Genomic DNA, 53,374 nt, shown 5'->3' on the forward strand with positions numbered 1-53,374 from the left:
TCCTTTTTTCATCTTAGCCCCCAAATATTTTTGCAAAGAAGCCTTTCTTTTTTGCCTCTAAATGGCGAAGTGGTCGCTCTTCACCTAAGAATCTCGCTACAATGTCTTCATAGCATTGACCTGCTGCAGATTCTGGGTAGTGGATTACAGGCTGACCATGGTTTGAGGCTTCTAGCACAGCGTGGCTCTCTGGAATGACTCCGATGAGTGGTATGCGTAAGATTTCATTAGCAACAGTATCAATGTCCATCATCTCGCCTTGTGCAACTCGCTCTGGATTGTAGCGTGTGATAATGAGATGCTCTTTGACACTGCCACCTTCTTTAACCCGTTTAGTGCAAGATTGTAAAATGCCGATAATACGGTCGGAATCACGCACGCTTGATACTTCTGGATTGGTAACAATGAGTGCCTCATCGGCATGATACATGGCAAGCTGTGCACCACGCTCAATACCTGCTGGACTGTCACAAATGATGTATTCAAACCCTAAATCTTCTGACAGCTCTTTGATGACGGCTGTCACACCTTCGTCAGTGAGTGCATCTTTATCACGAGTTTGTGATGCTGGCAAGATGTATAGGTTTTCAAGCTGTTTGTCTTTAACCAGTGCTTGACTTAGCTTGGCATTACCGCTGATGACATCAACAAAGTCATACACAATGCGGTTTTCACAGCCCATGATGAGATCAAGGTTGCGCAAACCCACATCAAAATCGATGATGACTGTCTTATATCCACGCTTGGCCAGACCTGCACCAAATGATGCACTGGTGGTGGTTTTGCCAACACCACCCTTACCTGAGGTTACTACAATGATTTTGGCCACAATGGCACTCCTTAAACACTTAAAATGTGAATTTTTATGAGCATAATGACTGCTGATTTTGCTAAAAATCGTTTAAGTTTATGATTTTATGAGCTTATTGTATCACTAATTACAGTTTTTGATATCAAAAAATCTATAATTGTTTATAAGGACTGATCAGCGGTAATGTCATGGTCATTTATGGTTAGATTGTCTGTATTGTCTGTTTTATTAAGCTTTCAACATTAAAAGCCAAATATGTTTAATTTAACCTATTTTTTTGGCTTGTTTGGGTGCATGACCTTAACAAGCTGCTTGCGAGGCTTTAGCCATCAAGCAGGGTGAAAATCAAACCTTTATTTTCGTCATAGCTGATTTGTACAGATTGATCAATCATCTCAACTGGAATGTCTTCACTTAGGCAATATGTGCCAGCCACTGATACTAAGGTTGGGTTGAATTTTTGGCAAAAAATGCGTGCGTCTTTATCCCCTGTTGCCCCAGCCACCAGCCGACCTAATCCGTGTCCATAGATGTGCAAACTATTATCTGTAATGGCTTCTGCACCCTGATTGACACCACCTATAATGGTCAAATCACCACCAAAATGGTGAATGCTTTGTCCTGAGCGTACCATTTGTGTATGTGCAACAGATGTGATGCTTGGTGTATCTTGCGATGGTTGAGATTGCTCGGTAAGCATTTCTTTTTTGGGTTCTGCTTTTGCTTCTAGGCGTTCAATGCGTTTGCCATCAGTGGGGAGGATTGCTAAGCGTAGCGTTTTGGCTTGCTTGCTTAATATGCCATCAACCACACCAATTGGCTGAACACCAAGTGACCAAAGTAAGTCCACAAGCTCGCTGAGTACCAAATCTACATCGCTATCAATGATTATAGGGACATTGCTCAGTGATTTTTTGGTGTTGATTAGGTTGGTTAATTCTGTCTGAATGTCGCCAAGATTGTCGGTGGTAATTTTGATTCGACTAAAAGTTAGCATTTTGCCGAATAATTGAAAGGCCTTACTCATAATCATTAACCATAAATAACAAAAATCAAACAACTAAATTGTAGCACTTTTTTGGCAATGAAAAAACACTTAAAGCAACTGATTGCTTAAAGATTTGGTATTTTCTTGATATTTGGGTGTTAGTGCTCTGATATGGCCATTTTGAGTTGCTCGTTATGCTTGTGCTGTTCAATCTTTATTTGCTGTTCAAAAGAAAATAATGCGTCCTCTAAAACTTGTGCTACCAAATCTTTTAAGATGGGTTGGTTAATATCAATATTGGCGATGCCGTGGGCGATTTGAACCATCAATGCGTCTATTGTCTGCTCGTCAAATAAGTGCGTACCAACCGATGTAGTAACATTTTTACCGATGCTTTTACCGATATTTGTGATTTGATTTTCAATCAGCGAGCCTGCCACAGGGATAAGTTTTAAATATTTGTGCAACTCTGGTGTATCAATGAGTGCTCGCTCTACTGCAAGACCAATATCATTTGGTAGTTGTTTGTTGATTTCATCATTAAAGGCAGCTTGCAATTTTGGGCTTAGTTCATTGCGTAACAGCTCTAAGATGGCACGCTCTATGGCATCACGATTGTTGTTGATGGCATTTTCAATGAGTGCGTCATGCATTTTTAAGCGTTTGATTTGTTCACGAAAATTATTGATTGCCGTCAAGATGACACGGTCAGAAAGTCCTTCTATCAGCATATTATAATAAAATTTACCTGAGTCAATCCATCGATTTGGGACAATGTTAATGCCGACTTTATGCAGGCGTCTGATGATTATGCCAGCACGCAGCAACCTTAATGCACGCAAGGCAGGAAAACACGCCAAGGACTCGTACCAATGTACAAATGGAAAAAAGAACCAACGATGATAATGGTGATTGGCAATCGCAAACACCCAACGCAAAGCCAGCTCTGCCACCCAAAAGGCTGTAAAAATACCACCAATTGCCGTGATGATTTCATGATATTGTGTTTTATAAATCATCAGTACACCACCAACATTAAGCCATCTGGCAATATATTCGCTTAGCGTGCTCATAAGAATGCCATCTGTAAAAATCAGCATTAAATCCACCACAAGCAGTCCTAACATGATGATATCATAAGTGATTTTTAGGCGGTTTGGCTTATCCTCATGCTTGTTGCCAAATAAGGGTATGACATTATTAGGTGTTGTTTTAAATTGAGTGGTGTTAAGACTTTCTAACTTGGGTGTTTGTCGCATGAATATCACCAAAATGACTTTTTAATGTGCAAATGATCTCGATTGTATGAATCAATGCTATGCAAATAATGAAGCTTATCGAATCAAAGAATGCTAAGCCTGCTGATTAAAATCATTGAGCATCTTGTCAATGCGTGCATCTTTGGCTTGCCACACCTCATCTAGCCAGGCAAAAAACTGGTTTTGCACCTTGCTGTCATGAGTATATTCACCATTTTTTAGTGCATCAAACAAATCATCTGTCATCTTTAAATGGCGAATGTCCACGCCCAGTTGTGTCAGTCTGCCTTGCCAAAGGTCGCTGTATTGGGGTGCTCCATTGGGATAGACAAGCGTCATGTCAAGAATGCCGTCAATTTTGTCGCCAAGACTGTTGATGGCCAGTGCCAGTCCACCTGCCTTTGGTTTTAGCAGGTGCTTATAAGGTGAGTTTTGCTTGGCGTGCTTGGTGGGGGTTAGGCGTGTTCCTTCTAGATAATTAAGCAGTACAAAGGGTTTGTTGGCAAGTAACTGGCAAGCTCGTCGTGCTTCTTCAATGTCTCGGTTGGCAAGCTCTGGATTTTTTTGGATTTGTTCCTTGCTGTGGCGTTTCATCATTGGAAAATCCAAAAAATAAAAGGTTTGTCCCACAACAGGAATGTATATCAGCTCATGTTTGGTAAAAAAGCGTGTGATTGGTAAAATTCCTTCACTGACATATTGAATCACACTTGTATCCACCCAAGACTGATGATTGCAGATGAGCAAATATTTACCATCTGGTTTTAGATCATCGGGCATATTGATCCGCCAGTCTTTGGTGGGTAAAACCTTATCAATCATAAAATTATTGGAGCGAATCCAGTAATCTGCCATGCTGATGATGGCGTCGTCAGCCATCTTGGATTTGCCAAAAATCTTGGCAAGCCCTGCGACATAAAGCGGTACAGACAAGCCAAAGCTATTTGCTGCAATGCTACCTGCACCGACAGCAAAGGAAACTTTTTGGGCAATGGCAGGCGACTTATCGTGTAATTTTTGAAAAAAAGGTAGGGTTTTTCTTGGTGTTTTCATCGTGGTTATGTCCTGATTGGCTGGTTTTGTGCTTAAGATTTGTTTGCGTTGTTAAGATGGGTTTGGATTGCTTGGCCATACGGGTGTGGCAAATAATAAGCAAATAAATAGTAAAATGTGCAAAATTAGTATACAAGTACAAACTGGTTTTTTTATTTTACCAAATTTTCATATAAAAAATTGGTAAATTTTTGTCAAAACTTTACCTGCGATTGATTTAATTTTTAGTATTGAATAAATATTTAATAATTTGGTATGAGCAAGACAGTACATATGGGATACACACTGACAACAGACGAAAACTTATTTTTGGTTCATAATAATCAAGTTCGACCCATTGAATGAAAATTCAAGTTGATATAAATTTTAAGAATTTTAGGAGTGTGTATGAATAAGATGAAATCGTTGGCGATAATTGCATTGACATCTGGCATGGTGATCACTGGGTGTACCAGCACTGGTGGCATACAGACAAATGATTCGGCCAGTAGAGTGGGTTTGGGTGCATTGGCAGGGGCGTTAGCGGGTGTGGCCATCTCTCAGGCTACAGGAGGGGAGCAGACTGGGCGTGACGCCGCCATCGGTGCGGTGTTGGGTATGGGTGTGGCTACATACATGAGCAATCAAGAGGCTAAGCTAAAACAGCAAACCGCTGGCACGGGCATCAAGGTCGCTCTTGATCCTAAAACTAACAATATCAATCTTGCCATTCCAGAGGCGATTACTTTTAATGTTGGTCAATACAACATCAAGCCAAGTTCTTATCATGTCTTAAATCAGGTGGCTGATACTCTCAATGAATATCACCAGACCCATGTTCTGGTCAATGGCTATGCTTCGGTGGAAGGAGATGAATACGCCAACAAAATCTTGTCCCAAGACCGTGCTGCTGCTGTCGCTACATATTTATCATCACAAGGCGTAAGCAATGCACGCATTAGCATCATAGGTCATGGCGAGACCACAAAATTTGGTTCAAGATATGAGCCAAACCGCCGTGTTGAGCTGACCATCATTGCACCAAAAATGTGAACCGATGACCGTCTTTTCGGTTTTAGCCATTGGTTTTGTGCAAAAAATAAGAAATAAAATAAACAAAATGAGCTGGAATATTCTGGCCTTTTTGTTCATAAATTTTTATTCATAAATGAACTCAATAATTTTTGGTATAATTGCTTTTTAAATTTTGCCAGTCCAATCATGAATCTATCAGGGCTTTACCAAGCTTTTGCCAAAGCGGGCATTCGTTTAAGCATCACCAAAAAATGTGTAAAAAATATCAATTTTTGCATGAAGTTGGGTGAATGTCATGTCAGTGTACCAACTTTTGCAAGTGAAGAAGTCATTATTTTGGCTATTTACGCACGCCTGTCGTGGGCAAAGCAAGCGAATGAACGCTTGTGCCAAGTTCATGCTCAGCCACAAAGACGGCTGTTGACCTTATGGGGCGAACCCCATGATTTGCCCGATGATGACACTGAAGTTTTAAATATTTATAGACAGCATTTATCTGCAAAAATTCCCATGTTACAAAGTAAATGGCAACCGATTGTTGGTCAATCTGCCCACACTGTCCGTTTGCGTAAGATGAAAACTCGTTGGGGAACTTGTCATTTGGGCGACAGGCGAATATGGCTGTCGGTATATTTGGCGGCTTATCCTTATGAATGCACAGAATATGTGTTTATGCATGAATTGTGTCACCTGATTCATGCCAATCATGGTGCTGATTTTTGGTCAGAAGTCAAAAAAGCCATGCCAGATTATCAAAGATGGCATGGCTTATTAAAAGGGCGTGCTTAAACTCAAAATAAGTTTTAAAAAAGTATTTTTTTAAAATGTGCCAACAGCACAGTAATCTTTTTGGGCGGCTGTCTTGCTGTCATTGGCCAGTGCATTACCAAAAATCTCGCTAAGTAATTGCACATCGTCTACGCGTGCATAGTTTAGGCGAGTAATAAAGGCAAGCCTGCGATGCGGGCCGCTTTCGGCAAGCGGTACAGCGGTGATGTCATGTGTGCCAACAAGCTGGTCAAGTGCCATTTTTGGAACAAGTGTCGTTCCCATGCCAGCAAGTGCCATTTGAATGATGGTGTTAAGACTGGCGTCAGAAAAGCCTGATTTTATCTCATTTTTATTCATTTGACATACCGACAGTACCTGCTCAGTCAAGCAATGCCCCTCGCCAAGTAAAAGTAAATTACTTTTGGAAAGCTCACTGCTTGTGATGTGTTTGAGGTTGGTATTACTACCATCTTTTGGGAAAATTGCAAAAAAATCTTCCGACCAAAACTCAAAAGTGTGCAGGCCTTCAATGTGATAAGGCAGGGCGATGACAGCAGTGTCTATGTGTCCGTAACGAACCTGATCAATGAGTCGCTCGGTCTGTTTTTCGGTAACGGACAATTCAAAATTTGGATATTGTTCTTTGAGTGCTGGCAATACCTTGGGTAAAAGATATGGGGCAACCGTTGGAATGATGCCAATGGTCATCGGATAGGCAAGGGGTGTCTGATGATTATGTGCGCGTGTTATTAAATCATTGATTTCACTAAATACACGCTGAGCTCTATCCAAAATCTCTTCACCGATGGGAGTGATTAATACCTGTTTATTGTTGCGTTCAAAAATTTGTGCATCAAGTTGTTTTTCAAGCTCAGCAATGCCCAAGCTTAGAGCAGACTGCGAGATGTTGCATTCTTCGGCAGCACGCTTAAAATGCTTGTGTTTAGCAACCGCAAGGGAAAATTCTAATTGGCGAAGCGTAATCATAAAAACCTACTTGATTAAATTTTAATTAAATTTGAAAAGTTGAAAATTACAAAATATCATGACTATTTTACACCTAAGTTTTATAAAACAAAACAAAATAATTAAAAGTTTTAAATGTAGAAGTGTAACTTTTTTGTTATGATAGAAGTAAATGGTAGACAGCTACCATTTTTTTGCAACAACCTTGTAGTAATAAGTTTTTCAATTGATAATTTATATATAATAGGTAATATTATGACAGCTATCATCAATCAGCATATCCCAGAATTTACTACTGAAGCCTTTGTTAATGGTGAATTTAAAACCATTTCTACCGCTGATGTTAAAGGCAAATGGGCGATTTTTATGTTTTATCCACATGATTTTACCTTCGTTTGCCCAACCGAGTTAGAAGACATGGCAGACCATTACGAAGAGCTAAAAGCTCTAGGTGTGGAAGTGTACGCTGTTTCTACTGATACGCATTTTGTGCATAAAGCATGGCATGACGCATCACCTGCGATTGGTAAAGTTAAATACCCAATGCTAGGCGACGGTACAGGGGCGATTACTCGTGGCTTTAATGTCATGATTGACGGTCAGCACGCAGCCCTTCGTGGTACTTTCTTGGTAGACCCAGAAGGTCTGATTAAGGTTGCTGAAATTCATGATTTGGGCATTGGTCGCTCTGCCAAAGACATGATTCGTAAAGTCAAAGCCGCTCAATATGTACGAGACAATGACGGTGAAGTTTGCCCAGCGGCATGGGAAGCGGGTCAAGAAACTTTAAAACCAAGCCTTGATTTGGTTGGTAAAATCTAATATCTGAATTTGATTTAAGTTTGATAAAAAATCACCCTATTTGGGGTGATTTTTTGTTTTATACTAAACATATAAAACAAAAAACCCAAGTGCTAAGGCTTGGGTTTTTGAGTAAGTTCATGAATTCATGCTTTGCTTTGTAGATAGTGAAACAGCTCGTCTTTTAGGCCAAGTTTTTTGCGTTTTAGGCCTTCAATTTCTTCGGCACGACTGGCATGAGCAACTGGGTCGTTTTCAAGTTTGGTAATTTCTTCGTCAAGTTCGTTATGCTCATCAAATAATTTTACAAAGTGTAGATCGTTTTCTGTTTTTAGTTTAGTGATAAGTTCTCGGTATTCTGGAAACATGACTGTTCTCCTTGGTTGGTTGGAAGATACCACAGTGGTGGCCACATTCTTATCTTATCAAGAATACCGCATATTGGCAAGTGATAAAGTAACGATTTTATCAAAACTCTTCGGTGTGTATTTGGTTGATTGGATATGACCAGCACTAATAATGGTTGAGCTTTAATAATCTTAGTGTTTAAAATTCTTAAATTTTCATTTTACATCGGTGCTTATATAATGAAATTATCCCAAATATTGTTTTAAAAAAAGGTAATAATCATGCTAGATCAGTCACTTTTAGACGCTGTTAAAAACTATGCCACCAATATGACTCACCCAATCCAAATCATCATTGGTCAGGGTGAACACACCAAACGAGCAGAACTTATTGATTTTCTTGAAAAAATTGCCAGTACTTCAGATAAAATTGGCTTTGATAAGACAGTCGTAGATACTGATCTTTCGCCCATGACTTTTAAGATTACCGCCAAAAACTGTGATACAGGTATTGTATTTAGTGGTATTCCAGGCGGCCATGAATTTACTTCGTTGCTGCTTGCGATTTTACATGCTGGCGGCCATACCATGAAACTAGATGAGGGTGTTCAAAATCTGGTTAAGCGTATCCAAAAGCCACTGAAATTTCAAACCTTTGTTTCGTTATCCTGTCATAATTGCCCTGATGTTGTGCAAGCACTTAATCAGTTTGCCATTTTGAATGATGGTATAGAAAATGAAATGATTGATGGTGGTGTGTTCCCCGAGCTTGTGGCAGCTAATAATATCCAAGGCGTGCCTGCGGTATTTTTGGACGGCAAGCCATTTTTAAATGGTAAGGTGGATACTGCACGCATTATTGATAAACTACAGTCTGAATATGCTGATCTGTTCGCCCCTGCTGAGATTGAGCAACTACAAACCCAAGATGTTACGGTGATCGGTGGTGGCCCTGCAGGTAGTGCGGCAGCAATTTATACAGCCCGTAAAGGCCTTAAAGTGGCATTGGTCGCCGATCGCATTGGCGGTCAGGTCAAGGACACCCAAGATATTGAAAACTTGATTTCCGTGCCACTCACCAACGGCAATCAGCTTGCAGGCAACCTTGCTATGCACATTAAAGAATACGACATTACTGTCAAAGAGCATGTCAGTGTGTCTGCTGTTGAAGAGATTAAGGGTGGTTATCAAATCACACTGAATACAGGAGAAAACTGGATTTCTCGTACGATTATCGTAGCGACAGGGGCAAAATGGCGTAAACTTGGCGTTAAAGGCGAAGATGAGAACATTGGTAATGGTGTGGCATATTGCCCACATTGTGATGGTCCGTTCTTTAAGGGTAAGCCTGTGGCGGTTGTCGGTGGTGGCAACTCTGGGGTAGAGGCGGCACTGGACTTAGCAGGGATTGTGCAACATGTAACGGTGCTAGAATTCGGTGATAAACTGCGTGCCGACCAAGTGTTGATTGATAAAGCTGCGGCTCGTGATAACATCACCATCATCAAAAACGCAGCCACGATGGAAATTACTGCAAATGGTGGCAAGGTAGATGGTCTTATCTACCAAGATCGAAAAAGTGGTGAGAGTAAGACTTTGCCATTAAATGCGATTTTTGTGCAAATTGGTCTGGTACCAAGCTCAGAAGTGGTGAAAGGTTTGGTGAATATTACACCACAAGGCGAAATTGAAATTGATGCCAAGTGTCGCACCAATAAAGCGGGAATTTTTGCCTGTGGTGATGTAACCACCGTGCCATTTAAGCAGATTAATATTGCGATGGGCGAAGGTTCAAAAGCAGGTTTGTCCGCTTTTGAGTATCTGATGATGAATTCTTGATTCGTCATTGATTGGACAAAAAACACGCTCATGATCGGGCGTGTTTTTTATTGGGGTTTAGGTGATGATTAAGGTTGTGGGGTTCTAACTTAATTTATATCATCTAATGATTTATCTTTTGTGTATGATAATCAATGATTTGCAAAATTTGTTTTATTTCAATTTTCTTCATAATATTTTCCATATATTCCCAATTTGGCTCGCCATTTTTATCAATCGGTAGCATAATGGTTTGCTTGCCCATTCGTTGAGTGTTGAATTTATAACCATATTGGTATTTTTCTTTTTGTTGCAAGATAATCGTTTTTAAAAATAAATATACCCATTTATTGGCATAATTTTTACTTTTTAATGCCAATCTTTTAACATCATCAGAAAAGATACACTCATAAGGGTGATAAAAATTTTCTACCACACTGCCATTATAATTCACGCCCAAAATATTTTTATCAAGACTGGCGTTGGTATTGCTCACAAATTCAGTAATGCCATTATTAAATTCAGTTGCCCCAACAAATGGTATATCGCCATCTGTCATCTCGGATTTGGTCAAACGCACGCCAGATTTAATAAAAAACACTTGACTTAATTTAAATGTCGCCCATAATATTTCGGCTCGGCTCGGCTCGGCTCGGCTCGGCTCGGCTCGGCTCGGCTCGGCTCGGCTCGGCTAAGATATTGTATTGATTTAAATAAGAAAGTAAAGTCTCTATTTTGTCTTTTTCAATATTTTTGATAAAATCTTCCATAAACTGCCAATTTGGATTACTATTGTTATCTATGGGTAGCATAATTTTTTGTGCCGATAATCTTTCATTGTTAATAGAATATCCGTGACTAAATTTGTCTCTCTGAATGGAAATCATTAGACAAATATATAACATTGCACTTTTTGTTAAATTTATTTTTGGTAATAGAGCGGTAACATGCGTATCAAGTGCTGTTTGTGTGGATTGATAATAAGCAAGCCCAACACCACCATCGCCATCATTGTTTAAAGTAATAATATGTGCAGGAAATAGTCTTTTGCCATTATCTGCTATAAAATCTTTATAACCATTATCTACTTTACGAGCAGAAATTAGTGGAATATCGCCTTTTTCGCATTTTGCCATATTGTTTTGATTGCCACGCATAAAGTTAAAAAAATCACTAATTTTAAATATATCCCATTGAACATCTTGATAATTTGTATCGCTTATAATTTCTAATAATTTATTGGAATAGTAGTTTATCAAATCAGTTTTTTGTTTTTGCTCAATCTGTTTAATATAATCTTCCATAAATTGCCAATCAGGATTTCCTTGATTATTTATTGGAAGTAGAATATTTTGCTTTTTTAATCTTGTTGAATTTATTGTAAAAGAATAAGAATATTTTGTCTTGTGCATTTTTAGACTAGAACAGATAAAAAATAAAACATATCTATTTAGCTGTTCTTTTGGTTTTAAAATATTCACCTTTGTTCCTGTGAAAAAAGGAAATTCTTGCACAAACGGCTCGGCTGTTTCGTTGCCAATGGTTATCACAGGAAAATCTTTATTTAAGTATGAGATGTCATAATCTATAAATCCATCAAGACCGTTAGTATTTTCTTTTCGTGTAATGTAAGCAAATTGACCGTTTACTCTATCAACTTTATTTCCATCAATACTTTTTCCAATTTTAATAGAAAAAATATCTCCGATAAAAAACTCTCCCCACTCTCTATCCGTCAATTTTAACTTATTCATCATTATTTTCCCCAATACCAAATAAATAACCACGCCCGTGCGTAATCATATTGACTTCAAAAGTTAAATAATCGGCGACCGTTTTTTCAAAATCGGCTTCGCTAGGAATTTCATCATTAAAATAATAAAAAGAATGCAACCATTCATCATCAGCTTCAATGGTTGTCTCTACACAAAACTTGGTCGGAGCAGTAATTTCATTACGCCATACAGTGAGTAAATGCTCTTTTTTGTCTTTGGCGGATTCAGTTTCTATTAGACCTTTGTGTTTTTGTACTTCAAAGCCATCGTCTTCAAAATTAATAAACTTCACAAGTTTGTTTTTGTCGTGTGCTACGCCTGCGGTAAATATGGCGATACAAGGATTTGTGCCAACACCATAAAAAGTATTTTTATTTAAAGTAATTACGCCTTCTAAAGTATGACGTTTTAGAATATTGGCTTTAATCGCTTGTTCTTCTTTTGTTTTGCCTGTCATTGACGATTGTGGAACAATGACAACCGCTTTACCATCAGTTGTTAAGCTGTTTAATAAATGTTCGGTAAAAGAGATTTCATAAAGATTGGGATTTTGCTTTGAGCCTTGTGAATAAGGCGGATTCATCATGCCAATATTACAACCTTTTAATTGTAATTGGTGAGGATTTTGTTTTAAAAAATCTTCTTGGTCTAAATTACTTTTGCCATCGCCACGCAAAATCATATTAGTGGTAGCAATTGTAAACATATAAGGCTGTAATTCAATGCCGTGCAGTTGATTTTTGCGAATGTTATTTTTCTGTTTATCGCTTGTGGCTTTTTGGAGCATATGGTGCATACCTGCAATCAAAAATCCAGCCGTACCACAACACGGGTCAAGAATATAATCATCAGGCGACAAATCAACAAGTTCACAAAAAATTTCGGTAATATGTTTTGGGGTCAAAACAATGCCAAGCGTTTGCCCATCACCGCCAGAATACGACATAAATTCGCCATAAAAACGCCCCAAGTAATCTTCAGCAGATTGAGTGTATTTGATGTTTTGATAAATGTGTTTGTATAAAAATTCGGTATAATGTTTTAAGGGTGTTTTATTTAAATTTTCGTTAATTTCATTGATGATTTTGGTGTCTTTAATGACTGCAAACTGATTGAGTAATTTATCTTTTTTAACTTCTGGCGATACTTTTACTCTTTTTAGATGATTTTCAATGGCGGTATAGATTTTTTCGCCATCGGTGGTAATATTGTCACCAATCAAATCATCAATGGCAAAATTTTTGTATTCCATTTCTCGTAAGGCTAATAAAATACCAGAGACAAGTAAGGGCTTGTCTTTGTCTTGAATGCTACCATAATTACGCAAATCTTCGTGTAAATCTTTGGCATTTTTAAGAATTTCAGCGGTTGTTTTTTCTTGTGGCGTTTGTTCTTTTAAAATTTCCTTGATGTAGTAATCATCAATATTGTCTTCATTAAAAGAAATGAAAGTTTCAATATCGTTTAATTCTTTATATTCACCACGCTCATTGATAAAAACGGGTGTGATGTGATGGCGTTTTTCATCGCCAGATACACCAATGGCAATAATCTTTTTATAAGAAGTGTTTTGGCTTAAATGAATGCCATAATGCACCGCACCATTTATTGCATAATTTTTGATACTATCTATTTCTTGGCAAACAATCTTTTGTGTGTTGTATTTTTGATGCAAAGCGACATCTTTTTTGTCTTCAATGACAATCAAAAAATCTTTTACCACACCGACAAATTCAGGCATACCGACTTTGCCTGTTTTTGCTTTTGAGGCGGTTTTTAAAGCATTGTCTATTTCTATAATAGGACTACCTTGTGCCGAAAAATTTTCTGCAATTTGTGCGTGTTTTAATAAATCATATACCCAAAAGTCGGTAGATTTTTCTTTCTTTGCCATTTTTTTATCCAAAATTTGTGTGAAAATAAATGCCTTATTATTGAATAAGGCATTTATTGTTAAAATTTTAACCAATCAACTTCTTCAACAATTCATTCACCTGAGCAGGATTGGCTTTACCACGACTGGCTTTCATCACTTGTCCGACCAGTCCATTAAAGGCTTTTTCTTTTCCACCTTTGTATTCATCTACCATTGCTTGATTATTTGCCAAAACTTCTTTGATAATCGCTTCAATTGCCCCTGTGTCGGTGGTTTGTTTTAGCCCTTGCTCATCAATAATCTCATCGGCGGTTTTGTCAGACTCCCACAAATGATTAAATACTTGTTTACCAATTTTGGTGTTAATCGTATTATCGCTAATACGCATAATTAGCCCTGACAATCGTTTGGCATTGATAGGCGAGTTGTTAATGGTCAACTCATTTTTATTTAAGGCCCCCATTAAATCGCCCATGATGATATTGGCGGTAAGTTTGGCGTTTTGTGTACCGACAATATCCACCACTTGCAAAAAATAATCGGACAATTCTCGGCTACCATTTAATACATTGGCGTCATAATTAGACAAACCAAATTCATCGATAAATTGTTGTTTTCTTTGGCTGGGTAATTGTGGCATTTTATCTTTAATTGCCTGTAAACTATCATCGGATATAATGACAGGCAATAAATCAGGGCAGGGAAAATAGCGATAATCGTTGGCTTCTTCTTTTTCACGCATTGCCCGAGTTTCATCACGCTCAGGATCATAAAGGCGTGTGGCTTGAATGATTTTGCCACCGTCTTCTAATATATCAATTTGCCGTTCTACTTCTGATTTAATCGCTCGCTCAATAAAGCGAAATGAGTTTAAATTTTTTAATTCACAGCGAGTGCCAAAGGGCGTATTGGGTTTATGCACCGAGACATTGATGTCGGCACGAAAAGAGCCTTCTGCCATAATCGCATCGGATATGCCAAGCCAAGTAACCAGTTCGTGTATGGTTTTGACATAAGCGACCGCTTCGTCTGCCGACCGCATATCCGCTTCTGAAACGATTTCAATAAGTGGCGTGCCAGCACGGTTTAAATCCACGCCTGTCATATGGGGGACGGCATCGTGTACCGATTTGCCAGCGTCTTCTTCTAAATGGGCACGAGTAATGCCAATGCGTTTGGTGTATTCATTTTTTTGCCCTGCATTGACCAAAATATCAATATGCCCTTTGCCCACAATTGGATTGGTCATTTGCGTGGTTTGATAGCCTTTGGGCAAATCTGGATAAAAATAGTTTTTGCGGTCAAAACTGTTGTATTGTCCAATTTGGGCATTGACTCCCAAACCAAACATTACCGCCTTTTCAATCACCGCTTCATTTAATACAGGCAACGCCCCTGGAAAACCCAAATCCACAATATTGGCTTGGGTGTTGGGACTTGCCCCAAAAGCGGTGGGGGCATTAGAAAAGATTTTGCTTTGGGTATTTAATTGGCAATGAATCTCAATGCCGATAACCACTTCATAGCCGTCAATTAAAAGATTGGGTGTGTTCATAAAAGTTTTCCTATCACGATTTGATTTGATTAAGGGTTAATTAACTGCATTAAACCATTAAAATGGGTACATCGTATTGTCTAATTTTATCATCAACTGTCATTAAAATTAAGTTTTCAATTTTGGCTTGGGCGATTAAAATTCTATCAAATGGGTCTTTGTGGATTTTTTGCATATTTCGCACGGCAATGGCGTGTCTGCTGTTGATTTTTAATTCTTTAAAATCTTCTTGCAAGAGTGTTTGATAAAGTAAAAAAGGTTCTACCAAATCATCATCTTGTACTTTTTCATTGCTTAATTTAATGCCAACTTCCCAAATGCTCGCAGGGCTAAACCATAATTCATTGCGATAATCACTGACGATGAGTTTGACTGATTTGCTTAATTTTGGACTGTTTTTTAATGCCCATAACAAAATATGCGTATCTAGCAAATATCTCATACATCAAAATCCATAATTTCAAGGTCATCAAAATCATCAGGGATTTTGATATCTGGCAATGCTCCCAAACGATAAGGACGATTCTTTGGCATTGGTGCAATATCGGCTTTTTGGTGCAATAAAAAATAAGGTTCAGACACTTTTTGAAAAAATTCTGCCAAATTGTCTTTGCCAATGGTTTGTATCAATTTTTGGTAATACATATCATCTACTTCAAAACTAATCGTTTGCATTGTTGCTCCAAATATACTGGTTAATCTTTAATTCTTGCCATTGTATAGGCATTGACAAATTGACCGTTTCTAAATGCAAAAGCGGTGTGCTCACCTTCAATTTCAAAACCAAACTTTTGGTATAGGCTAATGGCTTTTTGATTGTCGGTATAAACGGTCAATTCTAGGCGTTTTAGATTTAGCCAATTATCCGCCAATTCAATAATATGTGCCAATAATGCCTTACCAACGCCACGCCCTTGATGTTCATCAGACACGGCAATGACAAAATTGCCAATATGATTTCGCCTAGGGTTGGTTTCAATGCGTAAAGCGATATTGCCAACCACCATTTCACCGTCATTGTCCTTGATAATCGCCACAAAAGAATGCACATTATCAGGGATATTGCCAAGCCATTTTTTCCAATTGTCATTGGATTGGCTAGGCAGGTGCAAAGTTTGGCTGTATACGCTTGGGTTTAGATACAGTTTTTGCACGCCATCGGCATATTTTTGTTCGGTGCGGATGATTGCTGGTTGCATTTGACACTACCTGTTGGGTGTTTATTTGGTCATTATTTATTTGTAAATCGCTTATTAAGTAAGCAATCATCAAACCGCAAACAATACTCTAATCATCGCATTTAGCCGTTCTCGGTCTTGTGGGCTATTGTGTTGTTTGATGATTTGTTGGACATCGCTATCAAAACAATTTGCCAAGTGCGATTGCTCTTTTAATGACCTTTGTGCTTGGGCGATTAGGGGGTGTTTGATGGGCTTGGTATTGTCAAAATCAAACCCATCAAAATAGCTAGCGTCTTGTTTGATATAATCGCTCATGATTTTTCTCCGCTTTAATGGCTGTAATTAACCGAATGAAATCGCCTCGTTGTGTCCAACCAACGACCAAAAGCTCTGCTTTTTCACTTAAACCGATGGTAATAAACCGCTGTTCGTGATAATCAAACCTTTTATCTTCGTAGGTTAACTCATTTTCATCAAAAAATACCGTACAAACTTCTTTAAAATGTAAATGATGTTCTTTTTGTACCAATGCTTCTTTGACATCGTCCCATTCAAAGTTTAAACCGTATAAAGTATAACTTAGTGTTGGCATTATTTATTCCTAAATTTAGCTCAGACACTTACCCCAAATCCGCCATTTGGGTATGAAAATCAGTCGCCCCTTGATAAGCGTGGGCGGTATTTAAAAGCGTATTTTCCGCCCAATGTTTGCCAATCAATTGTAAACCCACAGGCAGACCGTCCACAAAGCCCACAGGGTGCGACAAACTTGGCAAGCCTGCCAAATTCACGCCAATGGTGTACACATCGCCCATATAAATCTCGGCAGGCGACAGATTTTCGCCGATTTTGTAGGCGACCGTTGGGGCGGTGGGCGTAGCGATGATGTCGCAGGCTTCAAAGGCCTTTAAAAAGTCATTGACAATCAAACGGCGAACCTTTTGGGCTTTGATGTAATACGCATCAAAATAGCCCGCAGATAGGGCATAAGTCCCCATAATGATACGCCGCTGCACTTCCACGCCAAAACCTTCGGTGCGAGAACGGGTATAAAGGTCGGTCAAATCTTTGGGGTTTTCACAGCGATAGCCAAACCGCACGCCGTCATAGCGAGACAAATTGGAGCTGGCTTCGGCAGGGGCAAGCAAATAATAAGTCGCCAAAGTAATTTGTGGGTCGGTCAAATTGATGTCCACCAAAGTCGCCCCCAAATTTTCATAAACTTTTAAGGCAGATTGGATAGCGTGTTTGACGCTGTCGTTTAACCCTTTGCCAAAATATTCTTGGGGAATGCCAATTTTTTTGCCTGCTAAGGGTTTGTCGCTTGACGGCGTTGCCAACAAATCGGCGGTCAAATTGTCCTTGGGGCGGTTGATACTGGTGGCGTCTTTGGGGTCAAAGCCTGCCATCGCTTCTAATAAATACGCACAGTCCAATGCCGATTTGCCAAAACTGCCTGCTTGGTCAAGGCTTGATGCGTAGGCAATCATACCAAAGCGAGACACTCGCCCATAGGTCGGTTTAATGCCTGTCAAACCACAAAAAGAAGCAGGCTGGCGAATAGAACCGCCTGTGTCCGAGCCTGTCGCCACAGGCACAAAGCCCGATGCCACCGCCGCTGCCGACCCGCCAGACGAACCTCCTGGCACACGGCTTGTATCCCAAGGGTTATGCACCGCCCCAAAATACGAAGACTCGTTGTCCGACCCCATGGCAAACTCGTCCATATTGGTTTTGCCAAGACAGACAAAGCCAGCGTTGGCGACATTTTGCACCACCGTGGCGTCATAGGGCGAGACAAAATTGGCAAGCATTTTTGAGCCAGCACTGGTCAAAACGCCTTGGGTGCAAAGGTTGTCTTTGTGTGCCATTGGCACGCCCAAAAGGGGGCGGTTGTCGCCGTCTGCACGCAGTTTGTCAGCGGTTTTGGCGTGTTCTAATGCCAACTCTGGCGTAACCGTGATAAAGCTATTGACCGCTTTGTCGTGGTTGGCGATACGGTCTAAAAAATGCTGGGTCAATTCAACCGAGCTAAATTGTTTGGTGTTTAAGCCGTCAATCAGTTCACGGACGGATAGGGTGTGTAGGTCTGTCATTTTTTTCTCTGATTTTTAAATTTGTTTTGGGAAATAAAATTTATTAAGGCAAATTAAGCAATCACGCTTTTTAGCTTAGGGCGAAATTTGGCTTAGGGCAAAAAAGTTATCAATCAATCACTTGTGGCACAAGATACAGTCCGTCTTGCACTTTTGGGGCAACCGTCTGGTTTAATTCACGATTGACCGCTAAACCGTTTAAATCCACCACATCATCACGCAAGCGTTGGTGCATATCGTGGACATTGTTTAAGGGCTTGACATCATCGGTATTCACATCGGATAAAATATCCATCATTTGTAAGATTTTACCGATGTCTTGGGCGTAATCGTCCGCCAATTTTTCATCAATGGCAAGGCGAGAGAGTTTGGCGGTATTTAAAATATCGCTACTTGATAAAGTATCACTCATGATGATTTCCTGTTTAAAGTTTTTTTGTGAATCAAAGTTTCTTGTAAAAATATCAAGAAAAAGCGGTTAAAATGTTATTAATTTTAGCATAATTTGCAAGCTGACAAAATCACTAATATAACTTTGTTTTTAAAGTTTTTGACAAAATGAACAAAAAGTGAAGTTAAAGTGAAGTTGTTTGCATCATTTGTTAAACTTTCTTGTAAAAAATAGTAATTTTTTGGGAAATACACATGATTTTTTGGGTGTAAAAAGGTATAATTCACCGTTAATTAATTTTTATCTGACGCAAAAACACTTAAAACCTTCTTGATAAAGTGTGTGCGTCTTGTCTGTTGTTTTGCTTAATTTTTTTTGGAAAAGCTAGCCATGAATTTGTTTGGATTTTTATCAACCAATATTGCCATTGATCTTGGCACGGCAAACACGCTGATTTATACTCCTGGTAAAGGGGTAGTGCTTGATGAGCCAACAGTCGTTGCTTTGCGTGCTAATCGTACTCAAAACCCCACTATTGCGGCGGTAGGTATTGATGCCAAACAAATGCTTGGTCGCACCCCTGATAATATCATGGCAATTCGCCCATTAAAAGATGGTGTGATAGCTGATTTTGAAGTTACCCAAAAAATGCTCAAACATTTTATCACCAAGGTTAAGGCGCGCCGTTTTTTGGCAAACCCAAATGTCGTGGTTTGTGTGCCTTGTAAATCAACTTTGGTTGAGCGTCGTGCCATTGAAGAGGCAGTGCGTTCGGCAGGAGCGAACAGTGTGCATATCCTAGAAGAGCCGATGGCGGCTGCGATTGGGGCAGGTTTGCCTGTGCATGAAGCGAGTGGCTCTATGGTGGTGGACATCGGTGGCGGTACCACCGAGATTGCGGTGATTGCCTTATCTGGCTGTGTGTACGCTGACTCTATCACCGTAGGTGGTGATAAATTTGATGATGCAATCATTCATCATGTCAAAAAAGTGCACGGCTGTTTCATTGGCGAGACAACCGCTGAGCGTATTAAGGTGGAGGTGGGTACAGCAATCTTTGATGAAAATGAAAATTTGGAGGTTGAGGTGCGTGGGCGTAGTATGGCAGAAGGCGTGCCAAAAACCTTCACGGTCAATTCTAAAGAAATTCAAGCGGCACTTGCTGAGCCACTGTCTGCGATTGTATCAAGTGTTAAAGAGACTCTTGAGCAGACACCGCCAGAGCTTTCATCAGACATTGCTGAAAGTGGCATCATGCTGACAGGTGGCGGTGCTTTACTTCGCAATCTTGATAAATTATTATCTAAAGAAACTGGACTACCTGTAACGGTGGCTGATGATCCGTTGACTTGTGTGTCTCGTGGGGGTGGTAAGGCATTGGAATTTATTCATGACAAGTCGTTGAATATGATTTTTGTGTAATGATGTGTGATTGCACGATATGATTTTTATTGAATGAATTGTTTATAAGATGCTTTAAATAAAAAAATAAGAAATAAAAAACAGGTAATTTAATTAAAATCATTGATTGGATAAAAATCTGATTAAGCGGTGTGAACTCACCGCTTTTTGCTTTATAAAGTGAAAATGATGCTTTTGGTCTGATTTGATAAGCTGGGTTGGTAGAATTATGTTGCTGAGTATTTTTTCCCAAAAACCGCTATTTGTACGCACGACATTTGCTTTTTTGGTTCTTGCACTGATTTTGATGTTGCTTGACAGTCAAAAACCAGAATGGTTCCAATCGTTGCGTAGTGCCAGCCATGCTTCCATGCAACCGATTTATCAGATGTCTCTCATGCCATCTTTTGTTGCTCATTATACAGATGGTGCCTTTCAAAGCAAAGAATCGTTACGCCGTGAAAACATTCGCTTGCAAACGGAATTGTTGCAAGCCAAAGTGCAATTGCAGCAACAAGATTATCTCATTGCTCAAAATGCTCGGCTAAAAGGCATTTTGTCCACCACAGAGTCTGCCAAACACGATTTGCTGCTTGCTCAGGTGATTGGTACGGATTCTAACCCGCTAAAACAAATCGTCGTTCTTAATAAAGGTGCAAATGATGGCGTAAAAATTGGGCAAACGGTGATTGATGAAAATGGCATTTTAGGACAGGTGATTAACACTTACCCAAACACATCTCGTCTTGTCTTGATTACAGATGAGCAGCAGTCGGTGGCTGTGGTCATAGCGCGTACAGGTCAGCGTGCTGTGGTTTCTGGCAGTGGTCGACCTGATGGTCTGAATTTAAACTACATATTTAAGACTTCCGATGTACAGGTGGGCGATGAGTTGATTTCGTCAGGTCTTGGCGATCGATTACCAGCAGGCTATCATGTGGGGCGAATTGTGAATATTGATACGACACGCACAGATGATTTTTCTGATATTAAGGTTGTGCCTGCGGCTAATATTATAAACAGTGGTTATGTGCTGATTTTAAAACCAAAACATTCTTAGGGCTTGGCATGAATTCAATGTTGTTTTTGCTACTTGGCATCGTTTCAAGTTTTGTTGTGGCATCAGCGATGAATGTCTACCCACTTTCTTTCATGCTTGCCAATTTTCGTCCGATGTTTTTGGTGCTTGTGCTGGTATTTTGGTTAATGTATCGGCCGACCATCATGCGTGTTTGGGTTGTGTTTTTAATTGGGCTTGTGTCTGATTTGTTATTAGATACGCATTTGGGTCATCAAGCGTTTTGTGCGGTATTGATGAGCTTTGGCTTGCGAGTGCTATTGATTTATATCAAAGAGTTGACCTTAAAAAATGCGTGGTTGTGTGCAAGCATTGCCCTGATTACTTATCGACTCTTACTGGGGATTTTGGAGTCCTTTGGGCATGGTTTTGTTTGGGCACAGCTTGGTTCGCTTTTGATGAGTATTTTGGTGTTTCCATTATTTTGGTATCCTTTGTATTGGATTAATGGACAACTCAAAGAGCGTGCTTGGTAGGTCATTGCATAAAATTCTTATGACCATATGATTAAGTAAAACTTAAACAACCAATCAATTCAACCATTAAATCGGTAAACATTCATGCGAATTATTTTGGTATCAACATCACCACGCAGGCAGCAGCTCTTAAATGGGGTGGGTCTGAATTTTACAACAATGGCGGCCAACATTGATGAAACTTGGCAAGACAACGAATGTGCACAAGCGTATATTGTACGCATGGTAAAAACGAAGGCCAAAAAGGCGTGCCAAGAGATAAATGACAAGGCTTTAGTCATTACCGCTGATACAATAGGCGTGCTTGATGATGGACAAGTGCTGACCAAGCCCAAAGATCGTGGCGATGCTTTTGCCATGTGGGATAAATTGTCTGACAGCACGCATGAGGTTTGGACAGCCGTGTGTGCCAGTGTGGTGGATGCTGGTGAAATTATTTGCCAAGAGTGGATTGTTTGTCGCACACAAATAAGTTTTGTTGAGCTGACCGATGAAATGAAGCAACGCTACTGGGATACAGGTGAACCAATTGATAAAGCAGGAGCGTATGCCATACAAGGTGGTGCCATGGCATGGGTACGCACAATGAATGGCAGTTATACTAATGTGGTAGGTTTGCCAGTTGCTCAGACTCTAGAATTGATTGAGCGTATTTGTGGTCGGTTGGTTAATTAAAATGGCAGAGGGGATTTTAATCAGTCGTACTTTTGGACAAGTTCGCACCGCACTTGTTGCAGACGGTGTGGTGCGAGAAATTTTTTGTGAGCAAGCTGATGATGCAGGACTGGTGGGCAACATCTATCTTGGTAAAGTGGTTCGTATTATATCGCAGATGCAGGTGGCTTTTGTGGATATTGGTCAATCGCAAATGGGATTTTTGCACATTGATGATATCCATCATGTCAAGCACGCCAAGACCGACCAGCCTAAAATCACACAATGCATTCATCAAGGTGAGCGTCTGCTTGTACAAGTTACCAAAGATGAAACGCATACTAAGGGTGCTAGGTTGACAACGGGTATCGCCTTGTCTTCAATGCACCTTGTGTATCGTCCTTATGACGAACAACAAGTACAAGTATCATCTCGGTTGGCACAAGATGAAAAAAAGCGTCTGCGTCATGCCCTGCAAGCCTTTGTTGAAAATAACGATTTGACAGGCAGTGTCATTGTCCGTACCAATGCCGAGGCTGTTGATTTGGCGGTTCTTCAAATGCAGACAGTTCAATTAAAGAGTCGGTGGCAACAGATAACCCAAAAATCCAGCCAAGCAAAACTCAGCAGGGCTGAGCATATGCTCATAGAGGCAGAATTACCTTTGGCGTTACGCAATTTAAGAGAATGGGTGAGTAAGCGTACAGAATGGATTGTAACCGATGACGGTAAGCTTTACGAATCAGTATTGGCATATACCCAAAATATGCTCAATGACACCGCATCGATTAAGGTAGATTTTTATCAAGCTAGAACACCGCTTTTTGAGGCTCATGGCATAGAGTTTCAGTTGCAAGAGGCACTAAAAAGACAGATAAAATTACCATCAGGAGCGTATCTTGTATTTGATAAGACAGAAGCCTTAGCAACCATTGATGTGAATACAGGTGCATTTACTGGTAAGCATTGCGAACAAATATCAATTTATCAGACCAATATAGAAGCGGTGAATGAGATTGCTAGACAGATTCGCTTACGCAATTTGGGCGGTATGATCGTCATTGATTTTATTGATATGAAAGATAAAAAACATCAAGATGCTGTACTTACTGCGTTAAAATCTGCCATCAAAACTGACCGTGCTAAGGTATATGTAGCAGGCATGAATGAGCTTGGGCTGGTAACACTGACTCGCCATCGTACGCATGACAGCTTGTTGCAACAGTTATGTGAGCCCTGCCAAGTCTGTGATGGTAGTGGATATATCAAGCGTGTTGACACGGTGGCTTTTGAGATTATTCGCAAGTTATTAGCCAAAATTGGTACACATTCAGAGTTTGGTGTTGTGGCAAATCCTTTAGTCGTTGAGTATTTGCAAACCAAAGAACAGCAGACCGTGCACGACCTTGAGCGACTGATGGGCAAAACCATCTATTTGCGTGCAGATTCAGACTATCATTTGACACAGCACGACATCGTTTATTGTTAATTGCCTAGCTGATTTGCATATTTGTTTTTGATATGTTGTGTCAAAATGATAAAAAGTTGGTGCTCACAACAATCAAATTGTCTGTCAAATCATCTGTAATAACATGTAGCTTTCACAAAAAACTCTTGTATTTATCCAAAATTAGTGTATAATACGAGTTCATTATATTTTAGCGTTGTGCTTTTTAATCCGCTCTGTCGTGATTGAAAAGAATGAATTTGATAAAAATTATTCTCTACAAATGTGATAGAGAACTTAAAAAAGACAACGCCACAGCCAAAGCATCGTTTTTGGCACTATAACAACACCCCTGCTGTCAGAATATTTTTGCATGACGGGCAGGGATTGGATTTTTTTTGCCAAAAGCAATGCTCTTGGCAAAAGATTTATGAAACGGTATGGCTGAAATCATCTTTATGATGACGGAAGTTTTATAAAGCACTTAATTTAGGAGCTTGTTGGCATGGCTAACCAGAGAATCCGTATCCGACTAAAATCTTTCGACCATCGTCTGATTGACCAGTCGGCACAAGAGATTGTCGATACTGCAAAGCGTACAGGCGCACAAGTTTGTGGTCCTGTTCCCTTGCCGACTCGTATTGAGCGGTTCAACGTATTGACATCACCACACGTCAACAAAGACGCTCGTGACCAGTATGAAATTCGCACTCACAAACGCATGATTGACATCGTTCAGCCTACTGATAAAACAGTAGACGCACTGATGAAACTAGATTTGGCGGCTGGTGTTGATGTTCAAATCGCCTTAGGCTAATTGAACGGTACTGGTTTAATATTAAACTATTATTAAAGTAAGAGGTCTAAAATGGCGATTGGTTTAGTCGGTATTAAGCGTGGTATGACCCGAATCTTTACTGAAGCAGGTGCATCTATCCCTGTAACAGTAGTTGAGGTTGACGCAAACCGCATTTCGCAAATCAAAACAGTAGACACCGATGGCTATAACGCAATTCAAATCACCACAGGTGAGCGTCGCGATAGTCGTGTCAATGCTGCTCAAAAAGGACACTTCGCAAAAGCTGGCGTTGCTGCTGGTCGTGGTGTTTGGGAATTCCGTGCAGACGAAAGCGAATTAGAAGGTCGTGAAGTTGGCGCAGACATTTTGTTAGATTTATTTGAAGTTGGTCAGTTAGTTGATGTTACTGGTCAATCTAAGGGTAAAGGCTTTCAAGGTGGTGTTAAACGCCATAACTTCCGTACTCAAGACGCAACTCACGGTAACTCTGTATCGCATCGTGTACTTGGTTCTACTGGTCAAAACCAGACACCAGGTAAAGTATTTAAGGGCAAAAAGATGCCTGGTCAAATGGGTAACAAGCGTGTTACCGTTCAAGGCCTTGAAATCATGTCTATCGATGCTGAAAAAGGTGTACTAGTCATCAAGGGTGCACTTCCAGGTGCTAATGGTGGCGATGTTATCGTACGTCCGTCAGTTAAAGCCTAGTAAAGGGGATTAATGTGAATTTAAAAACTGTTACAGGTGCGGCGGTTGAACTATCAGAGACTACTTTTGGTCGTGAGTTCAATGAAGCCTTGGTACACCAAGTAGTAACTGCTTACCTAGCTGGCGCTCGTCAAGGTACTCGTGCACAAAAAACTCGTGGCGAAGTATCAGGCGGCGGTAAAAAGCCGTGGCGTCAAAAGGGTACTGGTCGTGCTCGTGCTGGTTCTATCCGTAGCCCAATTTGGGTTGGTGGTGGTCGTGCATTTGCAGCAAAACCACAAGACTGGTCTCAAAAAGTAAACCGCAAAATGTATCGTGGTGCGATGCAGTGCATTTTAGCCGAATTAGTACGCCAAGAGCGTTTGGTATTGGTCGATGACATCACTGTTGATACACCAAAAACCAAAGGTTTGATTGCTAAATTGGCAGAACTAAATGCACCTCGTGCGTTGATTGTTACTCACGAAGTTGATGAGAACTTGTATTTAGCTGCTCGCAACATTCCACATGTTAATGTTTTGGGTACTCGTGAAGTTGATCCAGTAAGCTTGGTTTCTTTTGACAAAGTTATCATGACAGTTGAAGCTGCCAAACAATTTGAGGAGACACTAGCATGAGTAATGCAAGATTATATCAAGTGTTAAAGGCCCCAGTATTCTCTGAAAAATCTCAGCGTCTGGGCGATAGTCTTGGTGTTCAAGTTTTCAAAGTTAACAGCAATGCTACCAAGCGTGACATCAAACAAGCTGTTGAACTAATGTTTGAAGGTGTTGAAGTTGTTAAAGTAAATACTTTGAACACCAAAGGCAAAACCAAGCGTTTTGGTCGTGTCGTTGGCAAACGTTCTGATGTCAAAAAAGCGTATGTTACCTTAAAAGCAGGTTCAGACGTACAAATCGGTGCTGGTGAAAAAGTCACTAGTGAAACAGCGGCTAACGAATAAGGATTAATATCATGCCTATCGTAAAAGCAAAACCTACATCACCAGGTCGCCGCTTTGTTGAAAAAGTAGTGCATCCACACCTTTATAAAGGTCGTCCCTATGCACCGCTTGTTGAATCAAAAGCAAAAACTGGTGGCCGTAACAACAACGGCCGTATCACCACTCGTCATATTGGCGGTGGTCATAAGCAGCACTATCGTCTGATTGACTTTAAGAGAAATAAAGACGGTATCGTTGCAACTGTTGAACGCATTGAGTACGATCCTAACCGTACCGCACATATTGCACTGCTTAAATATGCAGATGGTGAGCGTCGTTACATCATTGCACCTAAAAAATTGGCTGTAGGCGATCAGGTTCAGTCTGGTGAGGGTTCTCCAATCCGTCCAGGCAACTGTTTGCCACTTAAAAATATCCCAGTGGGTACTGTTATTCATAATATTGAACTAAAAATCGGTAAGGGTGCTCAAATTGCTCGCTCTGCTGGTGCGGCAGTTCAATTATTAGGTAGAGATGGTGCTTATGTGATCGTTCGTTTGCGCTCTGGCGAAACTCGCCGTATTCATGCAAATTGCCGTGCGGTTATTGGTGAAGTTTCTAATACTGAAAATAACCTTAAATCGCTTGGTAAAGCAGGTGCAGCGCGTTGGCGTGGTGTTCGTCCTACTGTTCGTGGTACTGCGATGAACCCGATTGATCACCCACACGGTGGTGGTGAAGGACGCAACTTTGGTAAACACCCAACCAGTCCTTGGGGTCAGAAAGCTAAGGGTCTTAAAACCCGTTCTAATAAGCGTACTGACAATATGATTATCCGTCGCCGTCGTGCCAAGAAATAAGGAATAATTTAATGCCTCGTTCATTGAAAAAAGGTCCATTTATCGATGCGCACTTGTTTGCCAAGGTTGAGAACGCTCTTGAAACAAACAATCGTAAACCAATTAAGACTTGGTCTCGTCGCTCGATGATTCTACCACAAATGGTAGGTCTAACTATCTCAGTTCACAATGGCCGCACTCATGTGCCAGTTATTGTAAGTGAGCAAATGGTTGGTCATAAACTTGGTGAATTCGCTCCGACCCGTTCATATCGTGGTCATGGCGTTGATAAAAAATCTAAGAGATAAGGTGCTGCCATGGAAGTAACTGCAAAATTACGTGGTGCCGCAATTTCGGCACAAAAAGTAAGATTGGTTGCGGACGAAGTTCGTGGTAAGCCAATTGAGCGCGCTTTGGACATCTTGACTTTTAGCAATAAAAAAGGTGCTAAGTTAGTTAAGAAATGCCTACAATCAGCAATTGCTAACGCTGAACATAATAATGGTCTAGACATCGATACTTTGCGTGTTTCTACCATCTATGTTGATGAAGGTATTACTTTGAAGCGTATTATGCCCCGTGCTAAGGGTCGTGCTGACCGTATCAGCAAGCGTACCTGTCACATCACTGTTAAAGTAGGAGCATAATCATGGGTCAAAAAGTTCATCCAATTGGTATTCGCTTAGGCGTTATCAAAAAGCACAATGCAAACTGGTATGCAAGCCCAAAGCAATATTCAGAATATCTATTAAATGACTTTAAAGTGCGTGATTTTTTACGCAATAAGTTAAAAGAAGCAATGGTGAGTAACATCAGCATTGAGCGTCCTACTGGTGCAGCTAAAATTACCATCCATTCGGCTCGTCCTGGTGTCATTATTGGTAAGCAAGGTGCTGATATTGAAGCTCTTCAAAAAGAACTTACCAAGATCATGGGTGTTCCAGCACAAGTGAACATTCAGGAGATTACTCAGCCTGACTTAGATGCTCGTCTGGTAGCTGTTGGTATTGCCAGTCAGTTGGAACGCCGTGTTATGTTCCGTCGTGCGATGAAGCGTGCTGTACAAAATAGTATGCGTTCAGGTGCTCAGGGTATTAAAGTTGAGTTATCTGGTCGTCTAGGTGGTGCAGAGATTGCTCGTACTGAATGGTATCGTGAAGGTCGTGTACCTCTACATACTCTTCGTGCTGATATTGATTATGCAGAAGTTCGTGCAGAGACCACTTATGGTACTATCGGTGTCAAGGTTTGGATTTTCCGTGGTGAAGTCCTAGACGGCATGAACAGTGTTTATAACCCAGTGGTTGAAGAGAAAGCTCGTGCGCCTAAGCGTCGTGGCCGTACCAACAACCGTCGTAATTCAGACAAGGGGTAAGCTATGTTGCAACCAAAACGTACCAAATTCCGCAAAATGCACAAAGGCCGTAATACTGGTCTTGCCCAGCGTGGCAACACCGTTGCATTTGGCGAAATTGGTCTAAAATCTATCGGTCGTGGTCGTATGACTGCTCGTCAAATTGAAGCGGCTCGTCGTACCATCACTCGTCGCATTAAGCGTGGCGGTAAAATTTGGATTCGTGTATTCCCAGATAAACCAATCACCGAAAAACCTTTAGAAGTTCGTATGGGTAAAGGTAAAGGTCCTGTAGAGTACTGGGTAGCTGAAATTAAGCCAGGCAAAATGCTTTATGAAATTCAAGGTGTTAGCGAAGAATTAGCTCGTGAAGCCCTAACTTTGGCATCGGCGAAGCTACCTTTCAAAACGACTATTGTTAAACGGACGGTTATGTAATGAAAACCAACGAATTGCGCGAAAAATCAGTAGAAGAGTTGGCTCAATTGCTTGACGAAAAGCAGCTTGATGCATTCCGTCTGCGTATGGCAAAAGCTACGGGTCAGCTAGGCAATACCTGCGAAGTTAAAGCAAATCGTCGTACGATTGCAAAAATTTTAACTTTGATTAACGAAAAACAAAGAGGCGACGCATGAGCGAGAACACCCAAACTCAAGAAGTTGGCGTTGTAACTGGTAAAGTTGTCAGCAACAAAATGGACAAGTCTATCACTGTCCTAGTTGAACGCCAAATTCGCCACCCAATGTATGGTAAACAAGTTCGCCGTTCTACCAAGCTAAAAGCTCACGACGAGAACAATGTTTGTCAAGAAGGCGATATCGTTCGTATCAAAGAAACTCGACCTATCTCCAAGACTAAGACTTGGACTTTGGTAGATGTGATTGAAACAGCGGTAAAAATTTAAGTTATTTGCATTAGAAGTCATTTGCTAGTATAATGTACATCTTTTTAGGTGTTCATCTGTTAAATATATGCAAATACTGCATATATTTAACAACGAATGGCTTTTATTGCTTTATTTATTATGGAGTAATGCGATGATTCAGACTGAAACAATGCTGGAAGTTGCAGATAACAGTGGTGCTCGCCGTGTACAGTGCATTAAGGTACTAGGTGGTTCGCATCGTCGTTACGCATCAGTTGGTGATATTATCAAGGTAACGGTTAAAGAAGCCATTCCTCGTGGTCGTGTTAAAAAAGGCGACGTGATGAATGCGGTTGTTGTACGCACCAAAAAAGGCGTGCGTCGTCCAGATGGTTCTGTACTACGTTTTGATGACAATGCGGCAGTTATTTTAAACAATAACAAAGCTCCAATTGCAACTCGTATTTTTGGACCTGTTACCCGTGAACTACGTGGTGAGCAATTCATGAAAATTGTTTCACTAGCACCAGAAGTACTGTAACCTTTTTTAGAGGCATCCTATGGCAAAGTTACGCAAAGGCGATACCGTGGTTGTGATTGCTGGCAAAGATAAAGGCAAGCAAGGCACAATTTTGGCGGTTAAAGCAGACCGTGTAAAAGTTGAAGGCATTAACATTGTGACCAAACACCAAAAACCTAACCAAGCGTTAGGCAAAGAAGGTGGCATCGTTAAGCAAGAAGCATTTTTACATATTTCAAATGTTGCGATATTCAACGCAGCAACCCAAAAGGCAGATCGTATTGCTTACCAACTGAACGAAGATGGCAAAAAAGAACGCATCTATCGTTCAAATGGTGAAGTAGTGGCGACTGCATAAGAGACTAAGGGTATAGTAATGGCAAGATTAAAATCTTTATACAATGACCAGCTAAAGCAAAAAATCAAAGATGAGCTTGGTTTGGAAAATGTAATGCAGGTGCCAAAAATCACTAAAATCACTCTGAATATGGGTGTTGGTGGTGCAGCACAAGATAAAAAATTATTAGAAGGTGCACTGGCTGATATGACTGTAATCGCAGGTCAAAAGCCAGTTGTGACTAAAGCACGAAAATCAGTTGCTGGCTTTAAAATTCGTGAGGAATGGCCAATTGGTTGCAAAGTTACTCTTCGCGGAGAACAAATGTACGAATTCCTTGATCGTTTGATTGCCATTGCAATTCCGCGTATCCGTGACTTCCGTGGTTTTTCAGCAAAAGCATTTGATGGTCGTGGTAACTACTCATTGGGCATCAAAGAGCAAATCGTTTTCCCAGAAGTTGACTTTGATAAAATCGACCGTATCCGTGGTTTGGATATTACCATTACCACAACTGCTACTAACGATGAGCAAGGTCGTGCATTGTTAAAAGCATTCGGCTTCCCATTTAGATAAGGTAAACGTTATGGCTAAAAAAAGCATGATTAATCGCGAATTAAAACGCGAAAAAGCAGTTGCTAAGTACGCCGAAAAGCGTGCTAAATTAAAAGCAGTAATCAGCGACATTAATGCGAGTGATGAAGAGCGTTTAGATGCAATGCTAGCTCTGCAATCATTGCCACGCAATTCTTCTCCAGTGCGCCTACGCAACCGCTGTGGTCTAACTGGTCGTCCGCATGGTTATTTTCGTAAATTTGGTTTATCACGCAATAAATTGCGTGAGCGTGTAATGCAAGGTGATGTACCTGGCGTTCGTAAAGCAAGCTGGTAAGGAGTATCGCAATGAGTATGCAAGATCCTGTTGCTGATATGCTAACCCGCATCCGCAACGCACAATCAAGAAACAAGCCATCTGTAACAATGCCTGCTTCCAAGCTGCGTAAATCTATCGCTGATCTACTGGTTGCCGAAGGTTATTTGGCAAATGCAGAAGTGAATGACATTGAAAATGGCAAAAAAGTTCTAACTATTGAACTAAAATACTACCAAGGTAAGGGTGTTATCGACACTTTAAAACGATACAGCCGCCCTGGTCTTCGTCAATACCGTGGTAAAGATGAGCTGCCAAGTGTCCAAAAAGGCTTGGGTATTGCTATCATTTCTACCAGTAAAGGTATCATGAGTGATCGTGCAGCGCGTGCTGCAGGTATTGGTGGAGAGGTAATTGCATTGGTTGCTTAATAATTAGCACTGATAAAATTACATTAAAAAAGATAAAATCCTTGGTTTACGCCAAGGATTTTATCTGTTATAATAGAGTGCTTTTTTAAACAACTTATTTTAAGTTTGGGAATTGTTAAAGACTGCTCATTCTTTAAAGTTTTTTAAAAAATCTGTTATTTCGTTGCCGTCGTCTCGATGGTTTTTGTTATCATTAAAGGAAAAATCCTATGTCTCGTGTGGCTAAAGCCCCTGTAACGCTGCCAGCTGGTACTAGCGTTACTTTGAACGGTCAGCAGGTTGAAGTCAAGGGCAAGAATGGTTCTTTGTCTTTGCGCCTGCATGATTTGGTCGAGCTAAAACAAGAAGATGGCGTTGTTACGCTTTCTCCTGTCGCTGACACCAAAGAAGCGTGGATGCACACTGGTACAGTGCGTGCATTATTAAATAATATGGTTCAAGGCGTAAGCAATGGCTTTGAGCGTCGCTTGCAATTGATTGGTGTTGGTTATCGTGCTCAGGTTGCAGGTAATAAAGTAAACCTTAACTTAGGCTTCTCTCATCCAATTGAATACACGCTACCTGAAGGTGTGACTGCTGAAAGCCCAAGCCAAACTGAAATCGTTCTAAAATCAAGCGATAAACAGAAATTGGGTCAAGCAGCGGCTAAAATTCGTAGTTTCCGTCCGCCAGAGCCTTATAAAGGCAAGGGTGTTCGTTATAGCGATGAAGTGGTTCTTCGTAAAGAAGCTAAGAAAAAATAAGTAAGGTGAGCAAAAATGTTCGATAAAAAATCAGCTCGTCTTCGTCGAGCTAAAAAAACCCGTGCACATATTCGTCACTTAGGTGTAAACCGCCTAACTGTAACTCGCACTCCACGCCATATCTATGCGCAAATTATTTCACCAACTGGCGGTGTTGTTGTTGCTCAAGCTTCGACGCTTGATTCAACCCTTCGTTCTGGTGCGACAGGCAATGTTGAAGCGGCAAAAGCGGTTGGTGCATTAATTGCAGAGCGTGCAAAAGCAGCTGGTGTTACTAAAGTTGCTTTTGATCGCAGTGGTTTTAAATATCATGGCCGTGTTAAAGCCTTGGCTGACGCTGCTCGTGAAAATGGATTGGAGTTCTAATCATGGCAAAAATTGAACAAACTGACGGTTTGGTAGAAAAATTAGTTGCCGTTGACCGTGTAGCAAAAGTTGTTAAAGGTGGTCGTATCTTTTCTTTCACTGCTTTGACAGTAGTTGGCGATGGTAATGGTCGTGTTGGCTTTGGTCGTGGTAAGGCTCGTGAAGTACCTGCTGCCATTCAAAAGGCTCTTGAAGCTGCTAAGCGTAATATGATTACTGTTGAGCTTGCGGGCACAACTTTACAACACCCAATTAATGCTCGTCATGGTGCATCAAAGGTTTATATGCAACCTGCATCAGAAGGTACTGGTGTTATTGCTGGCGGTGCAATGCGTGCTGTTCTTGAAGTTGCTGGTGTACAGAATGTATTGGCGAAATGCTATGGTTCAACCAATGCAGCCAATGTGGTACAAGCTACTTTCAAAGGTCTTCGTGATATGGTTTCACCAGAACAAGTTGCTGCTAAGCGTGGCAAATCTGTTGAAGAAATTTTGGGTTAAGAAGTAGGTAAGTTACGATGAAAACAATTAAAGTTACTCAAATAAAATCGAGTAGCCATCGCTTAGCAAGCCACAAAGCTTGCCTAAAAGGTTTGGGGCTGCGTCGCATTGGTCATACTGTTGAAGTTGAAGATACCCCTTCGGTTCGAGGTATGGTAAATCGTGTAAATTACATGGTTAAAGTGGAGGAAGCGTAATGGGTCTTCGTTTAAATGAGCTGGCACCTGCATTGGGGTCAAAAAAGACTGCTCAACGCCGTGGTCGTGGTATCGGTTCTGGTCTTGGTAAGACTGGTGGTCGTGGTGTTAAGGGTCAAACCTCTCGTTCTGGTTCAAGTATTCCAGCGGGTTTTGAAGGTGGTCAAATGCCTATCTATCGCCGTTTGCCAAAATTTGGTTTTACCAGCCAAATGGCCTTGACGACTGCTGAGGTTCGCCTTTCTGAACTCAATAAGATTGAAGGCGATGTGGTTAGTATTGAAACATTGAAATTGGCCAATATCATCCGTGGCGACATGAAGCGTGCTCGTATTATTTTATCTGGTGAAATTAATCGTGCTTTGAGTTTTAAAGGCGTTAAAGTTACCAAAGGTGCAAAAATAGCTATTGAAGCTGCTGGCGGTAGTGTCGAGGAGTAATATCGTGTCAAAGCAATCAGCGTCCAAGTCTAGCATTCCACTAAATCCATTTGTATTTATTCGTAAATATGATGAGTTGTGGAATCGTATGTTGTTTTTAATTGGTGCGTTGATTGTTTACCGTCTGGGTTCGCACATACCTGTACCAGGCATGGATCCAATTCGTTTGGCTGAGTTTTTTAAAGCTGGGGAAAATACCTTTTTAGGTATGTTTAATATGTTTTCTGGCGGCTCATTAGAGCGAATGTCAATCATGGCACTTGGTATCATGCCTTATATCTCTGCATCAATTGTGGTACAAATGATGTCTGTGGTTGTTCCTTCTTTGGAAGCATTAAAAAAAGAAGGTGAATCAGGGCGTAGAACACTGAATAAGTACACTCGTCAAGGTACACTGGCGTTATCTTTTGTGCAAGCGGTAGGTATGTCCGCGGGTCTAATTTCTCAAAACTTAACTTTATCAACAGGTTTGAGTTTTTACATTCCGGCGGTTACTTCACTGGTAGCAGGTTCGATGTTCTTGATGTGGCTTGGTGAACAAATTACCGAGCGTGGCATAGGTAATGGCATTTCAATGTTGATTCTTGCTAGTATTGTGGCGAGTGCACCAACAATGATTGCAGATATACTTGTTAGTGGTAGTAGTAGCAAAGAGCTTTTGACCATGTTGGTATTTGTTGTTTTGGGTATTGCGGTAACGGCAGCAATTGTTTTTATTGAAAGAGCGCAGCGTCGAGTTCCTGTGAATTATGCACAAAAACAATATGAAGGTCGTAAGGTATATGCACAACAGCAATCACATTTGCCATTAAAAATCAATATGGCTGGAGTGATTCCTGCTATCTTTGCCAGTTCATTGCTGATGTTGCCTGCCAGCTTAGGGCATTTTACGACAGCTACCGAAAACCCAACGCTTTTCCAGAGCATTATCCAGAATATTTCTTTGGTCTTGCACCCAGGTGAGCCATTATACCTGTTGGTATTTGGTGCAATGGTTATCTTTTTTTGCTATTTTTATACGGCATTAATGTTTAATCCTAAAGAAGTAGCAGAAAACCTAAAGCGTAGTGGAGCATATATACCTGGTATTCGGCCTGGACAACAAACAAAACGCTATTTAGACTTTGTTTTAAATCGCCTAACCTTTATTGGTGCGATGTATATGGCAATCATATGTTTGATGCCAATGGTCGTGCAATCATCTTTTGGCAAAGCCATTCCATTGGGTGGTACTTCATTGTTGATTATGGTGGTTGTTTTGATGGACTTTATCGCACAGATTCAAGCACATTTGATGAGTCATCAGTATTATGACCAAACTTTAATTAAATCGCCAAACTGATAGGCGTATTTGTAGGAGCATGACATGAAAGTTCAAGCATCAGTTAAAAAGATTTGTGGTAGTTGTAAAATTGTTCGCCGTAAAGGCAAGGTTTTGGTTATCTGTAGTTCAGAACCACGCCACAAACAACGCCAAGGTTAATTTTTACAAATTAACACTTGCAAAATAGTAGCGGATAATGTATTATCCGCTACTTGCCATGCTGTTGTTATTCAACAGTAGAGTAAACTTAGCAAATGCAAAAGCATTTGTGACAATGGAGAGAAATCAATGGCTCGTATTGCCGGTGTAAACATTCCGGACAACAAACACGCAGTGATTTCACTAACTTACATTTTTGGTATCGGTCGTACTACCGCTAAGCAAATTCTTGCTGCGGTTGGTATCAACGAAACTACCAAAATTGGCCAGTTGGATGATACACAGCTAGATGCTGTCCGTGCAGAAGTTGCAAATTACGCTACCGAAGGTGACCTTCGTCGCGAAATTTCAATGAATATTAAGCGTCTAACCGATCTAGGTTGCTACCGTGGTCTTCGCCATCGTCGTGGTTTACCTGTTAATGGTCAGCGCACAAAAACTAACGCGCGTACCCGTAAAGGTCCACGCAAAGCAATTAAAAAGTAACTAATTTAGGAAGCTAAAAGATGGCAAAAGACACTCGTAGTCGCAAAAAAGTGGCTCGTCGCTCGGTATCTGAAGGTATCGCCCATATTCATGCGTCTTTTAATAACACCATTGTAACCATTACCGATCGTCAGGGTAATGCATTGGCTTGGGCCACCTCAGGTGGACAAGGCTTCCGTGGTTCACGCAAATCAACACCTTTCGCCGCACAGGTTGCTGCTGAAGTTGCTGGCAAAGCAGCTCAGGAATCTTATGGCGTTAAAAATGTTGATGTTTTGGTTAAAGGTCCAGGACCAGGTCGTGAGTCTGCGGTTCGTGCATTAGGTGCATTGGGTTATAAAATTAATAGCATCAGCGATGTCACCCCAATTCCACACAACGGTTGCCGCCCACCTAAGAAGCGCCGCGTTTAAGGAGAAAGACACATGGCCCGTTATATTGGTCCAAAATTAAAATTGTCACGTCGTGAAGGTACTGACCTGCAACTAAAATCAGGTGTAAAACCTTATGATGTGAAAACAAAAAAAGCAACTCGTGCTCCTGGTCAGCATGGCAATAGTCAGAATAAAACTTCTGAATATGCATCACAGCTTCGTGAAAAACAAAAAGTTAAACGCATGTATGGTGTGTTAGAGCGTCAGTTCTCTAACTATTACAAAGAAGCTGCCCGTATGCGTGGTGCAACTGGTGAAAACCTACTTGGTATGTTAGAGCGTCGTCTTGATAATGTGGTTTATCGCATGGGATTTGGTGCGACGCGCGCAGAAGCTCGTCAATTGGTTAGCCATCGTGCAATTTTGCTTAAAAAAGCTGGTCGTGATGAGTTTATTCGTGTGAATATTCCTTCAATCCAGGTGCAAGATGGTGATGTGATTGCTATTCATGAAAAATCAAAAGAGCAGCTTCGTATCAAAAATGCCATTGAGCTTGCGACGCAGCGTGGTATTCCAGAATGGCTAGAAGTTGATCACAGTAAACTTCAAGGTACTTTTAAAACTGCACCAGAACGCAGTGAGCTACCTGCTGAAATCAACGAAAGCTTGATTGTTGAGCTATATTCTAAATAATCCGAACTAAATCGAGGTGACACTATGACAAATGCAACTGAGTTTCTAACACCTAGTGCCATTCATGTGGATGTGGTTAATGAAACAACTGCTAAGGTCACGCTCGAGCCGTTAGAAAGGGGCTTTGGGCATACGCTAGGCAACGCCCTTCGTCGAATTCTACTTTCTTCATTGTCGGGTGCTGCAGTCATTGAAGCGGAAATTGAAGGTGTGGATCATGAGTATTCAACACTTGAAGGTTTGCAAGAAGATGTACTTGATTTGCTTTTAAACCTAAAAGGTTTGGCAATCATACTACATGATCAAAATGAAGCATATTTGACTTTGGATAAACAAGGTGCGGGTATTGTAACAGCTGCAGATCTTGAATTGCCGCACAATGTTGAGATTGCCAATCCTGATTTGGTACTTGGTACACTAAGTGAGCGAGGCCATCTCAAAATGCGTTTGCGTGTGGTTACAGGTCGTGGTTATGAACCTGCTAACCAGCGTCGTGAAGACCCTAACTCGAAGGCGATTGGTCACTTGAAGCTTGATGCAAGTTTCAGCCCAATTTTGCGAGTGGCTTACGATGTTGAGAATGCCCGTGTTGAGCAGCGTACCGATCTTGATAAGTTGATTATTGAGCTTGAAACTAATGGTACAATCGATCCTGAAGAAGCAATTCGAAAAGCAGCAACCATTTTGCAACATCAAATCGCAATATTTGTTGATTTGGAAGCTGAGGAAGTGGTTGAGCCTGTTAAAGAGAAAGAAGAAATTGACCCTGTGCTATTACGCCCAGTGGATGATTTAGAACTAACGGTTCGCTCAGCAAACTGCTTAAAAGCTGAAAACATTTATTATATTGGCGATTTGGTACAGCGTTCAGAAACTGAACTACTAAAAACACCAAATCTTGGTAAGAAATCATTGACAGAAATCAAAGATGTGCTTGCATCTAAAGGTTTAGAGCTTGGTATGCGTCTAGAAACTTGGCCACCAAGTGATCTGCGTGTTGATGATAGATTTTCTTATCGCAGCCGTTAATTTAAAGGATACTGACCATGCGACATCGTAATAGTGGCGTTAAGCTGGGTCGCACCAGCAGCCATCGTAAGGCAATGTTCCAGAACATGACTAACTCTCTGTTTGAACATGAGCTTATTAAGACTACTTTGGTTAAGGCAAAAGAGCTGCGTCGTGTAGCTGAGCCTCTAATCACTTTATCAAAAGAAGATAGTGTTGCTAATCGCCGTTTGGCATTTAGCCGTACTCGTAACAAGGAAATCGTTGGTAAATTATTCAACGAGTTAGGTCCTCGTTATAAGGCTCGCCCAGGTGGTTATCTGCGCATCATTAAGTGCGGTTATCGCGATGGCGATAATGCACCGATGGCATATGTTGAATTGGTTGATCGCCCATAATTAAGATTGCCATTCAAATAAAAAATCCCAGTTTTTTGCTGGGGTTTTTTATTTGCTAATACTGATGAAAATGTATTTTGATTTTTTTCTCAAAGTAAAAAGGTGGAGTTGCGTTATTCTGATAAAATGTAAAAAATCTACCGATAATTTATTGATATAAGGCTTATTGTACTTAAGCTTAAAACAATCAGGTTAAATCTGTCATATATAAATAAACCAACCAATTGTGATAACTTTTGTCGTGATGAAAGCTGAACCGTTGTGAGTTGCTTGCTTTAAATCCTAAATTTAAATCAGATTGATGATTTGTGGTTGTTGAACATCAATCGTCTCGGTATTTACCAATATATCAATCTGCTTTTCCAACATCTCTTCTATCTCATCGGGTGTATTGACGGCAATGGATTCTTGGTTGAGCTCGTGAATTATCAATGGTGCATTAACTGCATCAAGTAGGGCGGTAACTGGCGGATAATCGGTAATTTGTATGCCAATGATTTTATCTTTTGTCAGCAAATACTTGGGAGTTTGTTTGGTACTGTTTAAAACGAAGCAAGTGGTAGATGGTATTTGGTTTTTGATGTGGCGAAATTGTTCATTATTAATTTGAGCATAATTGGCAGCATCACTGATGCCTGAACATAATAGTGTGTGGTGGTCTTTGGCGGCAATTTGCTTAATGCGTGTGATGTGATCAAGACTGTTTTTGGCGTGAATGTGTGTTAATAATGCGTAGCCTGTTTGTGTTGGGTAAGCAATGATCTCTCCGTTTTCTAGAGCGTTGGCGATTTGTTTTAATAGTCTTGGTTGTGGATTTTTTGGGTGTAAGTACATGGTTTGCATGGTTTACCCTTGATGTTTTATTTGAAAATTTTGGCAAATGTATAAAAATACCCAAATCAATCGGCGTGCATCTTTTGGTAAGGTGTGTGGATTGCTTAAGTATTTGATAGCTTGGTGATATACATCGCTATCAAAAGTGCTTTTACTGGTATCAAAATCAGCATTTAAATTATCCTGAGAAACATAAAAAAATCGCCCACACGCTTGGTTGAGTAAACATTCTATGGCTTGTGGTTTGATTTCTACTTGTTCAAAAATCGCTTGTTTATTCGCATCTCGTCCGTCCGATTCGTACCAATAACCAAAATCATTTAATGTTCGTCTGTGTTTGCCAGCAATACACCAATGGCTGATTTCGTGTAGACAACTGGCAAAAAATCCATGTGCAAATTCAATGCGAGCGGGCTCATCACTATCGGCAGGAAAGTACTCAGGCTCAGTACCGCCACGCACAAGTATGGTTGGCATGATATGAGTGTCTGGTTGATTGAATAGCTGATTAAAAAGTGCCATCAGCCAATCAGTCATTTCCTGATCATTATTTTGGTCAATGTTTTGCCAAGTGAGTTGATAATTTTGCCAATCTTGTTCATCAAAACTTTGTGTCAGCTGAGCAATATCGTTTTTAATGTCTTGATCATTAAATAAAATATGCCAGTATTCAAAAATCTCATCACGAACAGAAGAGTTGTTTTTTGTTGGGTGGGGTGATAAATCGTAGAAATTGATGGCATTCATGGTTGTGCTTATTGGTCATAATTTGCAAGATTGATGATTTTATTGTTCCTACAAATTGCAAATCAAGATATTCAAAAAAATTTTCGTGAAAATTATCAAAATTTATGAAATAATACCACGATTTATGATATTGATAAAGGAAAGTTTGAATGAATCGGACAAACAACCATGCTGAATGTGTTGGTAAGCATATGCCAAAAGATGACGCTGTGCCAGTGAGTGCAATGCCAAAAAATATCATGTTGGATAAATGGGCGGATATTGGTTTTGCGTGGTCGGGTGAGGTGCCTGTGTCGAGTTTTGAGCGTTTGTCCGAACAGGTTGAGATTGAAAGTGGTGATCAAATAATTAAGGTGCAGGTTGCACTCAAAAAAACCAATGGGATTTTGTGGCTTGGTTTTGATGTGATGGGGCAGCTGATGGTATCGTGTCAGCGTTGTCTTGAGCCGATGGCGGTTGATGTAACAGGGGAATATCGTCTGGCTGTTTTGTTTGATGAGACGCTGATTGAACAACTTCAAGATGCAGAATACATCTTGGTTAGTGAATTGAATGCGGGTAAAATGTTGCCTATTAAGGATTTGCTTGAAGATGAGCTTTTGTTGATATTGCCATTATCGTTGCATCATGATGATTGTGATATGCCAATTGAAATGACAAAAAATGGCAATGATGATGAAAGCAGGGAAAATCCTTTTTTGGTATTGGCGTCTTTAAAGAGTGATTTGAACTAAAATGATCAAAAAAATGCAAAATTTAAAAAGTTTTTGTGATTTTTTTGCGATTTCACTTTGAAAATTATGAAATTTTTCTGTATAATACGACATTCATTGTGTTTGCCAAAGATGCCAAAGTAAAAGGTGCTGTGCTTTGGGCTGCGTTTTGTGGTTTTATCTTAGGTGTACAAACAGTTTTAAGTTAAATATGATTTAAGTATAGTTTTGGTGATTTAGTTATTAAATTGCCTTAAATGTATCGAATTTTAGGAGCTATCATGGCAGTTCAACAAAACCGCAAAAGCCGTTCACGCCGTGACATGCGTCGTTCACACGATCGCATCACTGTGAATGCGTTGAGTATTGACTCTACTACTGGTGAAAAACACATTCGCCACCATGCAACCAAAGATGGTTTTTATCGTGGTCGCCAGCTTTTCAAGGTAAGCCAAGAAAGCTAATTGCTATTTACCATCTTATAAATATAAGTCAAGCTGTATTGTTCAAATGCACTTGGCTTTATTTTTTTGCCTTATACAGGTTAAAAAAATATGGGTTGAAAACGCCAGCAGCCTTCAAAATTAGTAAACAAGCATTTACTTTTGTGCTAAAATAAAAAAGTGCGTTTTTACGCAAATCAAAGCACGGTTTAAAAAATATAAAATGGGTAGTTTATGACAGAAAATAATGCTACAAAACGAGTGGCGGTGGTTTTTCCTGGTCAAGGCTCACAAGCGGTTGGCATGATGAACGAACTGGCCGAAAGCTTTGCGGTGGTTAAACAAACTTTTGACGAAGCGAGTGCGGCTCTTGGTTTTGACCTTTGGGAGGTTACCCAAGACGATAGCCGTCTGCATCAAACTCAATATACTCAACCTGCATTGGTGGCAGCCAGCATAGCCATTTGGCGTATCATTTTGGATAAACTGGTGGCTCAAAATATTAAACTGGTATGTTTGGCAGGGCATTCCTTGGGGGAATACAGTGCTCTTGTCGCCAGTGGCGTGCTGAGTTTGTCTGATGCGGTAAAATTGGTGCATGAGCGTGGCAGATACATGACCGATGCTGTGGCAGGCATTGATGTACAAATGGCGGCCGTACTTGGTTTGGAAGATGAGCAAGTGCTGAGTTTGTGCGAGGATACAACAGCAAGCGTTGGGATTGTTGATGCAGCAAACTTTAATAGTCCTGGTCAGGTGGTGGTTGCAGGCACCGAAGTTGGTGTGGCTCATGTTCTGTCTGCGGTAGAAAATTTGGGTAAAAAAGCTGTACCGCTCAAGGTGTCCGTACCATCACATTGTGCTTTGATGAATGGTGCAACGGATAAGTTGGCAAGATTGCTGAATGAAACGACTTTTTGTCCTGCAAAAATCCCTGTAATCCAAAACCGTCATGCCCAAGTGCATGAGAGTATTGATGACATCAAGATGGCGTTGATTGAACAGCTGTCAATGCCTGTGCAATGGGCAAAAACCATGCAAAAACTAGCCGATAAGCACATTGATATTGTGATTGAATGCGGACCAGGTAATGTGTTGTCAAATCTGGCAAAACGCCAAGCAGAACCCATCGTTACCTTACCGACCGATAAATTGGTACGCCTTGAAAAATTGGAGAATCTGATATGAGTAGAAAAATTGTTCTGGTAACGGGTGCATCTCGTGGCATTGGTCGTGCGATTGCTCAGCGTTTTGCAGATGAAGGGCATTTTGTCATCGGTACAGCAACCAGTGAAAAGGGTGTGGAGGCTATTGAAGAATATTTGGGCGAATCTAATGGCATTGGTCGTGTACTTGATGTGTGCGATGAAGAAGTGATTGATAAGCTGTTTGAAGAGATTGATAGCGTCTATGGTGGTGTGAATGTGCTTGTAAATAATGCAGGCATTACCAAAGATGGTTTGTTAATGCGTATGAAAAACGAAGACTGGGCGGGTGTGATAGATGCCAATCTGACTTCCATCTACCGAACCTCTCGTCGCGCCATTCGCAGTATGATGAAGGCACGCTCTGGTCGTATCATTAACATCACATCGGTGGTTGGTCAAATGGGCAATGCAGGTCAGACTAACTATGCAGCATCTAAGGCGGGGGTAGAAGGGTTTACTCGTGCCTTGGCTCGTGAGATTGGCTCTCGTGGTGTAACGGTGAACTGTGTTGCTCCTGGTTTTGTAGAAACTGATATGACCGAAGAGCTTGATGAGCGTTTGATTAACTCAATGCTAGATGCGGTACCGCTTGGGCGTATGGCACAGCCAGAAGAGATTGCGGCAGCTGTGGTGTTTTTGGCCAGCGACGATGCCAGCTATATCACAGGTGAGGTGTTGGCGGTCAATGGCGGTATGCATATGTGATTGTTGGGTTGGTACACAAGGAGTGAAGAGTGCTGATGGGTCAATCACTTTATTGCCATTTCATCATTTGTTGAAATTGTGAACATATGTATTCATAAAGCTTGCACTATTAACAAAAATGTTTTATGATATGCAAAAATTGTTCGGATAAAACGCCGAAATCGACATGGTGTCGATGTTAGCATTTATCTATTTATTCAAAAAAAGGAAAACTTCTATGAGCGATATCGAAGCAAAAGTAAAAGACGCGGTAGCTGAACAACTTGGTTTAAATGTTGCCGAGATTAAAAATGATGCGTCATTCATGGACGACCTAGGTGCCGACTCACTAGACCTAGTTGAGCTTGTCATGGCATTTGAAAGCAGCTTTGGCATCACCATTCCTGATGAAGATTCTGCTGAACTGACCACTGTTCAAAAAGCAATTGACTATGTGGCTGCTAAACTTTAATCAATTGATTAAAATCACCAAAAACCATCTATATTTTAGATGGTTTTTTTTGATACTAGACAGCAATAATAACTACAATTCATAACAATTTGACAGTAAAATTTAGCGATATTTTGTCAGGTTTTCAAGTAAGATGAATGTCATCAATACGCACAAATCTTTATGCTTATGATGATACTATCATATGATATAGATGATGGTGCTTTATTCAGTATTCAGTCTGTCAGTCTGTCAGTCTGATTGTTGTAATGTTTAATCACCCTTACTAATCATGGATATCAAAAGGAGATGAAAGATGGGCATTTTTAGTTTTGCAAAAGATATTGGCGATAAGATTTTTAATCGCAATAAAAAAGACGCTGTATCGGTAAATAATGAGCCTGCATCAGTAGCTGAACCGACCGCACAGGAAATTGCCAACTTGTTGCTTGCTCGTATTCAAGCACAAAATGTACAGGTTGATGGCCTAAAAGTGAGTTATAATAGTGATACCGACACTGTAACGCTAAGCGGTACCGCCCAGACGCAAGCTGACCGTGAGCGAGCACGACTTGCAGTTGGTAATGTTCAGTATGTTGAGACGGTGATAGATGATATTGTGGTGGCAACTCAGGAGCCAGAATCTCGTTTTTATACCGTAAAATCTGGCGATACTTTATCTAAAATTGCCAAAGAAATGTACGGCAACGCCAATGACTACATGAAAATCTTTGATGCCAATAAACCCATGCTTTCGCACCCAGACAAGATTTATGTGGGTCAAGTGTTACGCATTCCTGCTTAGTTTATAGTTTTTACTAAAGTTAATTACTAAAATTAAGTTGCTTTATTTTAGGCCAATGAAAAATGAAACTTGGGCTGAATTGTTAAAAAAGACCGTGTTGAGCGGTCTTTTTTTTAATGACTTTAAAATTCAATTTCAAAAATCAGCAATGCTCTTTGAGTGCGGTTTGAGTTTGTGATTTGCGAAGGGTGATTTCATCAGCGGTGAGTTGTTTTTGGTTGCCTTGTGCATCAATCTCGTATACTGCATCGCCTGTATTTAGGGCATTTAGATTACTGCGTAAGGTCTGGCACTGTTTTTGTTTTTCGCTTGTGGTTGGTTCGGGTTTATTTGATGACTTGGGAGAATAAAAATTTAAAACAGTGTGCTGTCCTTGTGGTGGAAATTGTCCATATAACAGCTCTCCATGCTTGCCAATGCTTTGATATATGGGTATGGCCATGCTGTTTTGAAAAGTACTAAATAGTAAGAAGATGAATGAGCAATGCAAAAGAGAGTTCATGTATTTACCTTTGCTAATATCACGATTGAGTTTATTGTAGCATGAATCATATCAAAAACATCAGGTAACTCATAAAAATTTTGTATATAAGAATAAAAATGGCAAAATTTATGTATGTTACAAAAATATTATTGGTCAATAAAAAATATGCTTGGCAAGGCGATGGTTTTGCGATAATATACTTGAATCAAGATGAGTTATAAGATGTTTTTTCGTCATTTGTTCTTCTTTTCTAAATTGGTCTAAATTGGAAAAGAAGCCGACATCTTGAAGCTTATCTTGCAAATCAATTTACAACTTAATGCTTTTTTGGTTATTCATAAAAGTCAGCGTAGCTATTATCATTATCATGAAGCTGCGTTTGTTAAAGAAAAGCGGGTGAATTACCGTTTATCGATGCTTTATTTAACATTGCTTCAGACTTACCAGTCTGCAAGACGATACTCTGCCAAACCTTTGTAGCTTCTTGCACGCCTTGTTTTGTCTTTAGCAAATTGCGTTTGTTGATTACCTATTGAAACAAGGATTAGCAATGACAAAACAAACCGCCCAAGCCCCTAGTATGATGGCGCTTACCCAAACGGCAAATGCTGCCAAAAATTTTCAAGAAAACCAAGCCAAGCTTGCATGTGGTGAAACCGTTGCCATGTCAGGCGCAGAACTTCTAGTTCAAGCGCTCATTGATGAGGGCGTAGACTATATTTTTGGCTACCCTGGTGGGGCGGTTTTGCATATCTATGATGCTTTATTTAAACAAGACAAAATTGAGCATATCCTAGTTCGCCACGAACAAGCGGCAGGGCATATGGCAGATGCGTATAGTCGTGTTACTGGTAAAACAGGTGTGGTGCTTGCCACATCAGGGCCAGGTGCGACCAACACTGTAACCGCCATTGCTACCGCCTTTATGGATTCCATTCCAATGGTGGTGCTTGCAGGGCAAGTGCCAAGCACTTTGATTGGTGATGACGCTTTTCAAGAATGCGATATGATTGGCGTGTCCCGCCCTGTGGTCAAGCACAGTTTTCAAGTTCGAAATCCTGTTGATATCCCAACAATCATCAAAAAAGCTTTTTTTATTGCCAGTACAGGTCGTCCTGGACCTGTTGTGGTGGATATCCCAAAAGACATGACCAACCCTGCCGATAAGTTTGATTACTTTATGCCAAAGATGGTTGGTATGCGTTCTTATCAGCCAACATCAAAAGGTCATGCTGGTCAAATTAAAAAAGCGGTAGACTTGTTATTGTCTGCTAAGCGTCCTGTATTGTACTCAGGCGGTGGCGTGGTTCAGGGCGATGCGTCCAACGAGCTTCGTGAACTTGCTGATTTATTAAACCTCCCTGTTACCAATACCTTGATGGGTTTGGGGGCGTATCCTGCCACAGCACCACAGTTTGTTGGTATGCTTGGTATGCACGGCACTTATGAAGCCAACATGACCATGCACCATGCTGATGTGATTTTGGCGGTGGGAGCAAGGTTTGATGACCGAGTTACCAATAATGTCAAAAAATTCTGCCCAAATGCAACCATCATTCATATTGACATTGACCCAACGAGTATCTCAAAAACAATCTTGGCACACATTCCAATTGTCGGTGATGTTAAGTCTGTATTGGGCGAAATGGTGGGCATCATCAAAGCAGGAGATAGGCGTCTAGATGAGCAGGCCTTGAATGATTGGTGGACGCAAATTAATGAATGGCGTAATCGCCATGGCTTGCGTTATGGCTCTGATACGGATGCCGACATTCACGCCATCATGCCGCAGCGTGTGGTTGAAACTTTGTACAAATTGACCAATGGCAAGGCGATTATTACAAGTGATGTCGGTCAGCATCAGATGTTTGCTGCTCTTTATTATAAATACGATGAGCCACGCCAATGGCTAAACTCTGGCGGTCTTGGCACGATGGGTGTTGGTTTGCCCTATGCGATGGGTGCAAAACTTGCCAACCCCAACCGTGATGTAATTTGTGTTACAGGCGAAGGCTCTATTCAGATGAATATCCAAGAGCTATCCACTTGTTTGCAGTACAATCTGCCTGTCAAAATTTTAAACCTAAACAACGCCCAGCTAGGTATGGTCAAGCAATGGCAAGATATGCTCTATGAAGGTCGCCATTCGCAGTCGTATATGCAGTCACTGCCCGATTTTGTCAAACTTGCTGAAAGTTATGGGCATATTGGTATACAAATTAGCCAGCTTGATAAATTAGATGAACAGCTTGCGTGGGCATTGGCTCAAAAAGACAAGCTGGTGTTTATTGATGTGATTATTGATAGAAACGAGCATGTTTATCCAATGCAAATTGCAGGGCAATCTATGCGTGATATGTGGCTTGGCAAAGGGGAGCGTTCGTAATGCACTTAATTTCTGTTTTATTGGAGAATGAATCAGGGGCTTTGTCTCGTGTGGTGGGTTTGTTTAGCCAGCGTGGGTACAACATTGAAACGCTCAATGTCGCCCCAACAGACGACCCAACGCTTTCTCGGCTGACTTTGACCACCAACGCCGATATTGACAAAGTGGAACAAATTACCAAGCAGTTGCACAAATTGATAGAAGTTGTCAAGGTACAAACGCTAAGTGATAGCGTGCATATTGAGCGAGAACTAATGCTTATCAAGGTGCGAGCGTCTGGCACAAGTCGTGAAGAGATTTATCGCAATGCCGATATTTTTCGGGCACAGATTGTAGATGTCAGCCCAAGTTTGTACACGATTTTGATTACAGGCGATGTCGCCAAATTAGACGGCTTTATTGATGTCATTGGCAAAGATAAAATCCTAGAAGTAGTGCGGTCTGGCGTGATTGGCATTGCACGAGGCGAGCGTGTGTTGTCGGTGTGATTTTAGTAATAGAGCAAAACCAGTTTAAAGGATAAAAGATGATAACCGAACAAAATTTAAGCCTAGATTTTAAAGTTACGGGGCAAGATGCGTATTGGTTGTTGGCATTTTGTCAAAAAAACAACACAAAACCCCAAGCGGTATTTGAAGAGCTTTTGCAAAGTTTTAGGTTAAATACAACAGAGCGATTAAAAACCAAAAAATCCGATTATGCAGGCGGACTTGCCGAATTTGCCAATCCTGCGTTAATTCCCTTAGAAGAGCAAGCGGTAGAAATGGCGATTAAGGCAAAATATGGTATTGATTGACACAAATATTGTTTTGCGGTTTTTATTACAAGACCACGAAACATTAAGCCAAAAAGCCAAAGAGATTATTGATAATCATACAGCAATCTGTCTGAATGCGGTCATTTATGAAGTCATTCATGTACTACAAAGCGTTTATAAGATTGACAGAATAAAAATTGCTGATAAATTATTGACATTGTTTGAAAATAAAATTATTGAAAGCGAAAATAATTCAGTTACGATAAAATCTTTAATAGTTTTTAAAGAAACTTCAATGGATTTTATGGATTGTTTACTGATTGCTTATCAATTGGCTGATAATCAAATCATTTATTCTTTTGATAAGAAAGTTAATAATTATCTAAAAAGAATCAATGGCGAAATTTAATTCAACCCAACGCCATTTATGTTATGGCATTATTTTAAGGAAACTCGTATGAGCTTAAATATTTTTTATGACAAAGATTGTGATTTGTCTGTCATTCAAGGCAAAAAAGTTGCCATCATCGGCTATGGCAGTCAAGGGCACGCCCACGCTTTAAACCTAAAAGACAGCGGTGTGGATGTTACCGTGGGCTTGCGTGAAGGCTCTGCTTCTTGGAAAAAAGCAGAGAACGCAGGCTTAAAAGTCGCCGATACCGCCACAGCGGTCAAAAATGCCGATGTGGTGATGATTTTGACCCCAGATGAATTTCAAAAACAGTTGTATACAGATGTGATTGAACCAAATATCAAAGACGGCGCAACGCTTGCTTTTGCTCACGGTTTTGCCATTCATTACAACCAAATCGTACCACGAGCCGACCTTGATGTGATTATGGTTGCCCCCAAAGCCCCAGGGCATACGGTGCGTTCAGAATTTGTGGCAGGCGGTGGTATTCCTGACTTAATCGCCATTTATCAAGACGCATCAGGACAAGCCAAACAAGTTGCCTTGTCGTACGCATCAGGCGTGGGCGGTGGGCGTTCTGGGATTATTGAAACCACCTTTAAAGACGAAACCGAAACTGACCTATTTGGCGAGCAAGCGGTGCTTTGTGGCGGTGCGGTGGAGCTTGTCAAAATGGGCTTTGAGACGCTGGTAGAAGCAGGCTATGCCCCTGAAATGGCGTATTTTGAGTGCTTGCACGAACTCAAACTCATCGTGGACTTGATGTATCAAGGCGGTATTGCCGATATGAATTACTCAATCAGCAACAATGCCGAATACGGCGAGTATGTTACTGGCTGTGAAGTCATTAACGACAAGTCCCGTGAAGCAATGCGTAATGCCCTAAAACGCATTCAATCGGGCGAATACGCCAAGATGTTTATTAGTGAAGGTCAGCTAAACTATCCGTCAATGACCGCACGGCGTAGATTGACTGCTGAGCACCAGATTGAAAAAACAGGGGCAAAACTGCGTGCGATGATGCCGTGGATTACCGATAGCAAGATTATTGATAAAGAGAAAAATTAATTAATTGATTTTTATCAGTATGTTGGTAAATTTAAATTCAAAGCAATTACTCGCTTGGGTGGTTGCTTTTTTTTGAGGCAAAGCAATGAATATCAAAGCCTAAGCGTAAAAAATCACTGCTGTAATAAATCATGCCATTTTTTTTAAATTCATGTAAAATAGGTCGCCGTAAATTGTGATAGATTAAGAGTATGATGAATTTATTGAGTCAAATTGATTTTGAGCGAGCTTATGTTGTTGCAAGTCTTTTGGTGGCGATATTGGTGTGGGTTGAGACCAGTTGGGTTTTGCATAATAAAGGCAAGCTTCCTGATTCTGGAACTTTTGCTATTATTAGCCTGATTACCTCATCATGGCTTGTGGTATCAGGGCTTGCGATGTTTTTTTTACAACTTGATCATCTTCAAATGAGTGTGGCGGCTGTTTATGGGGTGTATTGTGTGGCAGGCTGGTTTTATAGTGCAAAGCTTATCTCGCTGACCGACATTGATGATCCGATGGATTTGGTCATGCCAGATAAGTACTTAGACTTTGGGCGAGCTTTTGCACTTGTCTTTGCAGTGTTGTGTATTTTTGTACTCAGTGTGCCATATTTGCAGGTCGCTGGTATGTTTGGTTACAAATAATTAATCATTTATTTAAAATAATTTCCAATTTGATATAAAAATCTGCTATACTTGGCGTCATGGTATTTATGTACCGTAGTAAGTTTTGCAAGACGCCATTTGGCGAGTGTTAAAACGACTTTGAAACTTGCGGACAAGTGGGTTTTAGGGCGTGTTTGAACAATCTTTGAACGCTGTTTATTGTATTGGTTGAAAATTAAGCGTCTTTTTACATTAAGGCTTTTTTTGCAGTTTTTGGCAACATAAATATTTAGTTTGGTAATTTTGCCAATTTTTTTTTTCAATCATACAGGAATTTTCCCATGTCAAATAAAGTTCAAGGCACAGTTAAGTGGTTCAACGAATCTAAAGGTTTTGGTTTTATCGCCCAAGATAATGGCGGTCAAGATGTATTCGCTCATTACAGTGCCATCACTGGTAGTGGCTTTAAAACCCTAGCTGAAGGTCAAAAAGTAGCATTCATCTTGGGTGAAGGCAAAAAAGGCCCACAAGCTGAAGAAATCGAAAAGCTATAATTGGCACTATTTGGTTAGTCGCTATTTTTCAAGCATCTAAATGTTTTGATTTTATTTAAATGCTTGATTGGCTAAAAGCACTCAAATTTTGAGTGCTTTTTTGTATTTTCGCCTTTTCGTTTTTAGTTTTTTAATTTGTAACAAAGCAAGCTGTGCCATAAAACCCTTAATTCTTTGATGATTGATGGGCTTATTATCAGGGCGATGGTTTTATTTGAATGTATTTTAGATGTATGATATCAAGTAATGACCTAAAAATGACTGCGCATTCACGATAATTATTTGACCAAAATTGGGAAATTTTAGACAATCAAGATGGCATTAAGCATATAAATATGATATATTTTCATTGATTATTTTTTTAAAACGACTTACAAACGGAGTTATTATGAAAGTGTTAGTTGCTGTCAAGCGTGTTGTTGATCACAATGTCAAAGTGCGTGTCAAGGCGGACGAATCTGGCGTAGAGCTTGCCAATGCAAAAATGAGCATAAACCCATTTTGTGAGATTGCTATTGAAGAGGCAGTACGCCTAAAAGAAAAAGGCATCGCCAGCGAAATCATCGCCGTATCTGTTGGCACTACTCAATCACAAGAGCAAATCCGCTCGGCTTTGGCATTGGGTGCTGACCGTGGTGTGTTGGTTGATACCGATGAAAAACCGTATCCGCTCCAAGTTGCCAAAATTTTAAAAGGTGTGGCAGAATCTGAGGGTGCACAATTGATCTTATTGGGCAAGCAGGCGATTGATGACGATAATAACCAAACAGGTCAAATGCTATCGGCTTTGATGAATGCATCGCAAGGTACTTTTGCCTCTGAGGTTGTGGTTAATGGCGATAAAGTGCAGGTTACTCGTGAGATTGATGGTGGTTTGCAAACTGTTGAGTTGGCACTGCCTGCCATCATCACTACCGACCTTCGCCTAAACGAACCTCGTTTTCCAAAACTGCCAAACATCATGGCCGCCAAGAAAAAACCTCTTGATGTCAAAAAACCTGCCGACTTTGGCGTGGATATGTCATCAAAACTGACCACTTTAAAAGTAAAAGCACCAGCAGAACGCAGTGCAGGCGTGAAAGTGGCAAGCGTTGATGAGCTGATTGACAAGCTAAAAAATGAGGCCAAAGTCATCTGATTTGGTGATTTAAAATATTCATTGCATTAAAAATTAATTAAAAAAGGATAGAATGATGACTGTATTAGTTTATGCTGAACACGATAATCACGAATTAAAAGCTGCCACTTTGTCTGCCATTACTGCAGCTACCCAAATTGGCGGTAGCGTAGATGTGCTTGTTGCAGGTGCTGGTGTGCAGAGTGTGGCAGATGATGTTGCCAAAGTTGCAGGTGTGAACAAGGTTTTGCTTGCTGATGATGCCGTCTTTACCAATCAGCTTGCCGAAAATATCGCACCGCTTGTGGTGAAGCTATCAGGCGAATATAGCCATATCATTGCCCCTGCCACCACCACAGGAAAAAACTTTTTGCCACGAGTGGCGGCATTGCTTGATGTAAGCATGGTTTCTGATATCACAGCAGTGATTGATGCCAAGACTTTTGAGCGTCCGATTTATGCAGGTAATGCCATTGCTACTGTGCAGACCGCTGAGGATAAGGTTGTTTTGACCGTGCGTACGACAGCTTTTGATGTGGCAACAGCGACTGGCGGTAGTGCGAGCATTGAAAATGTGTCTGCTGGTGGTGATGCAGGTAAATCAACATTCATCAAAGAAGAGCTTGCCGAGTCTGACCGTCCAGAATTGACATCGGCAAACATCATCGTCTCTGGCGGTCGTGCATTGGCCAGCGGTGAAAACTTTGTCAAATACATTGAGCCATTGGCAGACAAGCTGGGTGCCGCAGTGGGTGCAAGCCGTGCCGCAGTAGATGCAGGCTTTGTGCCAAATGATTTGCAGGTGGGTCAGACAGGTAAAATTGTTGCACCAAATTTATACATCGCCGCAGGTATTTCAGGTGCGATTCAGCATTTGGCAGGTATGAAAGATTCTAAGACCATCGTAGCGATTAACACCGACCCAGAGGCACCAATTGCACAAGTGGCGGATTACTTCTTGGAGGCGGATATTTTCACTGCACTGCCAGAATTGACCGAAAAACTATAAAATTTTTCCTAAAAGCAAAAGCTACAACAAAAAGTCCTCATTGGCTTTTGAATAAAAAAACGCACCAACATCAGGTGCGTTTTTTATGCTTTTTTGTAAAATGATGAAAAATAAAGAGGGTGTTTGCTTTGGGCTGATTTGTGTTGCTAAGAATAAAAAAATCTGACTTTTGTGCATGGCGTTTTATCAAAAAAAAAGTTGCTTAACCCCATTTATGGTCATCGCAATCGCTTTATGCAAAGCATCTTTGGCGTAGCATTTCATAAAAGCAGACACTTCCTGCCACGCCGACATTCAGACTTTCTTGACCGTTGGGCTGTGGCAGTGCGATGGGTGTGGCGTTTTGTAAAAATACATCAGACACGCCTTGCCCCTCATGTCCTAGTACCCATGCGATGGGGGAGGTCAGATCGTGATGATAAATGACCTTATTTGTATGTGAGCTGGTGGCATACAGCGGTGTTTGTACTTTTTGTAAAATCTCGTCAGCGGTGATGTGTTCATAGATGCTTAAAGCAAAGTTTGCCCCCATGCCAGCACGCAAGCACTTAGGAGACCATAAATGAGCAGTATGTGGCGTGGTAATGATGGTGGTGATGCCAACAGCAGAGGCGGTACGAAGTAGTGTGCCGATATTACCTGTATCTTGTAAACCATCTAAAATCAGGCAATCATCTGCTATTTTTGTCAGTGTGGGGCTGGGTGTGTCAATGATGGCCATGATGTCCACGCCATCGCCTAGTGTACGGATTTGTTTATATAGGGCATTTGTGGTGGTTATGATGTCCTTGTCCAAGATGTTTTGGCACAGCTTGATGACTTCTGGGTGGTGTAGGGAATTTTGAGCAATGATGACTTTATCCACCGTCAGACCTTGCTTTAAATAGGCATCTAATAAATGTACGCCCTCAATGACTGTCTGGCCAGTTTTTTTGCGGTGGCGATGGCTTGTGAGTAAGGCTGATGCGTGCTTGATGATGGGGTTTTGGGCGGAGGTGATTAGATTCATGGTTTTTGGTGTGT

At 40.7% G+C, this 53,374-nt stretch carries 74 protein-coding genes and 1 pseudogene (1 of these 75 running past the window's edge); 53 read left to right on the forward strand and 22 right to left on the reverse strand.

The annotated features are described in order from the left end of the window. From minE to R0123_RS06320, 5 genes are all read right to left on the reverse strand, one after another. Positions 1-12, reverse strand: partial view of a cell division topological specificity factor MinE gene (gene minE / locus R0123_RS06300; protein WP_323841912.1) — the 5' portion only. 264 nt of this gene lie to the left of the window's left edge; only the first 12 of its 276 coding nucleotides appear in the window; it begins with the start codon at positions 10-12; the stop codon falls past the left edge of the window. A gap of 1 nt (position 13) precedes the next feature. After that, entirely contained in the window at positions 14-829 is an 816-nt protein-coding gene (gene minD, locus R0123_RS06305) for a septum site-determining protein MinD (RefSeq protein ID WP_323841913.1), read from the reverse strand. Between the two features lie 304 nt (positions 830-1,133). Beyond that, complete coding sequence (minC, locus tag R0123_RS06310; RefSeq protein WP_323841914.1) at positions 1,134-1,838, reverse strand: septum site-determining protein MinC; 705 nt, start codon at positions 1,836-1,838, stop codon at positions 1,134-1,136. Between the two features lie 119 nt (positions 1,839-1,957). Next, positions 1,958-3,058: a hypothetical protein gene (locus tag R0123_RS06315; RefSeq protein WP_323843477.1), complete on the reverse strand. Its 1,101-nt coding sequence runs from the start codon at positions 3,056-3,058 to the stop codon at positions 1,958-1,960. 93 nt (positions 3,059-3,151) lie between these two features. Continuing rightward, on the reverse strand, positions 3,152-4,111 hold the full coding sequence (locus R0123_RS06320) for an acyltransferase (RefSeq protein ID WP_323843478.1): 960 nt from the start codon (positions 4,109-4,111) through the stop codon (positions 3,152-3,154). A 387-nt stretch (positions 4,112-4,498) separates the two neighbouring features. Here R0123_RS06320 and R0123_RS06325 point away from each other — a divergent pair, with 387 nt between their 5' ends. Together R0123_RS06325 and R0123_RS06330 are read left to right on the forward strand one after the other, a co-directional pair. Beyond that, entirely contained in the window at positions 4,499-5,143 is a 645-nt protein-coding gene (locus R0123_RS06325; protein ID WP_323841917.1) for an OmpA family protein, read from the forward strand. Between the two features lie 168 nt (positions 5,144-5,311). Continuing rightward, positions 5,312-5,914, forward strand: a complete 603-nt coding sequence (locus tag R0123_RS06330; RefSeq protein WP_323843479.1) for a M48 family metallopeptidase — start codon at positions 5,312-5,314, stop codon at positions 5,912-5,914. Between the two features lie 30 nt (positions 5,915-5,944). Here the strand turns inward: R0123_RS06330 and R0123_RS06335 are convergent, their stop codons facing one another. After that, on the reverse strand, positions 5,945-6,883 hold the full coding sequence (locus tag R0123_RS06335) for a hydrogen peroxide-inducible genes activator (RefSeq protein WP_323843480.1): 939 nt from the start codon (positions 6,881-6,883) through the stop codon (positions 5,945-5,947). A 234-nt stretch (positions 6,884-7,117) separates the two neighbouring features. Here R0123_RS06335 and ahpC point away from each other — a divergent pair, with 234 nt between their 5' ends. Then, positions 7,118-7,684 (forward strand): alkyl hydroperoxide reductase subunit C, encoded by a 567-nt coding sequence (gene ahpC, locus R0123_RS06340; protein WP_323841920.1) that lies wholly within the window; start codon positions 7,118-7,120, stop codon positions 7,682-7,684. 125 nt (positions 7,685-7,809) lie between these two features. On the opposite strand, the gene R0123_RS06345 is transcribed toward ahpC, so the two are convergent. Further along, positions 7,810-8,031, reverse strand: coding sequence for a YdcH family protein (locus R0123_RS06345; RefSeq protein WP_323841921.1), 222 nt, complete (start codon positions 8,029-8,031; stop codon positions 7,810-7,812). On the opposite strand from R0123_RS06345, the gene R0123_RS06350 reads away from it, so the two are divergent. Beyond that, positions 8,030-8,170, forward strand: coding sequence for a hypothetical protein (locus R0123_RS06350; protein WP_323841922.1), 141 nt, complete (start codon positions 8,030-8,032; stop codon positions 8,168-8,170). The genes R0123_RS06345 and R0123_RS06350 overlap by 2 nt on opposite strands. 122 nt (positions 8,171-8,292) lie before the next feature. Continuing rightward, positions 8,293-9,849: an alkyl hydroperoxide reductase subunit F gene (gene ahpF, locus R0123_RS06355; RefSeq protein ID WP_323843481.1), complete on the forward strand. Its 1,557-nt coding sequence runs from the start codon at positions 8,293-8,295 to the stop codon at positions 9,847-9,849. Positions 9,850-9,952: 103 nt separating this feature from the next. On the opposite strand, the gene R0123_RS06360 is transcribed toward ahpF, so the two are convergent. The 11 genes from R0123_RS06360 to gatC form a co-directional block, all read right to left on the reverse strand. After that, a complete protein-coding gene (locus tag R0123_RS06360; RefSeq protein WP_323843482.1) occupies positions 9,953-10,429 on the reverse strand; it encodes a restriction endonuclease subunit S in 477 nt (158 codons plus the stop codon). A gap of 10 nt (positions 10,430-10,439) precedes the next feature. Beyond that, positions 10,440-11,585 (reverse strand): restriction endonuclease subunit S, encoded by a 1,146-nt coding sequence (locus R0123_RS06365; protein ID WP_323843483.1) that lies wholly within the window; start codon positions 11,583-11,585, stop codon positions 10,440-10,442. Continuing rightward, the gene (locus tag R0123_RS06370) at positions 11,575-13,497 is read right to left on the reverse strand and encodes an HsdM family class I SAM-dependent methyltransferase (protein WP_323843484.1); all 1,923 of its coding nucleotides are present in this window, start codon (positions 13,495-13,497) and stop codon (positions 11,575-11,577) included. The genes R0123_RS06365 and R0123_RS06370 overlap by 11 nt, the downstream gene beginning before the upstream one ends. 67 nt (positions 13,498-13,564) lie before the next feature. Further along, the gene (gene gatB / locus R0123_RS06375; RefSeq protein WP_323843485.1) at positions 13,565-15,034 is read right to left on the reverse strand and encodes an Asp-tRNA(Asn)/Glu-tRNA(Gln) amidotransferase subunit GatB; all 1,470 of its coding nucleotides are present in this window, start codon (positions 15,032-15,034) and stop codon (positions 13,565-13,567) included. A gap of 49 nt (positions 15,035-15,083) precedes the next feature. Then, the gene (locus tag R0123_RS06380) at positions 15,084-15,476 is read right to left on the reverse strand and encodes a type II toxin-antitoxin system VapC family toxin (protein WP_323843486.1); all 393 of its coding nucleotides are present in this window, start codon (positions 15,474-15,476) and stop codon (positions 15,084-15,086) included. Beyond that, a complete protein-coding gene (locus R0123_RS06385; RefSeq protein ID WP_323841928.1) occupies positions 15,473-15,709 on the reverse strand; it encodes a hypothetical protein in 237 nt (78 codons plus the stop codon). The genes R0123_RS06380 and R0123_RS06385 overlap by 4 nt, the downstream gene beginning before the upstream one ends. A 20-nt stretch (positions 15,710-15,729) precedes the next feature. Further along, complete coding sequence (locus tag R0123_RS06390) at positions 15,730-16,233, reverse strand: GNAT family N-acetyltransferase (RefSeq protein ID WP_323843487.1); 504 nt, start codon at positions 16,231-16,233, stop codon at positions 15,730-15,732. Positions 16,234-16,302: 69 nt separating this feature from the next. Then, entirely contained in the window at positions 16,303-16,530 is a 228-nt protein-coding gene (locus R0123_RS06395) for a hypothetical protein (protein ID WP_323843488.1), read from the reverse strand. Further along, the gene (locus R0123_RS06400; RefSeq protein WP_323843489.1) at positions 16,502-16,807 is read right to left on the reverse strand and encodes a BrnT family toxin; all 306 of its coding nucleotides are present in this window, start codon (positions 16,805-16,807) and stop codon (positions 16,502-16,504) included. Before R0123_RS06400 ends, R0123_RS06395 begins: the two co-directional genes overlap by 29 nt. A 28-nt stretch (positions 16,808-16,835) precedes the next feature. Then, positions 16,836-18,311 carry an Asp-tRNA(Asn)/Glu-tRNA(Gln) amidotransferase subunit GatA gene (gene gatA, locus R0123_RS06405; RefSeq protein ID WP_323843490.1) on the reverse strand — a complete coding sequence of 492 codons (1,476 nt, stop codon included), beginning with the start codon at positions 18,309-18,311 and terminating at the stop codon, positions 16,836-16,838. A gap of 109 nt (positions 18,312-18,420) precedes the next feature. Continuing rightward, positions 18,421-18,723, reverse strand: coding sequence for an Asp-tRNA(Asn)/Glu-tRNA(Gln) amidotransferase subunit GatC (gene gatC, locus R0123_RS06410; protein ID WP_323843491.1), 303 nt, complete (start codon positions 18,721-18,723; stop codon positions 18,421-18,423). 369 nt (positions 18,724-19,092) lie between these two features. Here gatC and R0123_RS06415 point away from each other — a divergent pair, with 369 nt between their 5' ends. The 33 genes and pseudogenes from R0123_RS06415 to rplQ all read left to right on the forward strand — a co-directional run bounded on the left by R0123_RS06415 (position 19,093) and on the right by rplQ (position 38,092). Then, a complete protein-coding gene (locus R0123_RS06415) occupies positions 19,093-20,124 on the forward strand; it encodes a rod shape-determining protein (RefSeq protein WP_323843492.1) in 1,032 nt (343 codons plus the stop codon). A 208-nt stretch (positions 20,125-20,332) separates the two neighbouring features. Then, positions 20,333-21,163, forward strand: coding sequence for a rod shape-determining protein MreC (gene mreC, locus R0123_RS06420; protein ID WP_323843493.1), 831 nt, complete (start codon positions 20,333-20,335; stop codon positions 21,161-21,163). Between the two features lie 8 nt (positions 21,164-21,171). Next, positions 21,172-21,657 carry a rod shape-determining protein MreD gene (gene mreD / locus R0123_RS06425; RefSeq protein WP_323841936.1) on the forward strand — a complete coding sequence of 162 codons (486 nt, stop codon included), beginning with the start codon at positions 21,172-21,174 and terminating at the stop codon, positions 21,655-21,657. Between the two features lie 84 nt (positions 21,658-21,741). Further along, entirely contained in the window at positions 21,742-22,332 is a 591-nt protein-coding gene (locus tag R0123_RS06430) for a Maf family protein (RefSeq protein WP_323843494.1), read from the forward strand. Further along, positions 22,313-23,800 carry an Rne/Rng family ribonuclease gene (locus tag R0123_RS06435; protein ID WP_323843495.1) on the forward strand — a complete coding sequence of 496 codons (1,488 nt, stop codon included), beginning with the start codon at positions 22,313-22,315 and terminating at the stop codon, positions 23,798-23,800. Before R0123_RS06430 ends, R0123_RS06435 begins: the two co-directional genes overlap by 20 nt. Before the next feature lie 463 nt (positions 23,801-24,263). Beyond that, positions 24,264-24,575, forward strand: a complete 312-nt coding sequence (gene rpsJ, locus R0123_RS06440; protein WP_003656991.1) for a 30S ribosomal protein S10 — start codon at positions 24,264-24,266, stop codon at positions 24,573-24,575. A gap of 51 nt (positions 24,576-24,626) precedes the next feature. After that, positions 24,627-25,265: a 50S ribosomal protein L3 gene (gene rplC, locus R0123_RS06445; RefSeq protein WP_323843496.1), complete on the forward strand. Its 639-nt coding sequence runs from the start codon at positions 24,627-24,629 to the stop codon at positions 25,263-25,265. A 14-nt stretch (positions 25,266-25,279) separates the two neighbouring features. Continuing rightward, complete coding sequence (gene rplD / locus R0123_RS06450; RefSeq protein ID WP_323841940.1) at positions 25,280-25,882, forward strand: 50S ribosomal protein L4; 603 nt, start codon at positions 25,280-25,282, stop codon at positions 25,880-25,882. Continuing rightward, positions 25,879-26,208, forward strand: a complete 330-nt coding sequence (gene rplW / locus R0123_RS06455) for a 50S ribosomal protein L23 (RefSeq protein ID WP_323841941.1) — start codon at positions 25,879-25,881, stop codon at positions 26,206-26,208. The genes rplD and rplW overlap by 4 nt, the downstream gene beginning before the upstream one ends. Positions 26,209-26,219: 11 nt before the next feature. Beyond that, positions 26,220-27,047, forward strand: a complete 828-nt coding sequence (gene rplB, locus R0123_RS06460) for a 50S ribosomal protein L2 (RefSeq protein WP_323841942.1) — start codon at positions 26,220-26,222, stop codon at positions 27,045-27,047. A gap of 11 nt (positions 27,048-27,058) precedes the next feature. Continuing rightward, complete coding sequence (rpsS, locus tag R0123_RS06465) at positions 27,059-27,334, forward strand: 30S ribosomal protein S19 (protein ID WP_323841943.1); 276 nt, start codon at positions 27,059-27,061, stop codon at positions 27,332-27,334. A 9-nt stretch (positions 27,335-27,343) separates the two neighbouring features. Further along, positions 27,344-27,673, forward strand: a complete 330-nt coding sequence (rplV, locus tag R0123_RS06470; RefSeq protein WP_036364312.1) for a 50S ribosomal protein L22 — start codon at positions 27,344-27,346, stop codon at positions 27,671-27,673. A 2-nt stretch (positions 27,674-27,675) separates the two neighbouring features. Continuing rightward, a pseudogene (gene rpsC / locus R0123_RS06475) lies at positions 27,676-28,507 on the forward strand (30S ribosomal protein S3). Further along, positions 28,405-28,818, forward strand: coding sequence for a 50S ribosomal protein L16 (rplP, locus tag R0123_RS06480; protein ID WP_029102635.1), 414 nt, complete (start codon positions 28,405-28,407; stop codon positions 28,816-28,818). Before rpsC ends, rplP begins: the two are co-directional and overlap by 103 nt. Continuing rightward, the gene (gene rpmC / locus R0123_RS06485) at positions 28,818-29,015 is read left to right on the forward strand and encodes a 50S ribosomal protein L29 (protein ID WP_323841944.1); all 198 of its coding nucleotides are present in this window, start codon (positions 28,818-28,820) and stop codon (positions 29,013-29,015) included. Before rplP ends, rpmC begins: the two co-directional genes overlap by 1 nt. After that, complete coding sequence (gene rpsQ / locus R0123_RS06490) at positions 29,012-29,284, forward strand: 30S ribosomal protein S17 (protein ID WP_323841945.1); 273 nt, start codon at positions 29,012-29,014, stop codon at positions 29,282-29,284. Before rpmC ends, rpsQ begins: the two co-directional genes overlap by 4 nt. A 133-nt stretch (positions 29,285-29,417) precedes the next feature. Next, positions 29,418-29,786: a 50S ribosomal protein L14 gene (rplN, locus tag R0123_RS06495; protein ID WP_029102638.1), complete on the forward strand. Its 369-nt coding sequence runs from the start codon at positions 29,418-29,420 to the stop codon at positions 29,784-29,786. 19 nt (positions 29,787-29,805) lie between these two features. Continuing rightward, complete coding sequence (gene rplX, locus R0123_RS06500; protein WP_323841946.1) at positions 29,806-30,123, forward strand: 50S ribosomal protein L24; 318 nt, start codon at positions 29,806-29,808, stop codon at positions 30,121-30,123. 18 nt (positions 30,124-30,141) lie between these two features. After that, positions 30,142-30,678 (forward strand): 50S ribosomal protein L5, encoded by a 537-nt coding sequence (rplE, locus tag R0123_RS06505; protein WP_323841947.1) that lies wholly within the window; start codon positions 30,142-30,144, stop codon positions 30,676-30,678. 10 nt (positions 30,679-30,688) lie between these two features. After that, on the forward strand, positions 30,689-30,994 hold the full coding sequence (gene rpsN / locus R0123_RS06510) for a 30S ribosomal protein S14 (RefSeq protein WP_323841948.1): 306 nt from the start codon (positions 30,689-30,691) through the stop codon (positions 30,992-30,994). Between the two features lie 11 nt (positions 30,995-31,005). Then, on the forward strand, positions 31,006-31,404 hold the full coding sequence (gene rpsH / locus R0123_RS06515; protein WP_323841949.1) for a 30S ribosomal protein S8: 399 nt from the start codon (positions 31,006-31,008) through the stop codon (positions 31,402-31,404). A gap of 209 nt (positions 31,405-31,613) precedes the next feature. Beyond that, entirely contained in the window at positions 31,614-32,147 is a 534-nt protein-coding gene (gene rplF / locus R0123_RS06520; RefSeq protein WP_323841950.1) for a 50S ribosomal protein L6, read from the forward strand. 15 nt (positions 32,148-32,162) lie between these two features. Beyond that, positions 32,163-32,513 carry a 50S ribosomal protein L18 gene (gene rplR, locus R0123_RS06525; protein WP_323841951.1) on the forward strand — a complete coding sequence of 117 codons (351 nt, stop codon included), beginning with the start codon at positions 32,163-32,165 and terminating at the stop codon, positions 32,511-32,513. A 2-nt stretch (positions 32,514-32,515) separates the two neighbouring features. Continuing rightward, the gene (rpsE, locus tag R0123_RS06530) at positions 32,516-33,013 is read left to right on the forward strand and encodes a 30S ribosomal protein S5 (RefSeq protein WP_323841952.1); all 498 of its coding nucleotides are present in this window, start codon (positions 32,516-32,518) and stop codon (positions 33,011-33,013) included. 17 nt (positions 33,014-33,030) lie between these two features. Continuing rightward, positions 33,031-33,210 (forward strand): 50S ribosomal protein L30, encoded by a 180-nt coding sequence (gene rpmD, locus R0123_RS06535; protein WP_046698575.1) that lies wholly within the window; start codon positions 33,031-33,033, stop codon positions 33,208-33,210. Then, positions 33,210-33,650 carry a 50S ribosomal protein L15 gene (gene rplO / locus R0123_RS06540; protein WP_323843497.1) on the forward strand — a complete coding sequence of 147 codons (441 nt, stop codon included), beginning with the start codon at positions 33,210-33,212 and terminating at the stop codon, positions 33,648-33,650. The genes rpmD and rplO overlap by 1 nt, the downstream gene beginning before the upstream one ends. A gap of 4 nt (positions 33,651-33,654) precedes the next feature. Beyond that, positions 33,655-34,992 carry a preprotein translocase subunit SecY gene (gene secY, locus R0123_RS06545; RefSeq protein ID WP_323843498.1) on the forward strand — a complete coding sequence of 446 codons (1,338 nt, stop codon included), beginning with the start codon at positions 33,655-33,657 and terminating at the stop codon, positions 34,990-34,992. Positions 34,993-35,016: 24 nt separating this feature from the next. Continuing rightward, the gene (gene rpmJ / locus R0123_RS06550) at positions 35,017-35,133 is read left to right on the forward strand and encodes a 50S ribosomal protein L36 (protein ID WP_036364264.1); all 117 of its coding nucleotides are present in this window, start codon (positions 35,017-35,019) and stop codon (positions 35,131-35,133) included. 129 nt (positions 35,134-35,262) lie between these two features. Continuing rightward, positions 35,263-35,619: a 30S ribosomal protein S13 gene (rpsM, locus tag R0123_RS06555; protein ID WP_323841955.1), complete on the forward strand. Its 357-nt coding sequence runs from the start codon at positions 35,263-35,265 to the stop codon at positions 35,617-35,619. A 20-nt stretch (positions 35,620-35,639) separates the two neighbouring features. After that, the gene (gene rpsK / locus R0123_RS06560; RefSeq protein WP_323841956.1) at positions 35,640-36,032 is read left to right on the forward strand and encodes a 30S ribosomal protein S11; all 393 of its coding nucleotides are present in this window, start codon (positions 35,640-35,642) and stop codon (positions 36,030-36,032) included. A 12-nt stretch (positions 36,033-36,044) separates the two neighbouring features. Beyond that, complete coding sequence (gene rpsD, locus R0123_RS06565) at positions 36,045-36,686, forward strand: 30S ribosomal protein S4 (RefSeq protein WP_323841957.1); 642 nt, start codon at positions 36,045-36,047, stop codon at positions 36,684-36,686. 24 nt (positions 36,687-36,710) lie between these two features. Continuing rightward, positions 36,711-37,715, forward strand: a complete 1,005-nt coding sequence (locus tag R0123_RS06570) for a DNA-directed RNA polymerase subunit alpha (protein ID WP_323841958.1) — start codon at positions 36,711-36,713, stop codon at positions 37,713-37,715. A gap of 17 nt (positions 37,716-37,732) precedes the next feature. Then, the gene (rplQ, locus tag R0123_RS06575) at positions 37,733-38,092 is read left to right on the forward strand and encodes a 50S ribosomal protein L17 (RefSeq protein WP_323841959.1); all 360 of its coding nucleotides are present in this window, start codon (positions 37,733-37,735) and stop codon (positions 38,090-38,092) included. Between the two features lie 288 nt (positions 38,093-38,380). On the opposite strand, the gene R0123_RS06580 is transcribed toward rplQ, so the two are convergent. Together R0123_RS06580 and R0123_RS06585 are read right to left on the reverse strand one after the other, a co-directional pair. Continuing rightward, positions 38,381-38,935 carry a Sua5/YciO/YrdC/YwlC family protein gene (locus R0123_RS06580; protein WP_323843499.1) on the reverse strand — a complete coding sequence of 185 codons (555 nt, stop codon included), beginning with the start codon at positions 38,933-38,935 and terminating at the stop codon, positions 38,381-38,383. Between the two features lie 3 nt (positions 38,936-38,938). Then, positions 38,939-39,673 carry an elongation factor P hydroxylase gene (locus tag R0123_RS06585; protein ID WP_323841961.1) on the reverse strand — a complete coding sequence of 245 codons (735 nt, stop codon included), beginning with the start codon at positions 39,671-39,673 and terminating at the stop codon, positions 38,939-38,941. Positions 39,674-39,822: 149 nt separating this feature from the next. On the opposite strand from R0123_RS06585, the gene R0123_RS06590 reads away from it, so the two are divergent. The 6 genes from R0123_RS06590 to lysM all read left to right on the forward strand — a co-directional run bounded on the left by R0123_RS06590 (position 39,823) and on the right by lysM (position 43,977). Further along, on the forward strand, positions 39,823-40,407 hold the full coding sequence (locus tag R0123_RS06590; protein WP_323843500.1) for a YceD family protein: 585 nt from the start codon (positions 39,823-39,825) through the stop codon (positions 40,405-40,407). A 260-nt stretch (positions 40,408-40,667) separates the two neighbouring features. Continuing rightward, positions 40,668-40,850, forward strand: coding sequence for a 50S ribosomal protein L32 (rpmF, locus tag R0123_RS06595; protein WP_323841963.1), 183 nt, complete (start codon positions 40,668-40,670; stop codon positions 40,848-40,850). A 213-nt stretch (positions 40,851-41,063) separates the two neighbouring features. After that, positions 41,064-42,017 (forward strand): ACP S-malonyltransferase, encoded by a 954-nt coding sequence (gene fabD, locus R0123_RS06600; protein WP_323841964.1) that lies wholly within the window; start codon positions 41,064-41,066, stop codon positions 42,015-42,017. Further along, positions 42,014-42,742, forward strand: coding sequence for a 3-oxoacyl-ACP reductase FabG (gene fabG, locus R0123_RS06605; protein WP_323841965.1), 729 nt, complete (start codon positions 42,014-42,016; stop codon positions 42,740-42,742). The genes fabD and fabG overlap by 4 nt, the downstream gene beginning before the upstream one ends. A 217-nt stretch (positions 42,743-42,959) precedes the next feature. After that, complete coding sequence (acpP, locus tag R0123_RS06610; protein ID WP_323841966.1) at positions 42,960-43,193, forward strand: acyl carrier protein; 234 nt, start codon at positions 42,960-42,962, stop codon at positions 43,191-43,193. Between the two features lie 295 nt (positions 43,194-43,488). Then, positions 43,489-43,977, forward strand: coding sequence for a peptidoglycan-binding protein LysM (gene lysM, locus R0123_RS06615; RefSeq protein ID WP_323843501.1), 489 nt, complete (start codon positions 43,489-43,491; stop codon positions 43,975-43,977). A 142-nt stretch (positions 43,978-44,119) separates the two neighbouring features. Here the strand turns inward: lysM and R0123_RS06620 are convergent, their stop codons facing one another. Further along, on the reverse strand, positions 44,120-44,479 hold the full coding sequence (locus tag R0123_RS06620; RefSeq protein ID WP_323841968.1) for a hypothetical protein: 360 nt from the start codon (positions 44,477-44,479) through the stop codon (positions 44,120-44,122). A 646-nt stretch (positions 44,480-45,125) separates the two neighbouring features. Here R0123_RS06620 and R0123_RS06625 point away from each other — a divergent pair. From R0123_RS06625 to R0123_RS06665, 9 genes are all read left to right on the forward strand, one after another. Continuing rightward, positions 45,126-46,847: an acetolactate synthase 3 large subunit gene (locus tag R0123_RS06625; RefSeq protein WP_323843601.1), complete on the forward strand. Its 1,722-nt coding sequence runs from the start codon at positions 45,126-45,128 to the stop codon at positions 46,845-46,847. Next, on the forward strand, positions 46,847-47,335 hold the full coding sequence (ilvN, locus tag R0123_RS06630; RefSeq protein WP_323843502.1) for an acetolactate synthase small subunit: 489 nt from the start codon (positions 46,847-46,849) through the stop codon (positions 47,333-47,335). Before R0123_RS06625 ends, ilvN begins: the two co-directional genes overlap by 1 nt. Positions 47,336-47,373: 38 nt before the next feature. After that, the gene (locus R0123_RS06635) at positions 47,374-47,643 is read left to right on the forward strand and encodes a hypothetical protein (protein WP_323843503.1); all 270 of its coding nucleotides are present in this window, start codon (positions 47,374-47,376) and stop codon (positions 47,641-47,643) included. Next, the gene (locus R0123_RS06640; RefSeq protein ID WP_323843504.1) at positions 47,630-48,013 is read left to right on the forward strand and encodes a PIN domain-containing protein; all 384 of its coding nucleotides are present in this window, start codon (positions 47,630-47,632) and stop codon (positions 48,011-48,013) included. Before R0123_RS06635 ends, R0123_RS06640 begins: the two co-directional genes overlap by 14 nt. Positions 48,014-48,061: 48 nt before the next feature. Then, positions 48,062-49,084 carry a ketol-acid reductoisomerase gene (gene ilvC / locus R0123_RS06645; RefSeq protein WP_323843505.1) on the forward strand — a complete coding sequence of 341 codons (1,023 nt, stop codon included), beginning with the start codon at positions 48,062-48,064 and terminating at the stop codon, positions 49,082-49,084. Positions 49,085-49,275: 191 nt separating this feature from the next. Next, entirely contained in the window at positions 49,276-49,710 is a 435-nt protein-coding gene (locus tag R0123_RS06650; RefSeq protein WP_323843506.1) for a hypothetical protein, read from the forward strand. Between the two features lie 302 nt (positions 49,711-50,012). Beyond that, on the forward strand, positions 50,013-50,225 hold the full coding sequence (locus tag R0123_RS06655) for a cold-shock protein (RefSeq protein WP_323841973.1): 213 nt from the start codon (positions 50,013-50,015) through the stop codon (positions 50,223-50,225). Positions 50,226-50,613: 388 nt separating this feature from the next. Continuing rightward, positions 50,614-51,363: an electron transfer flavoprotein subunit beta/FixA family protein gene (locus R0123_RS06660; RefSeq protein ID WP_323841974.1), complete on the forward strand. Its 750-nt coding sequence runs from the start codon at positions 50,614-50,616 to the stop codon at positions 51,361-51,363. 55 nt (positions 51,364-51,418) lie between these two features. Continuing rightward, positions 51,419-52,351 carry an electron transfer flavoprotein subunit alpha/FixB family protein gene (locus R0123_RS06665; protein WP_323841975.1) on the forward strand — a complete coding sequence of 311 codons (933 nt, stop codon included), beginning with the start codon at positions 51,419-51,421 and terminating at the stop codon, positions 52,349-52,351. A 232-nt stretch (positions 52,352-52,583) separates the two neighbouring features. On the opposite strand, the gene R0123_RS06670 is transcribed toward R0123_RS06665, so the two are convergent. Then, complete coding sequence (locus R0123_RS06670; protein ID WP_323841976.1) at positions 52,584-53,360, reverse strand: RNA methyltransferase; 777 nt, start codon at positions 53,358-53,360, stop codon at positions 52,584-52,586. Between the last annotated feature and the right edge of the window lie 14 nt (positions 53,361-53,374).

It is taken from the genome of Moraxella sp. Pampa, from assembly GCF_035181385.1.
Taxonomy (GTDB): Bacteria; Pseudomonadota; Gammaproteobacteria; order Pseudomonadales; family Moraxellaceae; genus Moraxella.

What these genes read in the sequence shown, in the direction of transcription:
- minC (WP_323841914.1), bottom strand. Translation starts at nt 1,838, where the DNA reads ATGAGTAAGGCCTTTCAATTATTCGGCAAAATGCTAACTTTTAGTCGA.
- R0123_RS06315 (WP_323843477.1), bottom strand. Translation starts at nt 3,058, where the DNA reads ATGCGACAAACACCCAAGTTAGAAAGTCTTAACACCACTCAATTTAAA.
- R0123_RS06320 (WP_323843478.1), bottom strand. Translation starts at nt 4,111, where the DNA reads ATGAAAACACCAAGAAAAACCCTACCTTTTTTTCAAAAATTACACGAT.
- R0123_RS06325 (WP_323841917.1), top strand. Translation starts at nt 4,499, where the DNA reads ATGAATAAGATGAAATCGTTGGCGATAATTGCATTGACATCTGGCATG.
- R0123_RS06330 (WP_323843479.1), top strand. Translation starts at nt 5,312, where the DNA reads ATGAATCTATCAGGGCTTTACCAAGCTTTTGCCAAAGCGGGCATTCGT.
- R0123_RS06335 (WP_323843480.1), bottom strand. Translation starts at nt 6,883, where the DNA reads ATGATTACGCTTCGCCAATTAGAATTTTCCCTTGCGGTTGCTAAACAC.
- ahpC (WP_323841920.1), top strand. Translation starts at nt 7,118, where the DNA reads ATGACAGCTATCATCAATCAGCATATCCCAGAATTTACTACTGAAGCC.
- R0123_RS06350 (WP_323841922.1), top strand. Translation starts at nt 8,030, where the DNA reads ATGACTGTTCTCCTTGGTTGGTTGGAAGATACCACAGTGGTGGCCACA.
- R0123_RS06345 (WP_323841921.1), bottom strand. Translation starts at nt 8,031, where the DNA reads ATGTTTCCAGAATACCGAGAACTTATCACTAAACTAAAAACAGAAAAC.
- ahpF (WP_323843481.1), top strand. Translation starts at nt 8,293, where the DNA reads ATGCTAGATCAGTCACTTTTAGACGCTGTTAAAAACTATGCCACCAAT.
- R0123_RS06365 (WP_323843483.1), bottom strand. Translation starts at nt 11,585, where the DNA reads ATGATGAATAAGTTAAAATTGACGGATAGAGAGTGGGGAGAGTTTTTT.
- R0123_RS06370 (WP_323843484.1), bottom strand. Translation starts at nt 13,497, where the DNA reads ATGGCAAAGAAAGAAAAATCTACCGACTTTTGGGTATATGATTTATTA.
- gatB (WP_323843485.1), bottom strand. Translation starts at nt 15,034, where the DNA reads ATGAACACACCCAATCTTTTAATTGACGGCTATGAAGTGGTTATCGGC.
- R0123_RS06380 (WP_323843486.1), bottom strand. Translation starts at nt 15,476, where the DNA reads ATGAGATATTTGCTAGATACGCATATTTTGTTATGGGCATTAAAAAAC.
- R0123_RS06385 (WP_323841928.1), bottom strand. Translation starts at nt 15,709, where the DNA reads ATGCAAACGATTAGTTTTGAAGTAGATGATATGTATTACCAAAAATTG.
- R0123_RS06390 (WP_323843487.1), bottom strand. Translation starts at nt 16,233, where the DNA reads ATGCAACCAGCAATCATCCGCACCGAACAAAAATATGCCGATGGCGTG.
- R0123_RS06395 (WP_323843488.1), bottom strand. Translation starts at nt 16,530, where the DNA reads ATGAGCGATTATATCAAACAAGACGCTAGCTATTTTGATGGGTTTGAT.
- R0123_RS06400 (WP_323843489.1), bottom strand. Translation starts at nt 16,807, where the DNA reads ATGCCAACACTAAGTTATACTTTATACGGTTTAAACTTTGAATGGGAC.
- gatA (WP_323843490.1), bottom strand. Translation starts at nt 18,311, where the DNA reads ATGACAGACCTACACACCCTATCCGTCCGTGAACTGATTGACGGCTTA.
- gatC (WP_323843491.1), bottom strand. Translation starts at nt 18,723, where the DNA reads ATGAGTGATACTTTATCAAGTAGCGATATTTTAAATACCGCCAAACTC.
- R0123_RS06415 (WP_323843492.1), top strand. Translation starts at nt 19,093, where the DNA reads ATGAATTTGTTTGGATTTTTATCAACCAATATTGCCATTGATCTTGGC.
- mreC (WP_323843493.1), top strand. Translation starts at nt 20,333, where the DNA reads ATGTTGCTGAGTATTTTTTCCCAAAAACCGCTATTTGTACGCACGACA.
- mreD (WP_323841936.1), top strand. Translation starts at nt 21,172, where the DNA reads ATGAATTCAATGTTGTTTTTGCTACTTGGCATCGTTTCAAGTTTTGTT.
- R0123_RS06430 (WP_323843494.1), top strand. Translation starts at nt 21,742, where the DNA reads ATGCGAATTATTTTGGTATCAACATCACCACGCAGGCAGCAGCTCTTA.
- rpsJ (WP_003656991.1), top strand. Translation starts at nt 24,264, where the DNA reads ATGGCTAACCAGAGAATCCGTATCCGACTAAAATCTTTCGACCATCGT.
- rplC (WP_323843496.1), top strand. Translation starts at nt 24,627, where the DNA reads ATGGCGATTGGTTTAGTCGGTATTAAGCGTGGTATGACCCGAATCTTT.
- rplW (WP_323841941.1), top strand. Translation starts at nt 25,879, where the DNA reads ATGAGTAATGCAAGATTATATCAAGTGTTAAAGGCCCCAGTATTCTCT.
- rplB (WP_323841942.1), top strand. Translation starts at nt 26,220, where the DNA reads ATGCCTATCGTAAAAGCAAAACCTACATCACCAGGTCGCCGCTTTGTT.
- rpsS (WP_323841943.1), top strand. Translation starts at nt 27,059, where the DNA reads ATGCCTCGTTCATTGAAAAAAGGTCCATTTATCGATGCGCACTTGTTT.
- rplV (WP_036364312.1), top strand. Translation starts at nt 27,344, where the DNA reads ATGGAAGTAACTGCAAAATTACGTGGTGCCGCAATTTCGGCACAAAAA.
- rplP (WP_029102635.1), top strand. Translation starts at nt 28,405, where the DNA reads ATGTTGCAACCAAAACGTACCAAATTCCGCAAAATGCACAAAGGCCGT.
- rpmC (WP_323841944.1), top strand. Translation starts at nt 28,818, where the DNA reads ATGAAAACCAACGAATTGCGCGAAAAATCAGTAGAAGAGTTGGCTCAA.
- rpsQ (WP_323841945.1), top strand. Translation starts at nt 29,012, where the DNA reads ATGAGCGAGAACACCCAAACTCAAGAAGTTGGCGTTGTAACTGGTAAA.
- rplN (WP_029102638.1), top strand. Translation starts at nt 29,418, where the DNA reads ATGATTCAGACTGAAACAATGCTGGAAGTTGCAGATAACAGTGGTGCT.
- rplX (WP_323841946.1), top strand. Translation starts at nt 29,806, where the DNA reads ATGGCAAAGTTACGCAAAGGCGATACCGTGGTTGTGATTGCTGGCAAA.
- rplE (WP_323841947.1), top strand. Translation starts at nt 30,142, where the DNA reads ATGGCAAGATTAAAATCTTTATACAATGACCAGCTAAAGCAAAAAATC.
- rpsN (WP_323841948.1), top strand. Translation starts at nt 30,689, where the DNA reads ATGGCTAAAAAAAGCATGATTAATCGCGAATTAAAACGCGAAAAAGCA.
- rpsH (WP_323841949.1), top strand. Translation starts at nt 31,006, where the DNA reads ATGAGTATGCAAGATCCTGTTGCTGATATGCTAACCCGCATCCGCAAC.
- rplF (WP_323841950.1), top strand. Translation starts at nt 31,614, where the DNA reads ATGTCTCGTGTGGCTAAAGCCCCTGTAACGCTGCCAGCTGGTACTAGC.
- rplR (WP_323841951.1), top strand. Translation starts at nt 32,163, where the DNA reads ATGTTCGATAAAAAATCAGCTCGTCTTCGTCGAGCTAAAAAAACCCGT.
- rpsE (WP_323841952.1), top strand. Translation starts at nt 32,516, where the DNA reads ATGGCAAAAATTGAACAAACTGACGGTTTGGTAGAAAAATTAGTTGCC.
- rpmD (WP_046698575.1), top strand. Translation starts at nt 33,031, where the DNA reads ATGAAAACAATTAAAGTTACTCAAATAAAATCGAGTAGCCATCGCTTA.
- rplO (WP_323843497.1), top strand. Translation starts at nt 33,210, where the DNA reads ATGGGTCTTCGTTTAAATGAGCTGGCACCTGCATTGGGGTCAAAAAAG.
- rpmJ (WP_036364264.1), top strand. Translation starts at nt 35,017, where the DNA reads ATGAAAGTTCAAGCATCAGTTAAAAAGATTTGTGGTAGTTGTAAAATT.
- rpsM (WP_323841955.1), top strand. Translation starts at nt 35,263, where the DNA reads ATGGCTCGTATTGCCGGTGTAAACATTCCGGACAACAAACACGCAGTG.
- rpsK (WP_323841956.1), top strand. Translation starts at nt 35,640, where the DNA reads ATGGCAAAAGACACTCGTAGTCGCAAAAAAGTGGCTCGTCGCTCGGTA.
- rpsD (WP_323841957.1), top strand. Translation starts at nt 36,045, where the DNA reads ATGGCCCGTTATATTGGTCCAAAATTAAAATTGTCACGTCGTGAAGGT.
- R0123_RS06570 (WP_323841958.1), top strand. Translation starts at nt 36,711, where the DNA reads ATGACAAATGCAACTGAGTTTCTAACACCTAGTGCCATTCATGTGGAT.
- rplQ (WP_323841959.1), top strand. Translation starts at nt 37,733, where the DNA reads ATGCGACATCGTAATAGTGGCGTTAAGCTGGGTCGCACCAGCAGCCAT.
- R0123_RS06580 (WP_323843499.1), bottom strand. Translation starts at nt 38,935, where the DNA reads ATGCAAACCATGTACTTACACCCAAAAAATCCACAACCAAGACTATTA.
- R0123_RS06585 (WP_323841961.1), bottom strand. Translation starts at nt 39,673, where the DNA reads ATGAATGCCATCAATTTCTACGATTTATCACCCCACCCAACAAAAAAC.
- R0123_RS06590 (WP_323843500.1), top strand. Translation starts at nt 39,823, where the DNA reads ATGAATCGGACAAACAACCATGCTGAATGTGTTGGTAAGCATATGCCA.
- rpmF (WP_323841963.1), top strand. Translation starts at nt 40,668, where the DNA reads ATGGCAGTTCAACAAAACCGCAAAAGCCGTTCACGCCGTGACATGCGT.
- fabD (WP_323841964.1), top strand. Translation starts at nt 41,064, where the DNA reads ATGACAGAAAATAATGCTACAAAACGAGTGGCGGTGGTTTTTCCTGGT.
- fabG (WP_323841965.1), top strand. Translation starts at nt 42,014, where the DNA reads ATGAGTAGAAAAATTGTTCTGGTAACGGGTGCATCTCGTGGCATTGGT.
- acpP (WP_323841966.1), top strand. Translation starts at nt 42,960, where the DNA reads ATGAGCGATATCGAAGCAAAAGTAAAAGACGCGGTAGCTGAACAACTT.
- lysM (WP_323843501.1), top strand. Translation starts at nt 43,489, where the DNA reads ATGGGCATTTTTAGTTTTGCAAAAGATATTGGCGATAAGATTTTTAAT.
- R0123_RS06620 (WP_323841968.1), bottom strand. Translation starts at nt 44,479, where the DNA reads ATGAACTCTCTTTTGCATTGCTCATTCATCTTCTTACTATTTAGTACT.
- R0123_RS06625 (WP_323843601.1), top strand. Translation starts at nt 45,126, where the DNA reads ATGTCAGGCGCAGAACTTCTAGTTCAAGCGCTCATTGATGAGGGCGTA.
- ilvN (WP_323843502.1), top strand. Translation starts at nt 46,847, where the DNA reads ATGCACTTAATTTCTGTTTTATTGGAGAATGAATCAGGGGCTTTGTCT.
- R0123_RS06635 (WP_323843503.1), top strand. Translation starts at nt 47,374, where the DNA reads ATGATAACCGAACAAAATTTAAGCCTAGATTTTAAAGTTACGGGGCAA.
- R0123_RS06640 (WP_323843504.1), top strand. Translation starts at nt 47,630, where the DNA reads ATGGTATTGATTGACACAAATATTGTTTTGCGGTTTTTATTACAAGAC.
- ilvC (WP_323843505.1), top strand. Translation starts at nt 48,062, where the DNA reads ATGAGCTTAAATATTTTTTATGACAAAGATTGTGATTTGTCTGTCATT.
- R0123_RS06650 (WP_323843506.1), top strand. Translation starts at nt 49,276, where the DNA reads ATGATGAATTTATTGAGTCAAATTGATTTTGAGCGAGCTTATGTTGTT.
- R0123_RS06655 (WP_323841973.1), top strand. Translation starts at nt 50,013, where the DNA reads ATGTCAAATAAAGTTCAAGGCACAGTTAAGTGGTTCAACGAATCTAAA.
- R0123_RS06660 (WP_323841974.1), top strand. Translation starts at nt 50,614, where the DNA reads ATGAAAGTGTTAGTTGCTGTCAAGCGTGTTGTTGATCACAATGTCAAA.
- R0123_RS06665 (WP_323841975.1), top strand. Translation starts at nt 51,419, where the DNA reads ATGACTGTATTAGTTTATGCTGAACACGATAATCACGAATTAAAAGCT.
- R0123_RS06670 (WP_323841976.1), bottom strand. Translation starts at nt 53,360, where the DNA reads ATGAATCTAATCACCTCCGCCCAAAACCCCATCATCAAGCACGCATCA.